This window comes from Corynebacterium confusum (genome assembly GCF_030408715.1).
In the GTDB taxonomy this organism is placed as follows: Bacteria; Actinomycetota; Actinomycetes; order Mycobacteriales; family Mycobacteriaceae; genus Corynebacterium; species Corynebacterium confusum.
On the sequence record NZ_CP047202.1, the window covers coordinates 1,258,903 to 1,315,372 of the forward strand.

Annotated in this window: 52 protein-coding genes and 1 pseudogene (2 of these 53 running past the window's edge); 13 read left to right on the forward strand and 40 right to left on the reverse strand. The window is 65.5% G+C overall.

Translation table 11 applies throughout. From position 1 onward, the window contains the following. Positions 1–345, reverse strand: the 5' portion of a protein-coding gene (locus tag CCONF_RS05880; RefSeq protein WP_435384060.1) for a YchJ family protein. 51 nt of this gene lie to the left of the window's left edge; 345 of the gene's 396 nt are visible here — the first part of the coding sequence; the start codon lies at positions 343–345; the stop codon falls past the left edge of the window. Beyond that, positions 342–1,499, reverse strand: a complete 1,158-nt coding sequence (locus CCONF_RS05885) for a bifunctional alpha/beta hydrolase/OsmC family protein (RefSeq protein ID WP_290221694.1) — start codon at positions 1,497–1,499, stop codon at positions 342–344. The genes CCONF_RS05880 and CCONF_RS05885 overlap by 4 nt, the downstream gene beginning before the upstream one ends. Positions 1,500–1,590: 91 nt before the next feature. On the opposite strand from CCONF_RS05885, the gene secA2 reads away from it, so the two are divergent. The 5 genes from secA2 (at position 1,591) to CCONF_RS05910 (ending at position 6,803) form a co-directional block, all read left to right on the forward strand. Then, entirely contained in the window at positions 1,591–3,888 is a 2,298-nt protein-coding gene (gene secA2, locus CCONF_RS05890; protein WP_290221696.1) for an accessory Sec system translocase SecA2, read from the forward strand. A gap of 75 nt (positions 3,889–3,963) precedes the next feature. Beyond that, entirely contained in the window at positions 3,964–4,398 is a 435-nt protein-coding gene (gene odhI / locus CCONF_RS05895; protein ID WP_290221697.1) for an oxoglutarate dehydrogenase inhibitor Odhl, read from the forward strand. 185 nt (positions 4,399–4,583) lie between these two features. Beyond that, positions 4,584–5,315, forward strand: coding sequence for a transcriptional regulator FtsR (ftsR, locus tag CCONF_RS05900; RefSeq protein WP_290221699.1), 732 nt, complete (start codon positions 4,584–4,586; stop codon positions 5,313–5,315). A 45-nt stretch (positions 5,316–5,360) separates the two neighbouring features. After that, complete coding sequence (locus CCONF_RS05905) at positions 5,361–6,074, forward strand: bifunctional nuclease family protein (protein WP_290221700.1); 714 nt, start codon at positions 5,361–5,363, stop codon at positions 6,072–6,074. A 168-nt stretch (positions 6,075–6,242) separates the two neighbouring features. Continuing rightward, entirely contained in the window at positions 6,243–6,803 is a 561-nt protein-coding gene (locus CCONF_RS05910) for a MerR family transcriptional regulator (RefSeq protein ID WP_290226289.1), read from the forward strand. A 167-nt stretch (positions 6,804–6,970) separates the two neighbouring features. Here the strand turns inward: CCONF_RS05910 and CCONF_RS05915 are convergent, their stop codons facing one another. The 4 genes from CCONF_RS05915 to gnd form a co-directional block, all read right to left on the reverse strand. Beyond that, positions 6,971–7,852 carry a VWA domain-containing protein gene (locus tag CCONF_RS05915; RefSeq protein ID WP_290221701.1) on the reverse strand — a complete coding sequence of 294 codons (882 nt, stop codon included), beginning with the start codon at positions 7,850–7,852 and terminating at the stop codon, positions 6,971–6,973. Positions 7,853–7,915: 63 nt separating this feature from the next. Then, entirely contained in the window at positions 7,916–8,776 is an 861-nt protein-coding gene (locus tag CCONF_RS05920) for a 3-methyladenine DNA glycosylase (protein ID WP_290221703.1), read from the reverse strand. A 3-nt stretch (positions 8,777–8,779) separates the two neighbouring features. Next, positions 8,780–10,171 (reverse strand): DEAD/DEAH box helicase, encoded by a 1,392-nt coding sequence (locus CCONF_RS05925; protein ID WP_290221705.1) that lies wholly within the window; start codon positions 10,169–10,171, stop codon positions 8,780–8,782. 38 nt (positions 10,172–10,209) lie between these two features. Further along, complete coding sequence (gene gnd, locus CCONF_RS05930) at positions 10,210–11,670, reverse strand: NADP-dependent phosphogluconate dehydrogenase (protein ID WP_290221707.1); 1,461 nt, start codon at positions 11,668–11,670, stop codon at positions 10,210–10,212. Positions 11,671–11,727: 57 nt separating this feature from the next. On the opposite strand from gnd, the gene CCONF_RS05935 reads away from it, so the two are divergent. After that, on the forward strand, positions 11,728–12,201 hold the full coding sequence (locus tag CCONF_RS05935; RefSeq protein ID WP_290221709.1) for a PaaI family thioesterase: 474 nt from the start codon (positions 11,728–11,730) through the stop codon (positions 12,199–12,201). On the opposite strand, the gene CCONF_RS05940 is transcribed toward CCONF_RS05935, so the two are convergent. Further along, positions 12,198–13,271, reverse strand: coding sequence for a magnesium and cobalt transport protein CorA (locus tag CCONF_RS05940; protein WP_290221712.1), 1,074 nt, complete (start codon positions 13,269–13,271; stop codon positions 12,198–12,200). The two genes, CCONF_RS05935 and CCONF_RS05940, sit on opposite strands and share 4 nt — an antisense overlap. Positions 13,272–13,359: 88 nt before the next feature. Here CCONF_RS05940 and CCONF_RS05945 point away from each other — a divergent pair, with 88 nt between their 5' ends. After that, positions 13,360–13,962 (forward strand): class I SAM-dependent methyltransferase, encoded by a 603-nt coding sequence (locus CCONF_RS05945; protein WP_290221714.1) that lies wholly within the window; start codon positions 13,360–13,362, stop codon positions 13,960–13,962. 17 nt (positions 13,963–13,979) lie between these two features. Here CCONF_RS05945 and CCONF_RS05950 read toward each other — a convergent pair whose 3' ends face one another. The 4 genes from CCONF_RS05950 to CCONF_RS05965 form a co-directional block, all read right to left on the reverse strand. Then, the gene (locus CCONF_RS05950; protein ID WP_290221716.1) at positions 13,980–15,566 is read right to left on the reverse strand and encodes a bifunctional hydroxymethylpyrimidine kinase/phosphomethylpyrimidine kinase; all 1,587 of its coding nucleotides are present in this window, start codon (positions 15,564–15,566) and stop codon (positions 13,980–13,982) included. A 90-nt stretch (positions 15,567–15,656) separates the two neighbouring features. Beyond that, positions 15,657–16,298 carry a thiamine phosphate synthase gene (gene thiE, locus CCONF_RS05955; RefSeq protein WP_290221719.1) on the reverse strand — a complete coding sequence of 214 codons (642 nt, stop codon included), beginning with the start codon at positions 16,296–16,298 and terminating at the stop codon, positions 15,657–15,659. Then, a complete protein-coding gene (gene thiM, locus CCONF_RS05960) occupies positions 16,295–17,098 on the reverse strand; it encodes a hydroxyethylthiazole kinase (protein WP_290221720.1) in 804 nt (267 codons plus the stop codon). The genes thiE and thiM overlap by 4 nt, the downstream gene beginning before the upstream one ends. A gap of 310 nt (positions 17,099–17,408) precedes the next feature. Next, positions 17,409–18,764: an NAD(P)/FAD-dependent oxidoreductase gene (locus CCONF_RS05965; protein WP_290221722.1), complete on the reverse strand. Its 1,356-nt coding sequence runs from the start codon at positions 18,762–18,764 to the stop codon at positions 17,409–17,411. Between the two features lie 245 nt (positions 18,765–19,009). Between CCONF_RS05965 and CCONF_RS05970 the strand changes: the two genes are divergently transcribed. Together CCONF_RS05970 and CCONF_RS05975 are read left to right on the forward strand one after the other, a co-directional pair. Then, the gene (locus CCONF_RS05970; RefSeq protein ID WP_290221724.1) at positions 19,010–20,335 is read left to right on the forward strand and encodes a cyclopropane-fatty-acyl-phospholipid synthase family protein; all 1,326 of its coding nucleotides are present in this window, start codon (positions 19,010–19,012) and stop codon (positions 20,333–20,335) included. Positions 20,336–20,425: 90 nt separating this feature from the next. After that, the gene (locus CCONF_RS05975) at positions 20,426–20,953 is read left to right on the forward strand and encodes an SRPBCC family protein (protein ID WP_290221726.1); all 528 of its coding nucleotides are present in this window, start codon (positions 20,426–20,428) and stop codon (positions 20,951–20,953) included. A gap of 685 nt (positions 20,954–21,638) precedes the next feature. Here the strand turns inward: CCONF_RS05975 and CCONF_RS05980 are convergent. From CCONF_RS05980 to CCONF_RS11510, 3 genes are all read right to left on the reverse strand, one after another. Continuing rightward, complete coding sequence (locus CCONF_RS05980) at positions 21,639–21,797, reverse strand: hypothetical protein (RefSeq protein ID WP_290221729.1); 159 nt, start codon at positions 21,795–21,797, stop codon at positions 21,639–21,641. A 159-nt stretch (positions 21,798–21,956) separates the two neighbouring features. Then, positions 21,957–22,664, reverse strand: coding sequence for a YceI family protein (locus tag CCONF_RS05985; protein ID WP_290221731.1), 708 nt, complete (start codon positions 22,662–22,664; stop codon positions 21,957–21,959). 6 nt (positions 22,665–22,670) lie between these two features. Continuing rightward, positions 22,671–22,835 carry a hypothetical protein gene (locus CCONF_RS11510; protein ID WP_353959488.1) on the reverse strand — a complete coding sequence of 55 codons (165 nt, stop codon included), beginning with the start codon at positions 22,833–22,835 and terminating at the stop codon, positions 22,671–22,673. A 312-nt stretch (positions 22,836–23,147) separates the two neighbouring features. Between CCONF_RS11510 and CCONF_RS05995 the strand changes: the two genes are divergently transcribed. Further along, the gene (locus CCONF_RS05995) at positions 23,148–23,528 is read left to right on the forward strand and encodes an RNA polymerase-binding protein RbpA (protein WP_290221735.1); all 381 of its coding nucleotides are present in this window, start codon (positions 23,148–23,150) and stop codon (positions 23,526–23,528) included. Between the two features lie 90 nt (positions 23,529–23,618). Here the strand turns inward: CCONF_RS05995 and CCONF_RS06000 are convergent, their stop codons facing one another. From CCONF_RS06000 to CCONF_RS06015, 4 genes are all read right to left on the reverse strand, one after another. Then, complete coding sequence (locus tag CCONF_RS06000; protein ID WP_290221737.1) at positions 23,619–24,791, reverse strand: ABC transporter ATP-binding protein; 1,173 nt, start codon at positions 24,789–24,791, stop codon at positions 23,619–23,621. An 89-nt stretch (positions 24,792–24,880) separates the two neighbouring features. Next, positions 24,881–25,777 carry a polyprenol monophosphomannose synthase gene (locus CCONF_RS06005; protein WP_290221739.1) on the reverse strand — a complete coding sequence of 299 codons (897 nt, stop codon included), beginning with the start codon at positions 25,775–25,777 and terminating at the stop codon, positions 24,881–24,883. Positions 25,778–25,793: 16 nt separating this feature from the next. Then, entirely contained in the window at positions 25,794–27,299 is a 1,506-nt protein-coding gene (gene lnt / locus CCONF_RS06010; protein ID WP_290226291.1) for an apolipoprotein N-acyltransferase, read from the reverse strand. Positions 27,300–27,346: 47 nt separating this feature from the next. Continuing rightward, positions 27,347–27,946, reverse strand: a complete 600-nt coding sequence (locus CCONF_RS06015) for an FxsA family protein (RefSeq protein WP_290221741.1) — start codon at positions 27,944–27,946, stop codon at positions 27,347–27,349. Between the two features lie 95 nt (positions 27,947–28,041). On the opposite strand from CCONF_RS06015, the gene CCONF_RS06020 reads away from it, so the two are divergent. After that, on the forward strand, positions 28,042–28,878 hold the full coding sequence (locus tag CCONF_RS06020; protein ID WP_290221742.1) for a cobalamin biosynthesis protein: 837 nt from the start codon (positions 28,042–28,044) through the stop codon (positions 28,876–28,878). Here the strand turns inward: CCONF_RS06020 and CCONF_RS06025 are convergent. From CCONF_RS06025 to CCONF_RS06085, 13 genes and pseudogenes are all read right to left on the reverse strand, one after another. After that, positions 28,875–29,684, reverse strand: a complete 810-nt coding sequence (locus CCONF_RS06025; protein ID WP_290221744.1) for an SDR family oxidoreductase — start codon at positions 29,682–29,684, stop codon at positions 28,875–28,877. The genes CCONF_RS06020 and CCONF_RS06025 overlap by 4 nt on opposite strands. After that, positions 29,681–30,975: pseudogene (locus CCONF_RS06030) on the reverse strand (M24 family metallopeptidase). Before CCONF_RS06030 ends, CCONF_RS06025 begins: the two are co-directional and overlap by 4 nt. Positions 30,976–31,284: 309 nt before the next feature. Then, the gene (locus tag CCONF_RS06035; protein ID WP_290221746.1) at positions 31,285–34,062 is read right to left on the reverse strand and encodes a DEAD/DEAH box helicase; all 2,778 of its coding nucleotides are present in this window, start codon (positions 34,060–34,062) and stop codon (positions 31,285–31,287) included. 21 nt (positions 34,063–34,083) lie between these two features. Next, positions 34,084–35,073: a twin-arginine translocase subunit TatC gene (tatC, locus tag CCONF_RS06040; RefSeq protein ID WP_290221748.1), complete on the reverse strand. Its 990-nt coding sequence runs from the start codon at positions 35,071–35,073 to the stop codon at positions 34,084–34,086. A gap of 232 nt (positions 35,074–35,305) precedes the next feature. Further along, positions 35,306–35,611, reverse strand: coding sequence for a Sec-independent protein translocase subunit TatA (gene tatA / locus CCONF_RS06045; protein WP_290221750.1), 306 nt, complete (start codon positions 35,609–35,611; stop codon positions 35,306–35,308). Positions 35,612–35,714: 103 nt separating this feature from the next. After that, complete coding sequence (locus CCONF_RS06050) at positions 35,715–36,671, reverse strand: helix-turn-helix transcriptional regulator (protein ID WP_290221752.1); 957 nt, start codon at positions 36,669–36,671, stop codon at positions 35,715–35,717. After that, positions 36,671–37,717, reverse strand: a complete 1,047-nt coding sequence (locus tag CCONF_RS06055) for a helix-turn-helix transcriptional regulator (RefSeq protein WP_290221754.1) — start codon at positions 37,715–37,717, stop codon at positions 36,671–36,673. The genes CCONF_RS06050 and CCONF_RS06055 overlap by 1 nt, the downstream gene beginning before the upstream one ends. A 68-nt stretch (positions 37,718–37,785) precedes the next feature. Then, positions 37,786–39,168 carry a Pup--protein ligase gene (pafA, locus tag CCONF_RS06060; protein ID WP_290226293.1) on the reverse strand — a complete coding sequence of 461 codons (1,383 nt, stop codon included), beginning with the start codon at positions 39,166–39,168 and terminating at the stop codon, positions 37,786–37,788. Positions 39,169–39,231: 63 nt separating this feature from the next. Continuing rightward, entirely contained in the window at positions 39,232–39,429 is a 198-nt protein-coding gene (locus CCONF_RS06065; RefSeq protein ID WP_290221756.1) for a ubiquitin-like protein Pup, read from the reverse strand. Between the two features lie 75 nt (positions 39,430–39,504). Then, the gene (gene dop, locus CCONF_RS06070; RefSeq protein WP_290221758.1) at positions 39,505–41,022 is read right to left on the reverse strand and encodes a depupylase/deamidase Dop; all 1,518 of its coding nucleotides are present in this window, start codon (positions 41,020–41,022) and stop codon (positions 39,505–39,507) included. Beyond that, on the reverse strand, positions 41,007–42,551 hold the full coding sequence (gene arc, locus CCONF_RS06075; RefSeq protein ID WP_290221760.1) for a proteasome ATPase: 1,545 nt from the start codon (positions 42,549–42,551) through the stop codon (positions 41,007–41,009). Before arc ends, dop begins: the two co-directional genes overlap by 16 nt. 86 nt (positions 42,552–42,637) lie before the next feature. Continuing rightward, complete coding sequence (locus CCONF_RS06080; protein ID WP_290221763.1) at positions 42,638–43,474, reverse strand: tRNA (adenine-N1)-methyltransferase; 837 nt, start codon at positions 43,472–43,474, stop codon at positions 42,638–42,640. Positions 43,475–43,550: 76 nt separating this feature from the next. Continuing rightward, complete coding sequence (locus tag CCONF_RS06085) at positions 43,551–44,825, reverse strand: M18 family aminopeptidase (protein ID WP_290221765.1); 1,275 nt, start codon at positions 44,823–44,825, stop codon at positions 43,551–43,553. Between the two features lie 46 nt (positions 44,826–44,871). Here CCONF_RS06085 and CCONF_RS06090 point away from each other — a divergent pair, with 46 nt between their 5' ends. Next, a complete protein-coding gene (locus CCONF_RS06090; RefSeq protein ID WP_290221768.1) occupies positions 44,872–45,735 on the forward strand; it encodes a RecB family exonuclease in 864 nt (287 codons plus the stop codon). A 144-nt stretch (positions 45,736–45,879) separates the two neighbouring features. Here CCONF_RS06090 and CCONF_RS06095 read toward each other — a convergent pair whose 3' ends face one another. From CCONF_RS06095 to CCONF_RS06135, 9 genes are all read right to left on the reverse strand, one after another. Continuing rightward, entirely contained in the window at positions 45,880–47,544 is a 1,665-nt protein-coding gene (locus CCONF_RS06095) for a formate--tetrahydrofolate ligase (RefSeq protein ID WP_290221769.1), read from the reverse strand. Between the two features lie 141 nt (positions 47,545–47,685). After that, positions 47,686–48,993: an anaerobic C4-dicarboxylate transporter gene (locus CCONF_RS06100; RefSeq protein WP_290221771.1), complete on the reverse strand. Its 1,308-nt coding sequence runs from the start codon at positions 48,991–48,993 to the stop codon at positions 47,686–47,688. 231 nt (positions 48,994–49,224) lie between these two features. Further along, a complete protein-coding gene (gene aspA, locus CCONF_RS06105; RefSeq protein ID WP_290221774.1) occupies positions 49,225–50,790 on the reverse strand; it encodes an aspartate ammonia-lyase in 1,566 nt (521 codons plus the stop codon). Between the two features lie 111 nt (positions 50,791–50,901). Then, positions 50,902–51,747, reverse strand: a complete 846-nt coding sequence (hisG, locus tag CCONF_RS06110) for an ATP phosphoribosyltransferase (RefSeq protein ID WP_290221775.1) — start codon at positions 51,745–51,747, stop codon at positions 50,902–50,904. A gap of 81 nt (positions 51,748–51,828) precedes the next feature. After that, positions 51,829–52,092 (reverse strand): phosphoribosyl-ATP diphosphatase, encoded by a 264-nt coding sequence (locus CCONF_RS06115; RefSeq protein ID WP_290221777.1) that lies wholly within the window; start codon positions 52,090–52,092, stop codon positions 51,829–51,831. Between the two features lie 50 nt (positions 52,093–52,142). Beyond that, positions 52,143–52,904 (reverse strand): HAD family hydrolase, encoded by a 762-nt coding sequence (locus tag CCONF_RS06120; RefSeq protein WP_435384061.1) that lies wholly within the window; start codon positions 52,902–52,904, stop codon positions 52,143–52,145. 100 nt (positions 52,905–53,004) lie between these two features. Continuing rightward, positions 53,005–53,385 (reverse strand): hypothetical protein, encoded by a 381-nt coding sequence (locus CCONF_RS06125; RefSeq protein ID WP_290221779.1) that lies wholly within the window; start codon positions 53,383–53,385, stop codon positions 53,005–53,007. 24 nt (positions 53,386–53,409) lie between these two features. After that, positions 53,410–54,648, reverse strand: coding sequence for a cysteine--1-D-myo-inosityl 2-amino-2-deoxy-alpha-D-glucopyranoside ligase (gene mshC / locus CCONF_RS06130; RefSeq protein WP_290221781.1), 1,239 nt, complete (start codon positions 54,646–54,648; stop codon positions 53,410–53,412). 93 nt (positions 54,649–54,741) lie between these two features. Beyond that, complete coding sequence (locus tag CCONF_RS06135; RefSeq protein WP_290226298.1) at positions 54,742–55,566, reverse strand: undecaprenyl-diphosphate phosphatase; 825 nt, start codon at positions 55,564–55,566, stop codon at positions 54,742–54,744. Positions 55,567–55,812: 246 nt separating this feature from the next. Here CCONF_RS06135 and CCONF_RS06140 point away from each other — a divergent pair, with 246 nt between their 5' ends. Then, positions 55,813–56,470: the 5' portion of a hypothetical protein gene (locus CCONF_RS06140; RefSeq protein ID WP_290221784.1), read on the forward strand. Its footprint extends 374 nt past the window's final position; the window shows 658 of its 1,032 coding nt (coding positions 1–658); it begins with the start codon at positions 55,813–55,815; its stop codon lies off the right edge, out of view.

Sequence of the window (56,470 nt, forward strand, 5' to 3'; positions counted from 1 at the left end):
GCGCTCGCGCTGACTTCCGGTCGCCGCGCCCTTGTAGAAGGCCTCGAACTCAACGATGCCCTTGTCATCCAGGGGTCCACCGGCCACGGTGTCGAGGATGTCGAGCCGATAGAAGCGGACGGAATCATCAGCGAGGTTAAGCTCGCTGGGCCGGGTGAAGGGATCCCAGGTCGCCAGCAGGTAGTCCTCGTTGCCCGTGACGAAGGCGCTAAACCGCGAGCGCATGAGGGTCTCCGCGGTCGGCGCAGGCTTGCCGGCGTGGTACTGGCCGCAGCATTCGCCGAAGGTCAACCCGGTACCGCAGGGGCAGCGGGCGTCATCGGCTAAGGGGCGGTGGATGCTCACTTATCCTCATCCACCAATCGGGCGTTGCTGATGAGCTCGAGGATGTCGGCCTGGCGGGCCGCGGCGAGCAGGGCCTTTTCCTGGCCGGTGTCCAGATCCCCGAAGAGTGTGATGGAACGGGTGAAGTTGGCGCCTTCGCCCTGGTTGACGGTGACGTGGACATCGTCGAGCTTCATGCCGCGGGCGGCTGCCTTGATAGCCTGGGCCGTGCCGGCGGCAACCGCGGACATCAGCAGGCCCTCCGGCGTAAAGCCCTGGCCCTTGCCGCCGTCGGCCTTGAGGCGGTCGGAGGTCACGGAGCGCTCGTTGTGGCGCACGACCACGCCCATCTTGGTGCCGTAGGCCAGGTGGGCCTCGGCGGCATCCGCCGCCACCGCCGGCGGCTGGTTATCGGGGACGATAAACTGCTCGGCCCAGGCGCCGATGAGATCGGCGGCGCGCTGGGCGGCGCCCTGCTTGGTGATGAGGTGGTCGGCCTTGTCTAGGGCGACCAGCGACTTCGGGTAGCGGGTCACTCGGAAGATATTCTGGGCGTTGTCAATGCCAACGGTCTGGTCGATGGGCGAGTGCAGCACCATCAGCGGCTTGCGCAGCTTGCTCAGGTAATCGACAGGGTTGGTCTCCGCGAGGTCCTCCAGGAAGCCGCGCGAAATAGTCAGCGTGCGCCCGCCCAGCACGACGTCGACGGCCCCGTTGGCATCAACCTCACCGATCTTGTCGGCGTAGTGGAGAACGGAGTGGGCCGGGTCAAAGGGCGCACCGATGGTGGCGACGGCGCGCAGGGACGGGATGCCGGTGGCGGCAGCCGCCAGGGAGGCCGCCCCGCCCAGGGAGTGGCCCATGAGCAGCTGCGGGGCGTGGTAGTTGTCTGCCAGCCACTCTGCCGCGGCCTGGATATCGGCGACGTTCTGGTGGAAGGTGGTGTCCGCGAACGCCCCCTCCGACTGGCCCAGGCCGGGGAAATCGAAGCGCAGCGTGGCGATCCCGAAGTCGGTGAGCTTCTTCGAGGTACGGGATGCACCCGGGGTGTGGCGGGAGCCGGCGAAGCAATGGGCAAAGATGGCGAAGGCTTCCGGCGGGGTATCGGGGAAGTCTATAGTCCCGGCCATCTTCAGGCCGGTGGACGACGGTAAGGTGACGTTCACTGATTGCATGCCTATAAGGATAACGAGGCGACTGCGCACGAGCTACTGCGGGTTTATTAGAGTTGAAGGGACCGATGTTCGAGGAGGATGCCACACAACCATGGGCGCATTTGATTGGTTCTGGAAAGCGATGGGCGCGCAGTCTGAGCGCAACGATAAAAAGTCGAAGGCGGTAGTAACGAGCGCGGAAGATTCCGTGGCCCAGCTCCGCGAGCTCGACGACGCGGCGGTGGCCCAGGCCGGCCACGACGCCATCCGAAACGGGGAGGTCGCCGACAAGCCGGCCTTCCTGGCCGCGCTCGCCGTGGCTGCGGAGCGCCGCCTAGACATGTCTCCCTTCAACGTCCAATCCCAGGCCGTGCTGCGTCTGCTGGAGGGCGACGTGATCCAGATGGCCACCGGCGAGGGCAAGACTCTGGTGGGAGCTATGGCCGCCACCGGCTTCGCCCTAACCGGCAAGCGTGTCCACGTGGTCACCGTCAACAACTACCTGGCTGGCCGCGACGCCGAGTGGATGCGCCCGCTCGTCGAGTTCTTCGGCCTGTCCGTGGCCCCGGTGACAGAGAAGATGACCTCCGCCGAGCGCCGCGCCGCCTACCGCAGCGACGTTATCTACGCCCCGGTCAACGAGCTGGGCTTCGACGTCCTACGGGACAACCAGATCACCGCCCGCGAGCAGACGGTGCAGGCCCGTCCCGACGTCGCGCTGGTAGACGAGGCGGACTCCGTGCTCGTCGATGAGGCCCTGGTCCCGCTGGTGCTGGCCGGCTCCGAGCCGGGGCAGGCGCCGACCGGCCAAATCACCGATGTGGTCGGGCACCTGACCGAGAACAAGGATTATATCGTCGCCGAGGACGGCCGCACAGTCTCCCTGACCGACGAGGGGGCCCAGCGCGTTGAAAAGGCCCTGGGCATCGACTCGCTGTATTCGGAAGACAGTATCGGCACCATCCTGGTCAAGGTCAACCTAGCGCTGCATGCCAAGGCGCTGCTCATCCGCGACATCCACTACCTTGTGACCGACGGGCAGCTGCAGCTTATCGATGCCTCCCGCGGCCGCGTCGCCGATCTCCAGCGGTGGCCGGACGGGCTGCAAGCCGCGGTCGAGGCCAAGGAGGGGCTCGAGGTCTCCGAGGGCGGTCGGATTCTCGACACGATCACGCTGCAGGAGCTGATGCGTCGCTACCCGACGGTCTGCGGCATGACCGGTACGGCGGTTGAGGCCACCGACCAGCTGCGACAGTTCTACGACCTGCGGGTCTCGGTCATCGACCGGAACAAACCGTTGATCCGGGAGGACGAACCCGACCGCATCTACTCGACCATCGCGGAAAAGAACCGCGCCATCGTCGGCGAAATCCAGCTCCTCCACTCTGCCGGCCAGCCGATCCTGGTGGGTACGCACGACGTCGCCGAGTCGGAGGCACTTGCCAGCGCCCTCGAGGAGCTGGGCATTCAGGTCAACGTGCTCAACGCGAAAAACGACGCGGAGGAGGCGCGGATCATCGCCGAGGCCGGCGAACGCGGGCGGGTGACCGTGTCCACCCAGATGGCCGGGCGCGGTACGGATATCCGCCTGGGCGGGGCGGACGAGGCCGACCACGACGCGGTCAGTGGGCTGGGCGGCCTGGCCGTCATCGGCACCTCGCGACATCGCAGCTCCCGCCTGGACAACCAGCTGCGCGGCCGTGCCGGCCGCCAAGGAGACCCGGGCCGCAGCGTCATCTTCGTCTCGCTCGAGGACGACGTGGTCCGCCAAGGCGGCGAGGACGAGTCGTTGTTGGCCCGCCCGGATGCGGACGGCCGCATCGAGTCCAAGCGGGTGCGCGATTTCGTGGCCCACTGCCAGCGCGTGACCGAGGCGCAGTTGCTAGAAATCCACGCCCAGACGTGGAAGTACAACCAGCTGTTGGCCGACCAGCGCATCATCATCGACGAGCGCCGCGCCAAGCTGCTCGACACCCCGCAGGCGTGGGAGGAGCTCGCCGCGCGGGCCCCGCAGCGGGCCGCGGAGCTGACCGAGGCCGGCGTGAGCGAGGACGCGCGGGTGCGCGCTGCCCGGGAGATTATGCTCTACCACCTGGACCTGGGCTGGGCCGACCACCTAGAGCACCTCGACGACGTGCGCGAGTCGATCCACCTGCGCGCGATTGCCCGCGAGACGCCCATCGACGAGTACCACCGAATTGCCGTGCGGGAATTCAAGGACCTCGCGCAGCGGGCTGTCGAGCAGGCAGTCGAGACATTCCGCACAATCCCGATCGACGAGGCCGGGGCGCACCTGGCGGACGCCGGTCTCGCGCGCCCGAGTGCCACCTGGACATATATGGTGTCGGATAACCCCCTCGCGGGGGCAGGCAACTCCGCCTTGAGCAGCATAGGTAATCTGTTTAAGTAGAAGGCAGCCCGCGCACCGCGCGAAGTCGCTATTATTGGAATAGTTAATTGAGAGCCACCAACCGGAGGTAAAACAATGAGTGAGAACAACGGCACCTCGGAGCCGCAGGTCGAGACTACCTCGGTCTTCCGCGCTGACCTGCTGAAGGAAATGGAAAACGGCGCGGCGGCAACCTCGGAATCCGGCGCCACCGGTGCGGACCAGCTGCCCGAGGGGCAGGCCTTGTTGGTGGTTAAGCGCGGCCCGAACGCGGGCGCCCGCTTCCTGCTGGACCAGGACACCACGACCGCCGGCCGCCACCCGGAGGCCGACATCTTCTTGGACGACGTCACGGTCTCCCGTAAGCACGCCGAGTTCCGCAAGCAGGACGGCCAGTTCGAGGTCGTCGATGTGGGATCGCTTAACGGCACCTACGTCAACCGCGAGCCGCGCAACAGCCAGGTGCTCGAGGTAGGCGACGAGATCCAGATCGGCAAGTTCCGCCTAGTTTTCATTGCTAACCAGGACTAGTACCCGGACCACCGTCGGGACTCAGTCCACACCGCGCAGGCGTTAGGCTCCCGGGCCACAGCTGGGGAGCTTCCGCAGCGCCGGCTTGTAGTGTCACGCAGAGCGCACCGCTTCCGCGGCCCAGAAGACGGCTGTGAACGCGTGGTATCAACCGTTTATTTTAGGGAATTGGCGAGTAAGGCACAGTGAGCGCAGTACCAAAGAACACCCAAGCAGCAGGACAAGCTGCCAAGAAGGCGAAGACCATGTCTATCGGCGTGGTCTTGGGGAAGCTGAACCAGGAATTTCCCGAGGTCACCGTCTCCAAGATCCGATTTTTGGAGGCCGAGGGGCTCATCACGCCGCAGCGTACCGCCTCCGGCTACCGCCGCTTCACCAATGACGACGTCGAGCGCCTGCGCTACATCCTGACCACTCAGCGGGACAACTACACCCCGCTGAAGGTCATCCGCCAGCAGCTCGAGGCCATGGACTCGGGCGAGGTGACCGCGATCGTCAGCGCGGGCCAGACCGAAACCCTGGTCAGCCCGGACAAGTTCCGCGCCCCGGTTGTTACCCGTCTGACCGACGGGGACATCGCCTCGCAGGCCGGCTCCGATCAGAAGACGGTGGCTCACCTGGTCAAGCTGGGCCTGCTCGCGCCGGATGAGTCCGGGTTTTTCACGGCTGACGATGTCGCCGTGGTCCAGTCGGTCGAGGCGCTGCGCGCCTTCGGCCTGGACGACCGCCAGTTCAAGAGCCTGCGCAACAACGCTCGCCGGCAGGCAGACCTGATCTCCCAGGTCACCAGCCCGGTAGCAAACTCGAAGTCGGATACCGCCACGCTGCGGGCGGAAGAAATGTCGCAGCAGATGACCGCGCTGGTGGTTTCCTTGCACGCCACCTTGGTCAAGACGGATCTGCGCAAAGAGTTTTAGTCGATTGGCGCCGCTTTAAGGGCGGCGCGGAGACAAGGAGGTCGCGTGGCCCGGATAGCCCTAGAGTTTTTGGGCATTCACATGCTCGAGCCGGAGGAATTCCTCTGTGCATTGTTCCGCTGGAATGCGGGGGAGCGGGTCGTGCCGGTGTGGATGTCGCCCATCGACGGCGCCCGCGTGGTCGCGCACCTGGGCGGTGCGCAAAGCCGCCGGCCGGGTACCCACGAGCTACTCATCGACGTCCTGGCCGAGCAGGGCGGGCTGGAATCCGCCGTCGTGACCAGCTACCACGAGGGAGTTTTCATCCTCGAGCTGACCACTGGCGACGGCGCTGTCTTGGACGCGCGCATGTCGGACGCGCTCATCCTGGCTGATCACTTCGATGTCCCCATTGAGATCGAGGAAGAAGAGCTCAACCAGGTAGCGGTCTTTGTGTCTCCGGAAGATCTGCAACACTACGTGGGGGTGGAGGACACTACCCCCGCCGGGGAGGCCGGCGACGACCTGGGTGATGCCGCGGATCAGCCGGATTCGGCCTCCGGCGACGCCCAGGCCGACGCGGATTTCTCCGCAATGATGCAGGAGCTGGGCATGACGGAGGAGGATTTTCAGGCACTGGACCCGGACGATTTCTGCGAGTCCGGGCGGGATTCCGCCGGTGAGCGGCCTGAAACCACTGAGACTCCTGCGTCAGATGATGTTCAAGATAATGATGTGACACCTGATGAAGATGGGGAAGAGGGGGCTGAGGGTTCCTAAGCAACAGATGTGAACTATGGTGCTCTCGAGTTGTGGGAAAGTCTAAAGTTAAACTCGAGGTTTAAGTTTCGGCGTGTTACGCCAGATAACGCTTGACTCTTGCCTAGGCTTGACTTTAAATAAAGCATTAGGGCTTCCCCCAAACTTCAATGGAGTAATTACGTGAGCATCCAAGAAGACATCTACGCACACGAGGGCAACGGGACTTATGTTCAGGAGTCCCTGTTCGACCTCGGCCCGGACGAGCAGGTCGGCTACCGCGTACCGATCGCCTGTCAGGTCGCCGGCATCACCTACCGCCAGCTCGACTATTGGGCGCGCACCAACCTGGTCAACCCGTCCATCCGCACCGCCCGCGGCTCCGGCTCCCAGCGCCTGTACTCCTTTCGCGACGTGTTGGTCCTCAAGATCGTCAAGCGCCTGCTGGACACCGGCATCTCGCTGCAGAACATCCGCCTGGCAGTGGACTCCCTGCGCGACCGCGGCGTCAACGACCTGGCTGAGCTGACCTTGGTCTCCGACGGCAAGACCGTCTACGAGTGCCGCTCTAACGACGAGGTCATCGACCTACTCTCCGGCGGTCAGGGCGTGTTCGGCATCGCCGTCCCGGGCATCATGAAGGAACTGTCCGGCACCATCTCTTCCTTCCCGTCCGAGCGCATCGACAACGAGGCCAACGTCGTCGGCCTCGACGAGCTGGCCGCCCGCCGCCAGCGCAAGTCCTCCTAGAACGCTCGCTCAAGGCCTGACACTCCCGGGCTAATTCGCAGGCTCCCCAGCCGTCGCTCACGCGGCCGGGGAGCCTTTTGCTGTGTCTACAGGCCCTCTGGGGCGGAGGCGCCACCAAGAGCTAAGAAGAGCGGTACTTGAACTGCGCTGTGTGGCGTTCTGGCTGACTACTTGACGCCGGCAGCGGTGCTGATGGCCTCGTTGACGGCAGCACCGTCGTCGGCGCGGTCGACGGTGTCGAAGTAGTCCGCGGCGTCCTCCAAGGCCTTGTCGACCTCGCCGTCGCCCAGGTGCACGACGGAGATTTCCACGTTACTGTCCTTGGCGCCGGCCAGCTGGGCGGCGAAGTCCTCGTCGGAGAGCGAGTCGTCGGTGCCGGTGGTCACCAGCACGACGCGGGCGGGGGCGTTGGATTCGCGGGCGTAGTCGGCGGCGTTGTTGACCGCGGCGACGATTGCGGCGCGGGTCTGCGGCACGCCGCCGGTGCCGAAGTTGTTGACCACGCCGGCGGTCTCGCCGCCGTCGGTGAAACCGAGGTTCTGGCGGTAGCCGACGGTAGCCGTCGCGGAGATCGGGGAGGAGTAGTTCCACAGGGACACGGCCTTGTCCTCGCCGCCGACGCCGTCGGCAGCCGCGGCCACCCCACCGGCCGCAGCGTCGAAGTACGGCGCCATCTGATCGGAAGTATCCAGAAGGAAGAGAGTGGACTCCGCGGCACCCGGGGCGGCAGCGCCGGCGGCCGCGGCGGCAGCGCCGGCGGCCGCGGCGGTGGAGGAGGCCGCGCTCTCCGAAGCGGGGGCCGAGGATTCCTCGGAGCTCGGCGCCTGGCTGGCGTCCTTGTCCGCGCCGGCGGCGGGCTTGTCGGTAGCGGTCTCTTCGGCTGCCTGCGTGGTTTCCTGGGCGGTCGTGTCGGTGCCGTCGCCGTTGTCGTCGTTGCCAGTAAACAAGTAGATGATTAGGCCGAGCACCACCAGAATGGCTATGGCAATGACGGCGATGAGCCATCCGGCGATAGCGAAGTTGTTCTTGTCGTTGGCGTGGCGGGCCATATCGTCTTCCTCACTTGTGGTGCTTGCGGGGCCGTGACGCCAGGTAAAAATGACCGGGCGTGCTTAGCTGCCCAGTCTAGTGGCTTGGGCCTGCTCGATGAGTCCGACAAGCCGTTGGCGGATGGGTTCGGCCCGCTGGGCCAGCGCGCGCTGCCGGTGCACGTACTCGCCCTTGCCCTCCGGGGTTTCGATGGCGACGACGCCAAAACCCCAGGCGCGGCAGTCATACGGCGAGGCCTCCATGTCCAACACTCGGGCATCGACGGCCAGATCCAACGCGTCCAGGAAGACCTCGCCGGGGACCAAGGGCCCAAGCTTCCACGCCCACTTGTAGAGGTCCATCGTCACGTGCACGCAGCCGGCCTGGTCGTTGTTCGGCTGCTGCTGGCGGTTCAGCGGCCGGATATTGAGAGGTCTGGCCGGGGGAGTAAAGAAGCGGAAGGCGTCGTAATGGCTGCATTTTAGCCGGTGGGACTCCACCACGGCGTTCGTACCGTCGGCGCCCAGCCGCAGGGGTAGATCGTGGCGCGGGGAATCGGTGCGGTAGACCATCGCCCACTCGTGCAGGCCGAAGCAATCGAAGTTAACCGGGTTGCGTGCCGACTGAGTAAGCAGGCGGTGGGTATAGTCCACGGAGTCGCCCCGGCGGGCCCAGAACGCCTCGAGATCGAGCCCGACCGTCCCGTCCTCGGCACGGTGGTAGTCCCGCCACTCGGCGTGCGGCGGGTCACCCGCCAGCCGGGTGCCGACCCCGGGGTGCCAGGCGCGCAGGTGGCTGGGGCGGACCGGATAGTACTGGAAAAGGAAGTCGTAGACCGGATGGTAGCTGCCCGGGTGGCGGAACCGCGCCATGCGGTCATCCGCCCGTGCCTCATGGGCAGCGAGTAGTTCCTGCCACTGTTGCGGGGCTAGGACATCGGCCATGGTCTACTTCCTCCTCGGGTTCTTTCTATCGGCGCCGGTGCGCTTCTTCGTCCGGGTGGAGCCGGCGGCCTTCTTCCGGCCCCGGTTGCCACTCCGGGTGCCGCTACCGCGGCGCGGGCGCGGCTTCTTGGTGCCGGGCTGGCGCTCAGCGGAGCGCTTACGGGCCTTGCCCGAGCCTTCTTGCGGCTGCTGGCCCGGCGGGGGCAGGGGAGTGCCGGGCGGGTTGGTGGCCCCGGTGAGATCTACCAGGCGCGGGTCGTGGGCGGGATCCGCGGAGTCGGAGAGATCGATGACCGTGGCGCCCACCCCAGCTTTGCGGAGCAGCTGGGTGATTTCGTCGCGCTGCTGCTCCATGCCCAGGGTGACCACGGTACCGGACTCACCGCCCCGGGCGGTGCGCCCGGCCCGGTGGAGATAGGCCTTGTGCTCGGCGGGCGGATCGACGTGGACTACCAAGGACACACCGCTGATGTCGATGCCGCGGGCGGCGATGTCGGTGGCCACCAACACCGGCACGCTGCCGTCGCGGAAGCCCTCGATGGCCCGCGTGCGCGCACCCTGGCTCTTGTCACCGTGCAGCGGCAGGGCGTTGATTCCGTTGCGGCGCAGCTTCTTGGTCTGGCTGTCCACGCCGTGCTTGGTACGCATGAACATGATGGTCTTACCGGCACGGGCGGCGATGGTCAGCACGACGTCGTTGCGCTGGGGCCGCTCGCCCACGTAGAAGACGTAGTGCTCCATGGTGTCCACGGCGGCTTCCGCCGGCGCGGTGGAGCGCTCAACCGGCGAGTCCAAGAAGGTGGTCACGACCTCTTCGACGGCGGCGTCCAGGGTGGCTGAAAACAGCAGGCGCTGCCCGTCCGCCGGGGTCAGGGCTAGAAGCTTTTTCACTTGCGGCAAAAAGCCCATGTCGGCCATCTGGTCGGCCTCGTCCAGCGTGGTGATCTCCACCTGGGACAGATCCAGGTAGCCCTGGTTGATCAGATCCTGGGCGCGGCCCGGGGTCGCGACCAAGACGTCGACCGGGCGGGCCAGCTGCCGGATGTGATTGTTGATGTTGACGCCGCCGACCACCGCGAGGGTGCGTAGGTTGAGGCTGGCCGCTAGGCCGTCGAGGCGCTCCTGGATCTGGGTAGCCAGCTCCCGGGTCGGCGCCAAGATGAGCCCGCGGGGCTTGCCCGGCCGGGATACGCCCGTGCCGCCTAGGCGGGCCAGCATCGGCAACCCGAAGCCCAAGGTCTTGCCGGAGCCGGTCGGGGCACGCCCCAGCAGGTCCTTGCCCGCGAGCACGTCGGGGATGGTGGCCGACTGGATAGGGAAGGGGCTGTCCATTCCCTGCTGGGCCAGGGTGTCGACGAGGGCGCGGGGTAAGCCGAGATCGGCGAAAGTAGTCATAAGGTGCTTTAGTCTAGCACCGCAGGACTACCAGACGACTAGTCCCACTGACTCAGGCTGCGATCACCGGACCACTCGAGGTGGTAGGTGCCTGGCTTGTCGGTGCGCTGGAAGGTGTGGGCGCCGAAGTAGTCGCGCTGCCCCTGGATCAGCGCGGCCGGCAGGCGCTCGGCCCGCAGGGAGTCGTAGTAGGACAGGGAGGAGGCGAAGACCGGTACCGGCAGGCCCAGCTGGGTCGCGGCGACGACCACACGGCGCCAGGCCGAGATGAGCTTGCCCAGCTCGTCCTGGAAGTACGGCGCCAGGATGAGCGCAGGCAGCTGGGGGTCGGCGTCGTAGGCCTCGCGGATGCGGTCCAGGAACTTCGCGCGGATGATGCAGCCGCCGCGCCAGATGGTGGCCAGGTCCCGCGGGTCGACGTCCCAGTTGTGCTCGGCGGAGCCGGCCTTGATCTCGTCGAAGCCCTGGGAGTAGGCGATGAGCTTGGAGGCGTAGAGCGCGCGGCGCACGTCCTCGATAAACTCGGCGCGGTCAAGGTCCAGCGACTCGAAGGTGGCCTCGGTGCCGGCCGGCAGGCTTGCCTGTTGGGCGGCGGCGCGCTGCGCGGTGGAGGAGGACAGCGCGCGGGCGAAGACGGCCTCGGCGATGCCGGTGATCGGCACGCCCAGCTCCAGGCCGTTGATGGCGGTCCAGCGGCCGGTGCCCTTCTGGCCGGCGGCGTCCACGATGACGTCGACCAGGGGCTTGCCGGTTTCCGGATCGTCCTGGGCCAGGACCTCGGCGGTGATCTCAATCAGGTAGGAGTCCAGATCGCCGGAGTTCCACTCACGGAAGGTCTCGGCGACTTCGTGCGGGCTCAGGCCGGCGCCGTAGCGCAGCAGCTGGTAGGCCTCGCCGATGACCTGCATGTCGGCGTACTCGATGCCGTTGTGCACCATCTTGACGAAGTGGCCGGCGCCGTCCGGACCGATGTGGGTCACGCACGGGGTGCCGTCGACGTTGGCGGCGATGGACTCCAGGATGGGGCCCAGGGTTTCCCAGGACTCGGCCGGGCCGCCCGGCATGATGGACGGGCCGTTGAGGGCGCCTTCCTCGCCGCCGGAGATGCCGGCGCCGACGAAGTGGCGGCCGCGGGCCGCTACCTCCTGCTCGCGGCGGATGGTGTCGGTGTAGTTGGCGTTGCCGCCATCGATGATGATGTCGCCGTCATCCATGGCGCTGGCCAGCTGGTCGATGACGGCGTCGGTAGCCGCGCCGGCCTTGACCATGATGATGGCCTTGCGGGGCCGTTCCAAGGAGGCCACGAAGTCTTCAATGGTCTCGGAGGCGATGAAGCTGCCTTCACCCGCGTGCTCGTCCATGAAGGCGCGAGTCTTTTCCGGGCTGCGGTTGTACACGGCCACGGTATTGCCATTGTGGGCGAAGTTGCGGGCGAGGTTAGACCCCATCACGGCGAGGCCAACGACACCAATCTGGGCGAGATCCTTAGGTTCAGTCATGCCGCCTAGATTACCGCATAGGCCATCGGCACAGCCGAAAGACTAGATTGGGAAGACATGAGTGCTAGCGGAGAACCCCTAAACCCGACCCACGAGCTAGAACAGTTGCTCTATTCGGCCCACGAGACCGCCCTGGACGACTCCCAGCTGGCGACCATCAATCGGCAGCTGACCGGCCTCGACGCCACCCTGGGGATCACCTATACGGCCATCAGCAACGGCGAAGTGCGCGCTACCATGGCCGTTGACGCCCGCCACCACCAGCCGTGGGGCGTGGCCAACGGGGGCGTGTACGCCTGCTTGACCGAGTCGGTCGCCTCTGTAGCCGGCGTGGTCGCCGCGCGTCGGCCCGTCGTCGGCGTCAATAACAACACCGACTTCCTGCGCCCGGCCAGCTCCGGGACGTTGACCGCCACGGCCACCCCGCTGCACCTGGGCCGGCGCACCCAGCTGTGGGGCGTGGACATTTGCGACGAGCAGGGCCGGCTGATGGCCCGCTCCCAGCTGCGGACGATGCCGCTGGGCGGCTAGAGCCAGTTGTTTCGGCGGAACCACCAGAACATCAGCGCCACAATGCCGACCATGACCAACAGCGCGATGGGGTAGCCGTACTCGGTGTGCAGCTCCGGCATGTGGTCGAAGTTCATGCCGTAGATACCGGCGACCATCGTGGGGGCGGCGGCCATGCCGACCACCGCGGAGATGGTGCGCATGTCGGAGTTTTGTTGCATGGAAACCTTCGCCACCGAGGCATCGATTAGCGAAGTAAGGCGCTCATCGAAGGAGGCAACCTCGTCGCGGACCACCAGCTCGTGGTCGTTGACGTCGCGCAGGTAGGAACGGATCTTTTTGGGGATCAGATCCTTGTGGTCGTTGACCATGGCCTGCAACGCCGTGGACAGGGGCGCGACGGCGTGCTTCATCTCCAGGATCTCACGCTTGAACATGTAGATGCGGTCGATGTTGAACTGCGCGCCCGGGGTGAATACCTCTTCCTCGACCTCGTCGACCTCGGTCTCCAACAGGGTGGTGATCTCCTTGTAGCGGTCCACCATCATGTCCAGGACCTTCCAGGCCAGCGCGATGGGGCCGAGCTCGACCAGGTCCTGCTCGTCGTTGATGCAGTGGGCCAGGTTCGGCAGCTTGGCGCTGTGGCGTACGGTGATGAGGAAGTCGTAGGCCACGATCATCTGGATCTCGCCGGTGGTAATGATCTGACGCTTGTCCTTGACCTCGTCGTGGTCGCGGTAATTGACCGAGCGGGCCACCACGAAGAGCTGATCGTCGTAACGCTCCAGCTTGGGGCGCTGGTGGGCCTGGACCGTGTCCTCCACGATCAACTCGTGGATATTGAACTCGCTGGCTACCCGGGTCATCTGGCCTTCGTACGGCTCGTGCATGCCAACCCAGATGAAACCACGTCCGTATTCGCGGAGGGCTTCTTGCGCTGAGCGCGGGGTGTACTCACCTGGTAAGGCCTCGCCATCGACGAAGACGCGGCAGTGCTCGATTGCCTCTTCGACGGGGACCTTGAACTGGGTGACCTCGGGTTGCGACAGCTTTTTCTTGCGGGGCCGAAGCGGGTTGGGCACATTTGCCATGGCGGCCTCCTCCTCGTGGTCGGGCAGTGGTAGCCGCACAGTGCGGCGAATAAAGTGTAGCGCGAAACCGCGCCCTATAATGAAACCTATGCCTACGTGGAAAGAACTGACGACAGCCAACCCCGAACATTCCCACAACTATGCGCGGCGTTGGAAGCTCATGCAGGCCCAGGGCAAAGACATCAACGGCGAAGCTCGCCTCATTGATGCCATGGCCGAACGCGAATCCAGGATCCTCGACGCCGGTTGCGGCACCGGCCGCGTCGGCGGCGAGCTGGTCCGCCGCGGCCACGACGTCCTGGGCGTCGACGTCGACCCCGTGCTCATCGAGCACGCGGAGCACGACTTCCCGGAGGGTCGCTGGGTGGTAGGGGACCTCTCTGCCGAGGAAATCCCCGAAACCGGCTTCGATCTGGCCGTCTCCGCGGGCAACGTGATGGGCTTTCTGGCGCCGGAGGGCCGGGAGCCCGCACTACGCCACATCTTCGAGGCGCTGCGCCCCGGCGGCCGCCTGGTGACCGGCTTTGGCGCCGGCCGCGGCTGGGAATTCGCCGATTTCATCGCCCAGGCCGAGCAGGTCGGTTTCCGCGTGGACAACCAGTTCAGTTCCTGGGACCTCAAGCCCTTCGGCCCGAACTCGGCCTTCCTGGTCGCCGTCTTGACCCGCCCGGGCGCCGACCTCATCCAGTAGCGGTTATACCGCCCCGGCTAGAAGCGCCGGTCGGCTTGGTCGAAGAAGGCCAGCTCGGCCAGACTGGCGCGGTAGAAGGCGTCGAAGGCGCGTTGGCGCTGGTCCTCGGTGGCCTCCTCCAGGGCGTCCTCGACCATCTGCAGGGCGTGTTGGGTGCCTTCCACGAAGTCGGGGCCCGAGTACATCTGCAGCCACGCATGGAAGGGGTGATCCGCGCGATCCTGTGCCAGCAGGTGCCGTCCGACCTCGGCATAGAGCCAGTAGCACGGCAGCACGGCCGCGGCGGCGACCGCGTAATCCTCGGTATAGGCCGTGGCCACCAGGAAATCCGTGTAGGCGCTGGTGACCGCGGAGGGGCGGACGGTAGTTTCCCCGCCAAGCCAGTCACGGTGTAGCTCGGATTCGGCAACTAGGACCTCGGCCGCCCCGGCGGCCCAGAACTGGCGATCCTGGGGGTCTCGAGCGAGCGCGCCGAGCCGCCCCAGGGCAGTCGAGTAGTGGCGCAGATAGATCGCGTCCTGAGCGAGGTAGAAGCTGAAATCATCCGCGTCCAGGGTGCCGTCGCCCAAGCGGCTGATAAACGGCAGGGCGAGCAGTTCTTTCCACAAACCCAGAGTGCTCGCCCAGAGCGCCGCCGTATGCGGTCCGGCCGCCGGGATGGACGGCTGCGGAGCGGGCTGGGATTCCGCCGCGGCATAGGCGGCGGCAAGGTCTACGCCGGGCACCGGCTCGGCGCTCGCCGCCCGGGCCAGGCGGCGCTGCCGATGCCCGTGGTCGACCGGCCCGTGGCCGCGGCCTACCGCCAGGGCGTCGGCGGTGGCGATCGCCTCGTGCAGCCAGCGGGTAGACCACTCCAGCCCCGCGGCGAGCCCCTCGCCTTGACCCAGCCGGGTGGCCAGCGCCGAGGACAAGGAGCAGCCGGTCCCGTGTGTGTTCTTGGTCGCCACCCGCGGACACGACACGCGGTGGATAAGGCCGGTGCCATCGACCACGGCGTTATCCGCGCGGTTGTCGCGCAGATGCCCGCCCTTGACGATGACCGTGGTCCCGGTCCGCTGCGCCCAGCCCTGGGCCATGGCCACCGCCTGGTCCACGTCGGTGGCTTCCTCCTCGGGGCTCAGTGCGCAGAGGACCGCCAGCTCCTTCAGGTTGGGAGTGACGCAATCGACCTGGCCCGCCAGATCGAGGATCGCGGCTTCTGCTTCCTTTTCCAACAGGCGATCCCCGGAGGTAGCGACCATGACGGGATCCAGGACGACCGGCGTGCCGTTCAGCGTGGCGATGAATTCGCGGACGATGTCGATGATCTCCGGGTTGCTGAGCATGCCAATCTTTACCGCGTCGATGTCCACGTCGGCGGCCACGGAGGCCAGCTGGTCGCGCAACACCTGCGCCGGCGGGGTGAAGATGGAGTCGACGCCCTGGGTGTTCTGCGAGACGATAGCGGTGGTCACCGCCATGCCGTAGCCGCCCGCGGCGCTGATCGCCTTGAGATCGGCGTGCAGGCCCGCCCCGCCGGTCGGATCGGTCCCGGCGATAGACAGGACGCGGGCAACGGGCAGCGGCTGGGTACACCTAGTACCAAGCGGGTAGACGTGAGTCATGGTTGTACTCCTATCGAGCAATCAATTAAGCGCAGCATCCAGCACTAGGGCGTGCAGAAGCCGTGCGCAGTGCGGCAGAGGGCGGAATGACTAATGGCGAAAGGCGGCGACGAGTTCGCTCGCGGCGGAGGCCGGGTCCTCAGCGGCCATGATGGCGGAGACCACGCAGACGCCGGCGAAGGCGCTGCCTTTCAGCTCGGCGACGTTGTGGGCCTTCAGCCCGCCGATGGCTACGGCGGGCATGCCGGCAGCGGCGGCGCGGCCGGCCAGGCGCGCCGCCGCCTCGACCCCGATACCGGCGGGCGCGTTGGCCTTGGTAGCGGTGCTAAAGACAGGGCCGATGCCGAGAACGTCCGGGCGGGCAGCTCCCGTGGCGCTGAGTGCGGCGTCGAGCTCCTCTTCGGAGCCAACCGATAACCCCACCAGGGCATCGTCGGCCAGCAGCGCGCGTGCCTCAGCGACGCTGTGATCGTCCTGGCCGACGTGGAGGTGGCAGCCGAGCTCAGCGGCCAGCTCCACCCGGTCATTGATAAACAGCGGGACTTTACCTAGCTGTTCCTGCAGGCGGCGGGCATAGAGGAGCAGCTCGGCGTCGCTGGCGTCCTTGTCCCGCAGCTGCACCACGGTGGCACCGCCGCGGCAGGCGGCCACGGCGATGTCGGCGACGTTGTCCCGGCCGCCGGCTAGCCCCGGGTCGGTGACGAGGTAGAGGCTCCAGTCGATCGGGCTCATGGCAGTTCCACGGGCTGAAGGGCACTGTAGGTGATCAAATCCTCCGGGCCCAGGTCGTAGAGGGCGTCCATCCAGGCGACGGCGAAGCTGCCGGGCGACTGGGCCTGTTGGTAGGCCAGGGAGCCGGCCACGGACACGTGGGCGTGCGCGGCGATGACCGCGGCGAGCGGCGGCTGGCCCGTGCCCAGGTAGGCGGCGGTGATAGCGCCCAGGCTGCAGCCGGTGCCGATGACCCGCTGGAGTAGCGGCACGCCACCGGCGAGTTCCCAGGCCTCGTCCTGGGTGACGAGCACGTCCTTCTCGCCGGAGATAGCCACCACGCCGCCGGTGCGCTTCGTTAGCGCCTGGGCTGCGGGCAGGGCGGCGGTCGCCGTGTCGGTGGCATCGACGCCGCGGCCGCCCTCGCCCAGCTGCGCCAGGGCAATGATCTCGGAGGCGTTGCCGCGGATGGCCGCGGGCTTTGAGTCGACTACTGAGCGGGCAAATTCCGTGCGGGTGGATAGGCCGCCGGCGGCAACCGGGTCGAGCACCCACGTGTTTCCGGCCTCGTTGGCACCGGCGATTGCCTCGCGCATGCCCTCATACTGGGCCGCGGATGGGGTGCCGATATTGATGAGGATGCCGTTGGCCAGGCGCGCGAACTCGCGGGATTCCTGCGGAGTATCGCACATGGCGGGGCTGGCGCCGATCGCCAGCAGGGCATTGGCGGTGACGTTCGTGACGACGGTATTGGTCAAGCACTGGACCAAGGGATTGCGCTCGCGCACGGCGGCAAGAGCAGCGCATACTGCTTCCTTCACAACACTTTCCTTCGCTAGTTCTAACTAAGAGCAGGTTCCATGGGTATGTTCTCAGCCGGAATCAGTCCTTCCGGCACCCCAATGTTGTGCCGTCCACCCTAACAGAGTCGGACCCGGAATTTTTCTGGTTTGAGGGAAAACACCCCCAACGGGGAACGCGACTAAGGCCAGTTCAGGCTCCACAGAACACAGCTACGGGCCGCTAGGGACAAAAAGAGCCCCGCCGCAGCACGCGCTGGCGGTGAAACCAGCGCACACTTGCGGCGGGGTTAAGGTGCAGGTGCTCGGCGGCACCGCACGCGGGGGCTCTTTAGGCCTCGGAATCCTTCGTCTTCTTGGCCAGCGCGTTGCGGGCGGTGCGCATCTGCTCGGTGATGGCGAGGTTACCGCGGTCGCGGGTAAACGCGTTGGAGATCCAGTTGATGAAGGTGACGAAGCGGTTGCGCATGCCGACCAGGTAGGTCGCGTGCAGCGCCAGCCAGCCCAACCAGGCGAAGATGCCGGTGAACTCGACCTTGCCCATCTTCACCACGGCGTTGAAGCGGGAGATGATCGCCATGGAGCCCTTGTCGAAGTAGTCGAAAGGTTCTTTCTCGTTGGCGGTGGACTCCTCGTCGACCTTGGCGTCGATGAGGCGGCCAACGTGGGTACCGCCCTGCATAGCGACCTGGGCCAAGCCCGGCAGCTTGTTCAGGTTGATCATGTCACCGATGACGTAGACGTTGGAGTACTCGCCCACGGTCAGGTCCTCGTTGACGGAGACGCGGCCAGCCCGGTCGGTCTCGACGCCGGCCTGGTCGGCGACCATCTTGCCCAGCGGGGAAGCGGACACACCGGCGGACCAGATCTTGGTGGCACCGGTCAGGGTGGTCTCGGAGTCATCCTTGGTGTTCTTGTAGGTGACGGTGTCCTGGTCGACGTTGGTGACCATAGCGTTCAGGCGGACGTCGACGCCGAGCTTTTCCAGCGTGCGCTGGGCCTTGCGGCCGAGGCGCTTGCCGAAAGGCGGCAGCACCTGGGGAGCGCCGTCCAGCAGGTAGATCTTGGCCGAGGACGGGCCGTAGGTGGAGAAGGCGTCGGTGAAGGTACGGTTAGCCAGCTCAGCAATCTGGCCGGTCAGCTCCACACCGGTCGGGCCAGCACCGACGATGATGAAGGTCAGCAGGCGCTCGCGCTCAGCCGGATCCTCGGTGAGCTCGGCCTGCTCGAACGCGGAGACGATGCGGGAGCGCAGCTCCAGAGCGTCGTCGATGGTCTTCATGCCCGGGGCAAACTCGGCGAAGTGGTCGTTGCCGAAGTAGGACTGGCTGGAACCAGCTGCCACGACCAGGGAGTCAAAGCCGTAGGTGCGGTGGAAGTTATCGTTTTCCGCGGTCACCGTCTGGTTTTCCAGGTCGATGTTGGTGACGGTGGCGTTGACAAAGTTCGCGTTCTGCTGCCCGCGCAGCATCTGGCGGGTGGACGGGGCGATCTCGGAAGCGGAGATCATGCCGGTAGCCACCTGGTAGAGCATCGGCTGGAACAGGTGGTGGTTCTTCTTGTCGATGATGGTGATATCGACTTCCGTGCCTTTAAGCTGCTTTACGGCGTTGATGCCGCCGAAGCCAGCGCCAATAACGACGACGTGGTGACGTCCTCCATTGGGGCGGTAAGGGGTTGCTGACATGTAGATGACTACCTTCCTAAATGCTTGAACTAAGTACCTACCGTTGAACATTGTAAACGCTACTCGCCGGAACAGATAGTTTCACCCCGATATAAACCAGAGGTCTCGGCATGGCACCCGGGCCGCGGGTGGTTTCGGCATTAATCTAGGAACGATCGGACTGAACGCGAGGCCGCCTACACAGCGTTTTTGCCCCACGTGGCGCGTGGTGTGCGGGCGGCGTCAGGATTGGACTTTTGAAGGAAATGGCCTTGGAGCATACTGCGGCTATCGATGCCGAGCAATGGCCAGGCGTAGCCCGCGTTCCCAGCGGCCGCCTGCTAGGCCTGCGGGCCCGTCACGCGGAGGCTGATTTTGCCCGCGCCTGTGACCGCGCGGGGCTGGTCCTCGATGCCGAGGACCCGGAAGAACTGGACCTCAAGGTCGAATACGACTCGTTGTTCGCGCGGATTGCGAGTTCCGGCTGGCTGGGCTTGGCCGAGTCCTACCTGGCCGGGGAGTGGACCACGCCCAACTCGGACAAGCTGGTCCACGTGCTTACCCGGCTGGTGCAGTGCGGATATTCCCCGAAAACACCCACCGCGCCGGTGGCCGCGTACGAAGGCGGGGAGATCCCCCAGGAGCTGCTGGCACTCTACGCCGGCGATAGTGTGAGCCACCAGGGCGGAATCTTTGCCACCGGGGTGCCGACCACCACCCGCCAGACCATAGATCGCCAAGGCAAGCCCGTCGATACCGAGCAGAACAACCGCCGCGGGTTGCCGGCCGGCGCGCATTTCGTCGATGTGACCACCATGACGGAGCCGCAGGCAGTCGACCGCGAGGATCTCAAGTCCGCCCAGACGCGCGCGGCGAACTGGCTGCTCGATGCCACCGGCGTCCGCTCCGGCTCGCATTGCCTAGTCTTTCCTTCCTCCGGCGCTCGCGCCGCGGTGGAGGCAGCCGGGCGGAAAGCGACCGTTGATCTGCTCTCCGCCGATCCGGACAGCATGCGGCCGCTGGAGGAGTTCTTCCTACTAGAGGGCGCGGAGGACTCCGTGCACTGCCAACTTATCGATGCCCCGATCCCGGGACCCCGCCAATGGCGCGGCCGCTACGATTCAATCATTAGCGTCGAACTTTTCGAGGCGCTGACCCCGCGGCAGCGCGCCGACTATACCGGCACCCTGGCGCGGCTGCTTATCAGTGGGGGAAAGGCGGCCGTCCAGTCCTTGGTCGCCACCGAGAACATGACGCCGGCTGCCCGCTCAGCGTGCCAGGTGCTGCGCGCCTATATCTGGCCGGGTCTTGAGTACCCGACCGCGGCTGACGTGCACAAGGCCTTTGAGAAGAACGGCCACCTGCGGATCATCGGGGAGACCCACGCCGGTTCGCATTACCGCGAATCCATCACGCAGCAGCGCTCGTTCTTCTCCGGGCGCCTGCGGGAGGCGGCCGCGGCCGGTTTCGACCCCGTCTACCGCCGGCTCTGGATGTTCCAATTCGCCCTCCGCGAAGCCCTCCTGAAGGCGGAGATGCTCGACTCGGTCCAGTTCGTCGCCACGCACCGCAGCCGCGGCGGGCAGCGCTAGCTCGCGGCCACCTATTGTTTACCCTTTAACGGGGTAGGCTGTCCGCACCTAGTTGCGCGCGGGCCTTAATGGCCAGCTAGGCTAAGATAAATGAGTCAAGAACTGGATTTTTACGACCCGACAGGGGAGATCGAGGACGCCGACGGCGGCCCGGAACTAGTGATTGAGCGGGAATTTCACCAGGGCCCGTCCGTGATCTGGGGCTACCTGACGGACACCAAGGATCTGGGTCGTTGGCACGGGGAGTGGACCAAGGAGTCCGACAGCCCCGAGGGCCACCCGTGCTACTTGGTCGACCACGTCGGCCGCACCAAGGATGTCCACATCAAGGTCACCGAGAAGGTGAAGCCGGAATATCTGCGCTTTGAGGTCAGCTTCGCCAACCGCCCGAACGCCTGGATGGATCTGCGCCTGACCGACACATCGGAAGGCTCCGAGCTCGAGCTGCGCCACGGACTGGCCGGCCTCGAGGACCGCGCGGAGTTCATCGGACCGATGTGGGAGTTCCTGCTGGACCGCCTCATGGCCGCAGTCTCCGGCGACGACCCGGACATCCTGGAATGGGAAAGCTATTACCCGAACCAGGCCGAGTACTACACGCTCGACAGCAACCAGTAGGCAAACCACTTGGGCGAATGCGTGCCGCAAGCCGCCGGCACGCAAGACCGCCGTTTGTAGAAATGGCGGGGAGTGGCCCGGAACTAAAATGACATAATGTACATTATCGGCCAATAACGCATATCGGGCGTTTAGCAAGGCTATCCTAGTTTAGCTCTATGACCTTTCGAACGACGGTCGTTTGTTGTGACTCTCAGCTAGACACTCGGCCATCGGATGTTTAACGACTCTGTTGCCGATATGCGGCGGCCAGCCGATACTGCTCGCCACGCGCTGGCACACGTAAGCTCTCTCAGTGTCACCGCGCCGACGACCGCGTCGTGACACTCGACGCCGCCGATGCTCCTGTGGCGCTCGTTGGCTCGGCTAATCCATACGCCACCGAATCTGCGACGCCGGGCCCTACGGGCGTCCCCGTATTTCACAGAACCCAGGCGGCAGCTCTCTTAGCACCTAAGCTCTCGTGGACGATCTCGGTCTCGCGACCTTTTCCGCACGAGATCCGGAGATCTAGACCGCTTCACCCCTAGGGGAAGCTCGCCCTATTTACGTCACTGTGACTTTAACAGGAGGATATCCGGGGCGGGCCGGCCGATCACTCTGTCGGCGCTGGATCCGATTTCATGCCTGGGAAGCCTTCGGCATGCCTCCGGCAGATCTCCTGGGGCACAGTATGGCGGGCGCGCTACTTTTCCTTCTTGTTCTGGTAGGCCTGCTGGAGTTGCCAGCCGGTCAGGCCGGCTAGCACGATGGCGATGACCATGACGAGCCACATCTTCTGCGTGGCCACGAAGATAGCGAAGCCGAGGACCACCACGAGGCGGAACCATAGCATTGGAATCATGCGTTCGGTCAACATTGTGGGCCCCCTCGTTCCCATGTGGCGCCCGTACCTTATGCGGCGGGCTCTGACTGCGGTCGATGTATTGGGTTAAGTGGCGAAGAGCGGAGCCGTATCCGCGCAGTTGCTAGTTAGCAACTAGTACTTAGTTTGCGAAAGGAACTAATCCTGCCTCTCGAAAGAGATGAGGATGTTCACGTCGCCCTCCTCGGCCACCTTGGCGGCCAGGAACTCCGGGGTCTTCACGTTGTAGTCAAGGCGGTTGATCGGGATGGTACCGCCGATGACTAGGTGCTCGCCGTCGCGGAGGACGTCGAAGTCCTGCTTGATTTCCTGGGTAGCGTCCTTGATGGTCAGCTCCCCTTCCATGGTGACCTTCCCCTTGGTGCCGTCTTCCGGCACGCCAGACAGGTCTACCGGCGCCGTCAGCTTGAAGAAGGATTCGGGGAATTTATCGGTTTCGAAGAGCTTGGACTTCATGTTCTGGTCGCGCACCTTCTTATCAGTGGTCAACTCCCCCATAAGCACCTTGATTGAGCCCTCGGTCACCTCCTGGTCGGTGACCTCGATCTCGCCGTCGACGGCCGTAGTCGAGCCCGAGGTCAGGCGGCGCTCTGCCGGTAGCACCTCGTTGAAGCTAAAGCCCACGGAGGTAAAATTCGGGGCGGTTCCGTCGCCGACGCGCCACTGGCCGTTGACGTCGGTGCTAGCCTCCTTCGCCCGGGAGTCATCGAGCGGCTCGGTGGTCACTCCGGGGCCAGCGATCATCGAGTAGATCAGCGGGCCTAGCCCCACGATGGTCAGCCCGATAATGAGGATTACGAAGACGCTGATGACCAGAGTCCGGTTGTAGAAAAGCTTCTTTAGCATGGCGTTTTACCTTAACTCCTCTAGGTGGCGGGCCAAGGCCACCATCTCCTCGCATAACTGGCTGATTTCGCTGACTTCGGCACCCTCCTGGACGGCGGTCTGGATATCCTGCGCCCCGCAGCGCAGCTCGAACAAGCCATCGGCAAGTTCGGCCGCGCTCTTGGGCGACATGATAATCGCGTCCTCCGGGATTGTAGTCCCCGAGACCGCGTTGCGCTGCTCGTAAGCGCGCTGCTTGCAGGCCGCGCTGCAAAACTTCCGGGGTCGCCCCCTGCCGTTTTGGTCCATTTCCTTATTGCACCACTGACAAGTGATCTTTGTGCGGGAATGAGCCGAAGTACGCATCACGGTAATCCACCTTAGCTCATTAACCCCTACCTGGGAACAATCACACCGCGCTCTTCGTTATAATGTTAGGACTGGACGCGGGAATAGTAATCTCCCCGCACCTTCATAGGTAAATTTAGTAAAGGATGATGTTGCATGGCAGATCGCGTACTCCGTGGCAGCCGAATGGGCGCCGTTAGCTACGAAACAGATCGCGACCACGACCTTGCGCCCCGCCAGATGGTGAAGTACCGCACCGAAGACGGCGACATTTACGAGGTCCCCTTTGCCGATGACGCAGAAATCCCCGAGGAGTGGCTGTGCAAGAACGGCAAGGTAGGCACCTTGGTCGAGGGTGAGGGCGTGGAGGCCAAGCCGGCTAAGCCGCCGCGCACCCACTGGGACATGCTGTGCGAACGCCGCTCCCTGGACGAGCTGGACGAGCTCCTCGAAGAACGCATCCAGCAGCTGCGCAAGCGCCGTCGTTCCGCTGCCCGCCTGTTGCGTGAACAGCAGGAAAAGAAGGATAAGAAGTAGCTCCTCGCCCGGGCGAGCACTCCCCGAGCTGTAGAAAAACCGCCTTCCACTGAGCTAGAAGGGCTCAGGGCCGGCGGTTTTTCTTTTCATCTATTTCACGGTGGCCGCGCTATTGATGCGCTTACCCGTAGTCACGCTGAAGCAGTGCAATTGGTTGTGGTCCACGGTGGCCACGACCCGGCTGCCCTTTTCCGGCGCGGTCCGGGGCTTGGCGCGCATGACCAGCTCATTGCCCGTAGGCGAGGCGGCCTCCTCTGTCGTGGCCCCCGAGCTGAGCTCACTGCCGCCCGGGATCTGGCCGTAGAGGTAGGAATCCGCGCCGAGTTCCTCGACCAGTTCCAGGTCGAACGGGATAAAGGCGCTGCGGGAGGCCTGCTCATCGCCCTCCGCGACCAACTGCAGGGCCTCCGGGCGCACGCCCAAGATGACCTGTTTCTCGCCGGCACCAGCCAGGGCCTGGGCGGCATCATCAGGCAGCTGGATCCAGGCCTCGCCAGAGGACGCGCGGCCTTGGGCGTCGACGGTGAACCGGCCCAGGTTCATGGCCGGAGAGCCGATGAAGCCGGCCACGAAGGTGGTCTGCGGGTCCTCGTAGAGCTCACGCGGGGTGCCGACCTGCTCGAGCACGCCGCCGTTGAGGACGGCGATGCGGTTGCCCATAGTCAGCGCCTCCGTCTGATCGTGGGTGACGTAGACGGTGGTCACACCGAGGTGGCGCTGCAGGGCCGCGATCTGGGTGCGCGTTTGCACGCGCAGCTTGGCGTCCAGGTTGGACAAAGGCTCGTCCATGAGGAAGACCTGGGGGCTGCGCACGATGGCGCGCCCCATGGCCACGCGCTGGCGCTGGCCGCCGGAGAGAGCCTTCGGTTTCCGATCCAGCAGATCGACCAAGCCCAGGGTCTGGGCGGCCTCGTCGACGCGGCGGTTGTTCTCTTCCTTCGACTCCCCGGCCAGCTTCAGGGCAAAGCCCATGTTGTCGCGCACGCTCATGTGCGGATAGAGAGCGTAGTTCTGAAAGACCATCGCGATATCGCGCTCGCGCGGGTCGAGGCTGGTGACATCCTTATCACCGATGAAGATGCTGCCCGAGGTGACCTCCTCAAGGCCCGCCAACATTCGTAGCGTGGTCGATTTGCCGCAGCCCGACGGGCCGACCAGGACGAGGAACTCGCCATCGGCGATCTCCAAGTCGAAGTCGTCCACGGACGGCGCTTGTGCGCCCGGGTAGGTCAAACTGGCGTGTTTAAAGCTCACGGTAGCCATGGTGTCTCCTCCATCGGCAGGTACGTGCCGAACGATCCGAGTGGAAAATAACTTTTGACTAGACTACCGCGCCCATAGCAGGCCCCGCGCTAGCCGCGCCGCATGGCCTTCCACTGGTGCTTGGCCAGGTTGCCCAGCTCCTCGCCGAAGTTGCCGAGCCAACGCAGCTTGTTTCCCGCCTTGTGCGGCAGGTCGTAGGCGCCGATCTCCTTGAGAGTCTGCTGGGCGATGCGCCCGGTCTCGTGGGCAACGTCGCCGACCTGCTCCGCGCGGTGCTGCACGCCCCACTTGGTGACCTCGAAGAGAGAATCCTTGACGAAAGAGCCGTCGAGCTTGGACTCGCCGTACTCGCGCTCGGTGAAGGTGATCGGCACCTCGCGCACGTCGAAGCCCTTCTTAACGGCGCGGAAGGCGACGTCCACCTGGAAGATATAGCCGGCATTGGACAGCTCGTCGAAGTCGAGTGCCTCCAGCAGCTCGCGGCGGAAGGCGCGGTAGCCGGCGGTCATGTCCGACAAACCGGCGCCCAGGGCCACCGAGATGTAGATGTTGCCCAGGCGGGACAGATACTCGCGGGAGGCCGGCCAGTTGACGGTCTCGCCGCCCGGGATGTAGCGGGAGCCGATCACCAGGTCGGCGCCGTTATCGATGGCTTCCAGCAGTAGGTGCAGCTGCTCCGGGGCGTGGGAGCCGTCCGCGTCCATCTCGCACAGGACCTGGTAGCCGCGCTCTAGGCCCCACTCGAAGCCGGCGAGGTAGGCGCCCAGCAGGCCGCCCTTGCCCTCGCGGTGCAGCACATGGAGGTTCTCATCCTTCGCGGCCAGCTCATCGGCCAAGTCGCCGGTGCCGTCCGGGGAGTTATCGTCCACAACCAAGACGTGGACCTCCGGGGTGGCGGAACGCACGCGGCCGGTGATGAGCGGGAGGTTTTCCAGCTCGTTGAAGGTGGGGATGATGACCAGCGTCGACGCTGAGTTAGCGGTCACGAGTGGGAGGCTCCTTCTATTTCTTGGCCCGCATGGAGCGGGTGTTCTTCTTAGCCCTTGCGGCCGTGGGGCTCGCGGCAGCCGACCGCCGGGATCCGGCAGAGATCAGGGCAGCCAGCGCTAATACTCCACCAATAATAACCATGGCCAGTTCCAGGATCGAACCAAAGCGTACCGCAAGCGTCTCGCCGCTGCGCAGTGGCAGGTCCTCAACCAAGTATTTGGCCTCGAAGATGTTCGTCTCCTGGCTGACCTTCCCGTCCGGGTGCACGATGGCGGACACGCCGGAAGTCGCCGGGACCACCACCGCGCGGTCGGTCTCCAGTGCGCGCATGCGACTCATAGCTAGCTGCTGGTAGGTCATGTCGGAAAACCCAAAGGTGGCGTTGTTGGTGGGGGTGGTCAGAATCTGCGCACCGGACTGCACCGCGGTGCGGAAAGCCTGGTCGAAGATGACCTCGTAGCAGGTGGCCACGCCCACTGCGACGCCGGCCATGCTCACCACGCCGTTGCCGTTGCCGGGTTTGAAGTCGCCGGCCAGCTCCACGTAGTCGGACAGCTTGGCGAAAAAGTCCCGCATGGGCATGGTCTCGCCGAAAGGCTGCAGGTACTTCTTATAGTGCCGGTCGCCGGAGTGCCCGCCGGGCTCGAATACCTGCATGGTGTTGCGGGCACCAACCTCGTCGTAAGTCAAGGTGCCGACCATAATCGGTACGCCGACGGCCTCGACCGCGCCCTCGATCGCAGCACGCGCTTCCTCGTCCGTGAAGGGGTTGACGTCGGAGGAATTCTCCGGCCAGATGACCAGGTCCGGCTCGTGGCCGTCTTCTGCTAGCTGCTTGGTCACCCGCACGTGGTTTTTGAGGACCGCGCGGCGCTGGGCGTTAAAATCCAGGCCCATGCGCGGGACGTTGCCCTGCACGGCTGCGACGGTCACCCGCCCGGTCTCGTGGCCGGCCATGCCGCGGGTCCAGCCGGCAACGAAGCTGGCGGCAACAACCGCCATGATGACGCCCACGGCCGTGAAACGAACGGCGTGGAGCCGCGACCAGACCGCCACCAGGCTCGTGCCAAGCAGACTGGCCGCCACCGTCACCAGCGCGGGCCCGCCCCACTGGACCAGCTGTGCCAGGGGCCCGTTGACCTGTCCCCACGCCAGGCGCACCCAGGCGAAGCCGCCAAAAGGTACCGACGAGCGCACAAACTCGACGGCAAGATAGATAAACGGGAAGGCAAGGTAGCCAAAGCGCCAGCGCGCTACTGCTACCCCACACAGCCCGGTCAGGATGGCGTAGAGACTCAGCGCCGCAGCCAGGGCCAGGTAGGGCGTGTTACCGACCAGCTCCCCGATCCACGGCAGCAACAGCGCGTAGGTAGCAAAACCGTGGACAAAACCCAGCCCCGCGCCCAGTCGCAGCGAGACGCGCTCCCCGCGCCATGGGGACAGGCTGAAATAGAACAGCGCGATGCCCACGTAGGCCATGGGCCACCAATTCAGCGGGGCGTAGCCGGTATAGACCATCGCCCCCGACCCGGCCGCCAGCAGCCACCGGGCAAGCAGTAGCCACACTAGCGCTTGTCCCCCGGGTTCGTGCCGTTTTCGCCGTCTGCATCACCCGAGTCCGGCTCGCCGAAGTCGGACGGGTTAGCGTTTTCGGACCAGCGGCGGATCTCTTCTTCCTCGAGCACGGTCGGCTCATGCGCCGCACCGGCGCCGCCGGCAGAGCCTCCGAAGCTGCCGTAGCTATCGTGCTGCTGCGACATCGGGCTGCGGTCGTAGAGACGCACGCCGAAGTTCTCCACGGAACGCACCAGGCGGAAGGCGATGAAGCCGCGCAGCAGCGCCCGGGTCGGTGGGAACAAGAAGAGCAGGCCGACCAGCGTGGTGAAAAATCCCGGCAGCGTGAGCAGGATGCCGCCGACCATGGTCAGGCCGACGTTGCCGGCGGTCTTGCCCGGGGTATCGTCCTGCATGACGGCCGTTCCGTCTTCTTGGCGCACGACCTTGGAGCTCATGATCCGGCGAGCCTCCCAGCCAGCTATCGACATCCCGAAGAACATAGTGGCGAACAAAGCGACCAGCGCCCAGCCCACGCCGATGAGCGAGACCACGGCCCAAAACGTCAGGGTTTCCAAAACCAAGTAGGCGACAAACAGCAGAAACGGCATAATTCCCTAGCCTACCTGCCTGACTGGACAATGTGGAACAGGCGCGAAGACGGTGATGAGACGGGTACGCGGCAGCGGCAATTAGACTACTGCCTATGGCATTGCTGAATTTCTCTCACTCCGGTTCCGCGCCGGCCGCTGATACCTTCATTCCCGGTGGCCTTACCCGCCCGGACGATTGGTTTGCGCTCGGGAAAACGGCCTACGACTTTGCCGATGGCAAGATCTATCTGGGCGCGTGGAGCCGCGTGGCCCTGCGCGGCATCCAGGACCAGGAGGCCGTGGCAGACGGCCTGAGCCAGCTGTCGTGGCCGGGCAGCGCGCATCAAATTCTAGCCTCTCCCCTGTCTGATGCCGCTCGCGACTTCGCCTGCGGGCTCGCCGACCACCTTGCCGAAGACGGAACCGCTGGTCCGGCCGGTAGCGCCCGCGTGGCCATCGGCGCCGCGGACGAGCCGTTCCAGGTTGTGCCGGCCCGCTTCCGAGTAGCCCTGGCCGGGTCTTCATTTACCGTCTTCCGCGGCGCTGAGGAACTGGCTAGCCACGCTGCCCAGGAGGATGCCTGGGAGCACGTCCGTCAGCTTCTTAAGCAAGAAGCCGCCGACACCGCCGATACGACTGGCGGGGCCGGCACGGCTAATGCCAACACTGACACCGGCTCAGTCGGGCCCATCGGGTGGCTGGCGGATCACCGCGACGACGGACTCGTGGATCTGGGCACTGCCCTGCCCGAGGGTGTTTTGCCGGCCGAATACGCCACGCTGCTGGGCCACCTCGGCGTGCCGATTACCGTCACGCCCTTCGGCGGGCTCGTCCTGCACGGCTTGGCCGAAGGCAACGCCGACGTCGTGCTGCGCGTGCTGGCTCCCCGCGGGTTCATCTTCGACGCCAGCGCGGTCAGCCCAGAGGGCATCGTCAGCCCCATGGCCTAGCGCGGCATGTGCCGCCAGATGGGGCGCGGTACCAGCGCCATCACCCACGCCAGGAAGCGGAGCGTGCCCGGGATCCACAGCGTGCGGCTGGTCAATGCGCCACCAGCTGCTGCTTTGTCCGCTTCCCCGCCGATGGCGTCGACGACGTAGCGTGCCACCACGTCGGGGGTCACGGACAGCGGCGCGGGCTTCATGCCCTCGGTCATGGAGCCGATGACGAAGCCGGGCCGGGCGGTGATCAGCGCCAGGGGCCCGCCGTGCAGGCGATCCGCCAGCCCCTGGCAAAAGGTGTCCAGGCCGGCCTTCGTGGAGCCGTAGACGTAGTTGGCCCGGCGGGCACGCCAACCCGCGATGGAGGAAAAAGCCACGATATGCCCGCGTTCCATCTCGTCGGCGAGCACGGTCAGCATAGAGACCTGCGCGGTGTAGTCCAGCTGCGCGATGTGGGAGGCGTGGGCCTCGTCGGCCTCGGCGCGCTCCTGATCGCCCAACACCCCAAAGGCCACCACCGCCGTGGTGATCTCGCCGGCGACTTCGCGGGCGCGGCGCACCACCGCGCGGTGGCTGTCCATATCGAGCGCGTCGAAGTCGAGGAAGTCGACCTCCCGAGCACCGGCAGCCCGCAGACGGGCGCGTTGCTTATCGATGCCTTCGTCCCCACGGGCGGCAAGCACCACCCGGCGCCCGGGGGCGAGCAGCGCGGCGATCTCCGTGCCGATATCCGAGCGCCCGCCTAGTACCAGGACCGCGCCCGGGACCTGCGGGGCTGGTTTCGCGTGGCCGGCGGTGTAGTCCTGCGCGCTCATCGCAGGCCGCGCTCGCCCTCGTTCAGGCTCTCGGCCACACCGTCGCCGTTAATGGTGACGATGTCTTCCAGGCGCATGCCCCACTCGCCCTCCTTGTAGATGCCGGGCTCGATGGAGAAGGTCATGGACTCAGCCAGCTCCAGGTCGTTGCCGGCGGCGATGAAGGGTTCCTCGTGGGTGGATAGGCCGATGCCGTGCCCGGTGCGGTGGGTGAAAACTCACCCCAGCCGGCGTCCGTGATGACCTGGCGGCACGCGTCATCGACGCTGCCTGCGGTGGCCCCGCGGCGGGCCTGTTCCATGCCGGCGGCGTGGGCTTGACACAGCACCTCGTAGGCAGCCTGGAAGTCCTCCGGCGCGCGGGAGGCGTCACCACCGACCACGTAGGTGCGGGTGCAATCCGAGTGGTAGCCGGCCCCGAAGGTGCCTCCGATATCCACGACGACCGGCTCGCCCTCGTTAAGCACGCGCTCGGAAAAGCTGTGGTGCGGGTTCGCGCCGTTCGGGCCGGAGCCGACGATGACGAAGTCCACGGCGTCGTGCTCTTGCAGAATGAGCTCGGTGAGCTGATCGGCCACCTGCTGTTCGGTCACGCCGGGCTGGAGCAGGGAGGGCACACGGGCGTGGACGGCATCGATAGCCAACGCGGCCGCGCGCAGCTGCGCGATCTCCTCGGCGTCCTTGCGGGAGAACAGCGCGCCGATAACCTGGTCGGCCGCGACCCACTGCGCGGACGGGAACTGGGCCTGCAGGCCCAACAGGTGCGCGGCGTCCATCACCCCGGAGACCGCCAGGCGCGCGCCGTCTTCGGCTACCGCCGCGTGGGCTTGACGCAGCTTATCCGCGGCCAGCGCGTGCGCGTTGGTGTCGTCCTGCCAGCCGTGGAAATCCAGGTTGAGCTCCGCGACTGGGGCGGCAGCCAGCTCTGCGCCATCGGTAGCCGGCGCCAGCAGGAAGGCCTCCCCCGCGGCCGGGATCATCAGGGCGCTAAAACGCTCGTGAGAGCTCATCCAGGAGCCGGTGAAATAGGCGAACTCAGCGCCCGGGCTAATCACCAGCGCGGCCACGTCGTTGGTACGCGCCTGCTGCTGCGCCGCAGCGATCCGGCTTCGATAGACTTCGGAAGGGAAAGCAGAAGAATTTTCACCCATAGGACAACAGTGTAACCGCCCATGGATGACTCCTTCGACCAGTGGGAAGAAATTGCCAGCTCCACCACCGTGCGCCTTAACGAGCGCAACCGCGTCTGCTCCGGCGTTCTCATCGCCGAGCCGTACAGCGGAACCGGCCATGCTGCCGACAGTCCAAGAAGAACCCGCCTGGTGCTTACCTGCGCGCACTTCTTCCGCACTGCCCCGCGGCCCTGGTACGCAACGCTCCCCCGGCGGTCAAAGGTGACTCCGGCGGGCCGGTCATCGCGGGCGGCAAGATCGTCGCCACGCAGTCACTTATCGCGGATCCCTTCGGGACCAACCTCGGAGTCGCGACCGTCAGCGTCACCGCTCCGCACCTGCCGGCAATCCGCGCCGCTGCTGAGGCCCTGTGCGCCGAACCACGGGCTGTATAGGTTCCACGGGCTATAGCGCGACGCCGGTGAGGCTTTAGGCGCCGATGGCCACCACGCCGCGCTGAATAGCGTCCATGGCCCGGCGGGCGTTGGCGCGGATGCCTTCTTCGTAGCCGGTCTTGGCGACTTGCTGGAGCAGATCCACCACCTGGCGACACCAGCGCACGAAGTCGCCGGGGGTCAACTCCGCGCCGCACTCGGCCGCCGCGGCCAGACAATAGCCCAGCGGGGCACCCGCAGCCCACTGGTGCATGGCCAAGGCGAAGCCGGGCTCCGGCTCCCGGGTGACCGGCAGGCGGTGGCGCTGCTCGTCGGCGACCAGCTCGGTGTAGATGCGCCAGGTGGCGTTCATCGCGTCGGCCATCGCGTCGGTGGCGGCCTCCGGCTCCCCGCGGGTGGCCTTGCGGTTCTCGAACGTGCACACAGAGACCACGCCGGCCAGCTCCGCCGGGTCCAGGTCGTTCCAGATCCCGCGCTTGAGACACTGCGCGACCAAAAGATCCGACTCGTTGTGGATCTTGGCCAGGCGCTCGCCCTCCTCGGTGATCTCCGGGTGCCGGTCCGTGCCCGCGCCGACGAACTCGACGTAGTCCATCTCAGACAGCAGGTCAACGATGCGCTCGAAGGTGCGGCCCAGGGTGTCGGTAGCCTGGGTGATCTTGGAGCGCAGCTTGTCTGCGTCCTTCTCGCGCCGGGCCAGCTTGTGGGCCATGCTGGCCAGCTGTTCCCGGTCCGTGGCGGGCCAGGCGTGGACCGGGTGCTGGCGGATGGCATCGCGCAGCTCGCCGACCTTCTTGTTGGGCCGGTGCCGCGGGGTCAGACGCATCTTCTTCGGCCGCGGGTACTTGTTGCGCTGGAAGAGCTTCTGGACGTAGCCCGCGGACTTGCGCGGCGCCTTGGTCACGCGCCTAGGCAGCTTCATATGGCCGACCACGATGGGCGGGTTGGCAATACCGGAGGCGTCGATACGGCCCGACCAACCGCCTTCCGTGGTCACCCACGGGCGCGGATCCTTGGTCTGGTTGGCTGGCGTGTTGACCACCGCCAGCAACGGCTGCTTCTTGGTAGCCAGGGCGATGACGTCGCCGACCTGCAGCTTGGCCAGGACCGTGGTGACCTCCTTGGAGCGTTCCTGCTTGCCGTTGACCTGGGAGGAGCGTTCCTCAGCGGTCAGCTCCTGGCGCAGCTGGATATAGTCCAGCAGCTCCTGGCGGGCGGTAGCGGCATCGCAAGCCGGCGGGGCCAGCGCGCTGATGAGTTCGTCGAGCTGCTCGCGCAGCTGGCGGGCGCGGTGCTCGGCCTTTTCAACCTCGCGGGTCTCCTCCACCACGGATCCGTCGGCCTGGAACTGCGCAAAAGACTTTTCCATCAGGCGCAGCGAATCCTCGAAGCCGAGCATGCCTAGCAGGTTGATGGCCATGTTGTAGCCGGGCTGGAAGGTGGAGACCAGCGGGTAGGTGCGCGTGGAGGCCAGACCCGCCACGTAGTGCGGATCCATCGCCGGGGCCCACTGGACCACCGCGTTGCCCAGCGTGTCGATGCCGCGGCGGCCGGCGCGGCCGGTCAGCTGCGTGTACTGGCCCGGGGTGAGATCCACGTGGGCCTCGCCATTGAACTTGATGAGCTTTTCCAGCACCACCGTGCGCGCCGGCATGTTGATGCCCAGCGCCAGGGTCTCAGTGGCGAAGACCGCGCGTACCAGCCCGCGGACGAAGAGGTCTTCGACGATGTGGCGGAAGGCCGGCAGCATCCCGGCGTGGTGGGCGGCAAAACCGCGGCTGAGCGCGGTGCGCCAAGACTTAAAGTTCAGCACCTCGAGATCTTCTTCTGGGATTCCCTCGACACCGGCGTTGACCGTCTCAACAATCTCGGCTGCTTCCTCCGGGGTGGTCAGGCTCATGCGGGAGCGCAGGCACTGGTAGAGCGCGCCGTCGCAGCCGGCCCGGGAGAAAATGAAGGTAATCGCCGGCAACATGTCCTTGCCCTGCAGGGCCTTGAGAACCTCCGGTCGGCCCAGCGGGCGGTAGCGATCCTGCGGGCGTCGTGCGCCGCTGCGGCCGCCGCCCGAGCGCGCCCGAAAGCCCTTGCCCGACTGGTAGTCGGCCCGCCCCTCGTCCGTATCGCCTGCCTCCAAGCGGCGCATGCGGCGGAGAAGCTCGTGGTTGACCTCCCCGTCGGTGCCGGGTTCGAAAAGCGAATAGACCTGCCGGCCAATCATCATCCACTGGTCCAGCGGCACCGGGCGGTGCTCGGAGACGATGACTTCGGTCTCGCCGCGCACCGCGCGCAGCCACCGTCCGAACTCCTCCGAGTTCGACACCGTGGCGGACAAACCGATGATTGAGACGTACTCGTCGAGGTTTAGAATCACCTCTTCCCAGACCGCGCCGCGGGAGGCATCCGCCAGGAAATGGATCTCGTCCATGACCACGTGACTTAATCGATCTAGCGCAGGCGACTTCGCGTAGATCATGTTGCGCAGCACCTCGGTGGTCATCACGACGATCTCCGCGTCGCCGTTGATGGAAACGTCACCGGTGAGCAGGCCGACGGCGTCCTCGCCGTGTTGGTCGACCAGGTCGTGGTACTTCTGGTTGCTCAGCGCCTTAATCGGGGTGGTGTAAAAGCATTTGGTGCCCCGGGACAGCGCCAAGGAGACCGCGAATTCGCCGACAACTGTCTTGCCCGCGCCGGTTGGCGCGCACACCAGCACCCCGCTTCCGCGCTCTACCGCCTGGCAGCCGAGTAGCTGGAACTCATCGAGCGAATAGGACAGATTGTGCGAGAAGTATTCCAGATGCGACTGCGTCATAGCCGCCCAGCTTACCCGGCCCTAGAGTACGTCGTCGAAGAAGCCGCTCTCCGGTTGCTGCGGGCGGGCCGGACGGCTGCTGCCCTGCGGCTGGAAATGAGCGCTCACCGGACGCGCGGACGCCGGGGCGCTGGGGTGGCTGCTCGGCGGGTTAACCGGGGTGGGCGCGGGTACCGGTTCGGTCGGCCCCACCGCGCCCGGGCCGGTGCCCAGCGGCGAGGCCTGCTCGTCGTCCAGGTCCATCCAGACCGGGCGCTGGCGGTTGCGACGCTTGTCGTTGATGCGGCAGAACTGGAAGGCCGACTCGATGAGAATCCACAGGGCCGCCGCCAAAGCAATGAGCGAGTAAGGGTCGGCCGGGGTGATGAAGGCGGAGATGATCATCACGATGATGAACAGGATGCGGCGCTTGCCCTTGACGTGCTCGTACTCGAGCACCCCCACCAGGTTCAGCGCGATGATGAGCAGCGGGACTTCAAAGGCGATTCCGAAGAGGATGAGCATGGTCAGCATCAGGCCGAAATACTCCTTACCGGTCAGCGCGGCGGTCTGGTACTCCGCGCCGATGGACATCAGGAATTCCAGGCCCTCGGAGAGGACGAAGTAGGCCAGCGCGGCGCCGGTGACGAAGAGCACGCCAGCGACGCTGACGAACATGAAGGTGTAACGCTTTTCCTTCTTGTGCAGGCCCGGCACGATAAACGCCCACACTTGGTAGAGCCAGACGGGCGAAGAGATGACCGCGCCGGCCAGGGCGCCTACCTTGATGCGCAGCATCAGCATCTCGAACGGGGTCGTGGCCAGCAGGCGGCACGTGCCGTCGTTAGTAAAGTCGGCGCGCTTGTCCGCTGGCAGAGAGCAATAAGGCTCGCGGAGGATCTCGCCCAGGGTAGGCCAACCAAACGGGGCGTTTTGGTACCAGAGGAAACCAATGACCGTGCCGATGACCAGGGCGATGAGCGAGTAGACGATCCGCCGGCGCAACTCCTGGAGGTGCTCGATGAGCGTCATCTCCCCCGTCGGGTTCTTACGTGCCCGGCGGGCTTCCTGCGCCTTCTTCAGGCGTGCCCACGCGCCCCCGTGCTGCCGTTGACGGCGAGCCGGCGCACCGGCGCGAGCACTGGGTTGCGGTAGGGACCGCGAACCTTCAGAACCCTTCGGGCTAGGTGACATCGCTTCTAGAACACTTCCTGGTTAGCACGACACAAGACGAACAGCTCCCGCGAACGGGCGGGTAGGGATTTTACTGATTGTCAGGACGCGGTGCCTGCTGGTTGTTCTGGTCGTAGCGCGGCTGCATCTGCGGGCTGTTCCAGAAGTCCTCGTCCGACTGCTGCTGGCTAGCCGGGGTCTGGCTGATCTGCCCCTGCTGCTGGCGCTGCTGCTCGTCCTGGTAGCGCTGGTCGTCATTGCCCATCTCGTGGACCTCCGACTTGAAAATGCGCATCGAACGACCCATCGAGCGGGCCAGGTCCGGCAACTTCTTCGCGCCGAAAAGCAGCACGATCAGCAGAATGATAATGGCAATTTGGGCGGGTCCGACCGTCATAGTATTTCTCTCCTTCTCCTCCACAGGCGCCGCGGAGCGGCTGTTTTGCCCCTAAGAGCCTAACGCATTCGCTGGTGGCTTGCTAAAGGCTGCCAGCGGATAATTAGTCAGTATATCTCCGCAGGCCCGCCTCGCTGGCATGCGCAATAGCATTCTTAACCGAATCTGGGCCAATTACCCGGAACCTGTCAGCATGCCCGACGGCAAAGCGCGCGAACCACTCCGCCGATCCGATAGGCATAGAGGCTGCTACGAAGCCGTTTCCGAGGTCCTCCCCCAGCCGGATCTCGTAGTCATCGGCCAGCCAGGTGGCTTCCTTCTTGAGCTCAATATGGGCTCTGTCACTGTCCGCCAAACCGAAGGGATCGCGCGGGTCGAAGTCGAGCTGACGCAGATGGGGCTGGGCCTCGTCGTCCAGGACCGTGGCCTGGCGGATCCGGTCCATGCGGAAGCGCCGGTGCTCGTCCTTGTCTTCCTCCCAGGCCGCCAGGTAGACCTGCGAGTCGAAGATGAAGATACGGGCCGGGTGGACGGTACGGGTGCGTTCCTCGTTTGAGCTGGCTGACCAGTAGCGCAACCGCAGTTGCCGCTTAGTCTCAATGGCGCGGGCGGCCGCCACCTGGGCGGCTGACTCGGCCTCCTCCGGCTGGGCGATGGAGTCGTAGATGGCCCTGGTCTTATCGTCCATGATCCCGCGGACCTTTTCCGCAGCGCTTTGGACTGCCGCCGTGTCGATGAGCCCCGGCATGGACTCCAGCGACTCCAGGGTCAGCAGCAGCGCGCCGGCCTCCGTGGGCGTCAGCCGCAGCGCCTGGTTGAGCCCTTGGTCGTCCACGATGGTCACGCCCTCGCGGTAACCGAAGCTGATGTCGATCAGATCCTCGGTGCGCTGCCCCACCCCGGAGCAAAACAGGCGGTTGAGCGCGCTGTTGAGCTCAGCCACCTCCATCCCGAGGTCCTGGGCGGCTTCCATGAGGGTGGCCTTCGGGTGGCTGCGGAAATACGGGATCAAGTTCAAGGACTGGACTAGGGCGTGCAGTTTCTGGGGTGCGTCGGCCATTAGTTGCGGGCCTCCTTGTCTTGGTCCTGCTTGTCCTGGGAAGCGGTGGCGGCAGCCGCGCGCAGCAGCGCGGCGATGTCGTCGCGCACGCTGGTCGGCTCGAGAACCTCCACGTCCGCGGCGTATCCGGCGGCCGTGCGCACGAGGAAGTCGCGGGAGATGTTTTCTACCACCACGGTGCCGTCGACCCCTGGCGTCCCGAGGGCGGCCAGCTCGCCGGCGCGGCCGGCGGGGATGCGCAGCACGGCGCGGCCGACGACGTCCCGGTTGAGGGAGGCTTCCACGACCTCCTGCAGGGACTGCGTAGGGTGGGCATGCTCTGGGGCCTGGCGGGTCGCCCGGATCTCGGCGACCCGCAGCAGCCGGAAGGCACGCGGCGCGCCGCGGTCGTTATCCCAGCCCACCAGGTAAACGCGGTTGTGCAGGGTCACCAGCCCCCACGGGTCCATGGAGCGGGACTGGGCACTTTGCTGCGGGCCCGGCACGTAGGTGAAGTTAATCCGCAGCCCCTCGCGCACGGTGGTCAGAATGTCGCGGACAATGTACGGCTCCAGGCGGGTCAGGTCATTGTCCGCGGTGTAGACGGGAGCGCCGCTTAGGTCGCGGGAGGCCCCGGAGGCCGCGATCTTCGTCCACGCGGACGAGGAGAACGAGCTCAGCCCGCCCGGCTGCCCCATCCCGGCGGCAACGCCTAAGACCATGGCCTCTTCCGGGGTGAACTCGACCTCAGCTAGCTGGTAATCAGCCTGCTGCATGCGGTAGACCGACAGGCTGCGGTCCTGGCCTGGCCCTGCGCTGGCTTTGGACGCTGACTGCGTGACCGGAACGCCGGCGCGCTGCAGGCTGCGGATGTCCCGGCTGAGCTGTTTCTGGAAGGCCTCGTCGCCCAAGTCTTGGTAGCCCGCGACGTGGGAACGGATCCAGGCGGCGGAGCGGTCCGGGCTACCGCCGTTCGAGGCCGCGCCGTGGAGGGCGAAGCAGAGATTGGTCAAACGCTCGACAGCCTTGTCGCGGCGCGAGCCCTGCGAGACGGTATCATCAGCCAAGTTCTCTCCGCTCTCCTTCCCCGTGGCACGAGCTCGCCGGCCGGTTTCGCCGGCTGGACAGCACCTGCCTAGTGTCCTTGATTTTCCTGCATGTAGTCTAGCAGCGGTTGCAGGCGGGCATCGTCCGCAACGAAGGGATCCAGGAACTGCTCTACGCGGGGCTCGGGGCGGTTGACCTTGAGCTTGGTCCAGTCCACCGTCACGTTCGCTCCGGTCTGACGCGCGGCGGCCAGGAACTTCCCGCGCAGCGTGGCCCGGGTCGTGGCCGGGGCCTGCTCTCGGGCGGCCGCGATGGCCTCGTCCGTGGTCCACCGCCGGACCAGCCCGCGGCGGCTCAGCACGCTGTAGAGACCCCGGCCGCCCCGGATATCGTGGTAGGTCAGATCGACCTGCGCCAGCTTGGGGTGCGACCAATCGCAGTCCAGTTTCGCCCGGAAGCTTTCCAGGAGCTTCTTCTTGATCACCCAGTCGATTTCCTGATCGACTTGGCTGAAGTCCTGCGTCTCCACGGCCGTGACGGTCCGCCTCCACAGGTCAACAACCCGGCGCATCTCGCTATTAGAGGTTCCCTCGTCGGGGCGCTCATTGAGCCACCGCGCCGCGGCGCCGACTAGGCGGCGCTGGACCGCGATGGCCGGGACGGTGCTGCCGTCCGCCAGGCTCAGTGGGGTCTGCCCGGTCGGGTCTGCGGCGATGGCACGCATCTGGGCAATGGGCTCGGTGATAGCGAAGCTGGGCACGTCAAAGCCGGCCTCGAGCATCTCTAGCATCAACAGGGCCGAGCCCACCTTCAGCGCGAAGGTCGGCTCCGCCATATTCGAGTCACCCACGATGACGTGCATGCGGCGGAAGCGGGACGAGTCCCCGTGCGGCTCGTCGCGGGTATTGATGATGGGCCGGGAGCGCGTGGTCGCCGAGGAAACGCCCTCCCAGACCTGGTCGGCGCGCTGCGAGAGCACGAACTGCGCGGGAGCGGATCCCGTCGCCGGCTTGATGCGCCCGGCGCCGCAGATGAGCTGCCGAGTAATGAAAAACGGCAGCAGCGCCGTGCCCAGCTCCTTGAGCACGAGGTGGCGCGAGATCAAGTAGTTCTCGTGGCAACCGTAGGAATTGCCGGCCGAGTCCACGTTGTTCTTGAACAGGTAGACCGCATTGGCCTCCCCGCTAGCACGCAGTTCGTCCTCTGTGGCGCGCGCGAGCTCGTCGACGATGGCATCGCCGGCGCGCTCGTGATTGAGCAGCTGGGTCAGGCTGTCGCACTCGGCCGTGGCCACCTCGGGGTGCGAGCCGACGTCCAGGTAGAGGCGCGAGGAATTGGCGGTGAAAATATTCGAGGACGAATACTTCTCCACCACGGGGCGGAAGAGCTTGCGCGCTAGCTCATCCGGGTCCAGCCCGCGGCGGTCCGCCGGGGACGAGGAGAACAGCCCGTATTCGGTCTCGATGCCCATGATCCGGCGCGCGAAAGGCCCGGGGGCTTGCTGCGGGCCGTTAAATGACAGTGGGCTCACCGTCTACTGACCGCCCTTCTGCACGTAGTGGCGGACGAATTCCTCGGCGTTGTTTTCCAACAGGCCGTCGATCTCATCGAGCAGGTCGTCGGTTCCGCTGGTCGAAATCTGCGCCTGGCCGGAACCCAAGGCGCCGTCTTCGGCGGCACCGCCCTGGTCGTCGCCGCCACCGGAGTGAATCTGTTGGTTCTGCTGTGACATGGTGTTGTCTTCTCCCTTCCCAGGCTCAGTGCCTGTTAGGTACGTCTGGCTAAACCTTGGTTCGTGCTACTAGTTCTAACGGTACTCCGGGCTAATCCCGTCGGCCTTGAGCCGGGAGATGAGCTGGTCCAGGTCCAGCTCGCCGTGGAGTATCGCCTCGCGGGTCTCCGGCGCGGCCGTTAAGAGCTCATCCAGCTCGAAAAGCGCGGTCAGATCTCCGCGTCGAAGCGCCACGTACTGCCAGTTCGCCGAAACCAGATCCGCGGCGTAGTGCTGCATGAAGGCACCACGCAGGCCGGCCCGGGAGCCCGGCGGGGCAACGTCGGCGGCGCGCTCGATCTCTTCCTCGCTGACCAGCGTACGCATCTGCCCGCGGCGCACCAGCGCGTGGTAGAGGGACTTGCCTGGGTCGATATCGGTGTACTGCAGGTCGATAAGCGCCAGCTTGGGGTCGTCCGCCGCCACGCCGCGGTCCAGGTAGCCCTTGATGAGGCGGTACTTGGCCACCCAGTCCAGCAGGTGAGCGGCCTGCAGCGGATCGGTACTCAAGAGCTCGACGACCTCGTCGAAGCGGCGCAGGACCTCGCGCTCGGCGTCGGTGTCCGCGCTAACCCGCGATCGGTAAACGGCCAGGATTTCCAACGCGGTCATCTGCCCGCCACCGCACAACGGCAACTTCTCCTTGAGCTCCAAGTCCCGGCTGACGGTGCGCACGGCTTCGACCGGATCGGCCAGCCGCACGTCGCTGAAGTCCACGCCGGCCTCGATAGCGTCCATGACCAGCGAGGTCATCCCCAGCTTCAGCAGGTTGGAGGTCTGCGACATGTTGGCGTCGCCGATGATGACGTGCAGGCGCCCGAACTGGTGGGCGTCGGCGTGCGGCTCGTCGCGGGTGTTGATGATGCCGCGGTTGAGAGTGGTCTCCAAGGAGATTTCCTGCTCGATATAGTCCGCGCGCTGCGAAATTTGGAAGCCGGGCTCCTCGCCCTCCGTGCCAAGGCCCACACGCCCGGCACCGGTAACCACCTGCCGGGTCACGAAGAACGGGATGAGCCCCTGGACGAGGTCGTCGAAGTCCGTGGTGCGGGACCACCGGTAGTTCTCGTGGGAGCCGTAGGAGGCCCCCTTGCCGTCCACGTTGTTCTTGTAGAATTTCAGCGGCGGGCAGGGCTCGTGATCGCTTAGGACCGAGGTGTCCTGCGCCGTCAACTGGGCCACGGCCGCGGCCGCCTTGCGCAGCACGACGTCGCCGGCGGCGTCGTAGAGCATGCCCTCCCAGGCGTTCCGGCACTCCGGCGAGGAGTACTCCGGGTGGGCGTGGTCGACATAGAAGCGCGCGCCGGAGGCGGTGACCACGTTGGCCACGCCGATGGCGTGCGGGTCCACCACTGGGACGGTCTGGTAGCGCTTGAGATCAAAGCCGCGGCTGTCTCGCAGCGGGTGCTCCTCGGCGAAGTCCCAGCGCGTGCGGGCGTCGGTGTATAGGGCAGCGTAGGCGACCACCGCGTGGGTCGAAGAGACGATCGGCGAGAAATCCGGCCGATCCGGCGTCACGATGGCGTATTCGGTCTCGGTTCCTAGAAGGCGTGCCACGTGGGGCTCCTAAATCCAATCAATTCAACGCGGGTTATGGGCTGCCCGGTGGCGTTGCCGCCGACGATCTTGGCCCACTCCTCCGGGTTGGTCGAGGTCGGCACGTGCTCGCTCTCGGACTGTTCGGCAGCAATCGCCTGCGACAGGTGACGCATCTCGATGGCCGCTTCCTTGCCCGTGGCCAGCGATTCCTTGATGGCCAGCTTCTTAGCGCGGGCGAGGATATTGGCAATCATCGCGCCGGAGACGAAGTCGCGGTAATGCAGAGTGGTCACCGAGTCGTCGGCGTGGTGCAGGTTCACGAACGGGCGCGGGGCGTAAAGCTCGGCGATGCTCGACGAGATCAGCGCCTCCCGGTCGCCCGCGTGCGGGATGGACGCCGGGAAGTGGCGTTGCATGATTTCGCGCGCGCCCTGCTTGTTGGGCCGGCTCACGCGAATCTTGATGTCGAGGCGGCCCGGGCGCATGATCGCCGGGTCGATGAGCTCCTCGCGGTTGGTCGCGCCGATGACGATGACGTTGCGCAGGTCCTCCACGCCGTCAAGCTCGGCCAGCAGCTGCGGGACGACCGTGGTCTCCATATCGGAAGACACGCCCGATCCGCGGGTGCGGAAGATGGACTCCATCTCGTCGAAGAAGATGATGACCGGGCGGTTGGTGGACTTGCCGGCCAGCTCGCGGGCGCGCTCGAAGATCAGACGGATCTTGCGCTCGGTCTCGCCCACGAACTTGTTGAGCAGCTCCGGGCCCTTGACGTTGAGAAAGTAGCTGGGCTCGCCCTCCCCCATCTTCTGGGCCAGCGAATGGGCCACCGCCTTGGCGATCAGCGTCTTGCCGCAGCCCGGCGGGCCGTAGAGCAGCACGCCCTTGGGCGGGTGCAGCTCGAAGGAGCGGTAGAGCTCCGGGTGTAGGAAGGGCAGCTCCACCGAGTCGCGGATCTGGGTGATCTGCGCGTCCAGGCCGCCGATGTCGGAAAACTCGACCTCGGGGACCTCCTCCAGGGAGAGCTGGGAGACCTCCGTCTTGGCGATGATCTCCAGGCCAATGCCGGCCTTCGGATCCGCCAGCACGGTGTCGCCGGCGCGCAGGTTTTCGCGCAGCGATTCCGCCAGGGTGATGACTTCCTCGTCGGCCGGGCCGTTGGTCACTAGGGCGCGGTCGGGCCCCAGGCGCTCCAACACGGTGGCCAGGTGCCCGGTGCGCTGGGCCGCCACGCCTTCTACCACGACGATGCCGTCGCCGATACGCACCTGCTGACCAACCCGCAGCGAGCCATGCTCCACTTCGGGGGAGATCTTCAGACGCATGGGCCGGCCGTTGGTAAAGACCTCGGCCTCCTCGCGGCCGCCGGAAGGAGTCTGGCTATAGCCCAGGAAGGTGCCGTAGGTCGAGGCCGGCTCGGCCAAGGCGTTGACATCGGCGGCGAGCTGACCGAGCTTGTCGCGCGAATCCTTCAGCAGCTCCGCGAGCTTCGCGTTGCGGTCGGCCAACTGTGAAATCTGGCGACGCAACTCTCTCGTGTCATCCATGTCACCACCCTAACCTTTTTAGCGACGAGCGGACTATCCGCCCCACCATTGTGCGGGGTTGCCTATCCCCCTCACGGCTATCGTTCCTAACGGCGGGCGCGGCGCTGCGGGCGCGGCGGCGTCACCCCGTCGGCCAGGCGACGGGTCCAGATGAGGAAGGCCGTGTGCGCGTTCATGCGGTGCTCTGGGCGGGTGGCCAAGCCCTCGACCTTCCACTCGCGCACCAGGGACTCCCAGGCCCGCGGCTCGGTAAAGCACTGGAGCTCGCGAATGCCCTCCATCACCTTCATCAGCTGCGGAACGGTAGCCACATACGTCATGAAGACCCCGCCCGGGATCAACAAGTCGCGGACCTTTTCCAAGTGCTCCCAGGGCTCCAGCATGTCCAGGATGATCCGGTCCACCGGGCCGCCCAGGTCTTCAACCTGCACGTCGGCCAGGTCCCCCAGGCGCGGGGTCCACCACTCAGGCGTCTCGCCGAAGTATTCCTTGACGTTGTCCACAGCGTATTCCAGGTGGTCGTCGCGCACCTCGTAGGAAAAGACCCGGCCCTCCGGGCCTACCGCGCGCAACAGGGTCATCGACAACGCTCCCGAGCCGGCGCCGGCCTCGAGCACGCGCGCGCCCATGAAAATATCGCCCTCGACCAGGATCTGGGCCGAGTCCTTAGGGTAGATAACGGCCGCGCCGCGGGGCATCGACAGCACGTGGTCCACCATCAGGTGGCGGAAGAGCAGGAAGTCCGAGCCCAGGCTGGAGGTGACCACCGAGCCTTCGTCGAGGCCGGCGATCTGGCTGTGCTCGATGATGCCCTTATGCGAGTGGAACTGGCCGCCCTCGGCTAGGACGATGGTGTAGTGCCGGCGCTTGGCATCGGTGAGCTGGACGCGATCGCCGTACTGGAAGGGGCCGGAATAGGCCATGTGGTTATGCTCCTTGCATGTCGTGGGGCCAGGTGAACTGGCTAGGCACCCCGATGGGACAGTCAACCTGGCTAGTTTAGCCGACCAGGTATTCCAGCAGGGCGCCGGACAGGGCCGCTTGGTCAGAAACGCCGACCATCTCGCGCGCCGAGTGCATAGACAGCATGGGCACGCCGATGTCCACGGTCTCGATTCCTAAGCGAGTGGCCGTAATCGGCCCGATGGTGCTGCCGCAGGGCACGTCGTTGTTGGCAACGAAGCGCTGGAAGGGCACGCCCGCGCGCCGGCAGGCGTTTTCCCAGCGGGTGATGGATTCGGAGTCGGAGGCGTAGCGCTGCTTGCCGTTGATCTTGGTCACCGGGCCGTGGCCGATGAGCGGCTGGTGGTGCGGATCGTGCTTTTGCGCGTAGTTGGGGTGCACCGAGTGCGCCGCATCCGCCGACACGCAGTGTGACTGGGCGAAGACGCGGAAGAGATCGTCGCCGGTGACACCTAGGCCGACGGCAGTGCGCTGCAGGATATCGGACAGGATGGGGCCGGCCGCGCCGTAGCGCGAGTTGGAGCCGACCTCCTCATGGTCGAAGGCGGCCATCACCAACACGTCTGGGCCGTCGTAGTCCTGGGCCGCAGACTTGAAGGCCTCCAGGCTGGCGTGCACGGAGCTCAAGTTATCCATCCGGCTTGCGGCGATGAACTCCTCGGCTGGGCCGAACAGTCCGGCCGGCTGCGCGGCGGCGGTAATCAGGTTGAACGCGGCGATGTCGGCGGCCTGCACGCCCAGCTGCTCAGCGACGTACTCGCCCAGCGAGGCGTATTTGCCCTGGCCGCTAAGCTGCCAGACCGGCTGCAGGTGCAGCTGGCGGTCCGGGGTGAACTCGTCCTTGCGCACCATATGGATGGCCAGGTTCGGGATTCGCAGGATGGGGCCGGTGTTGACCAAGTGGGTGCTCTGATCCCGCAGGGTCACCTGGCCGGCCAGGGTCAGCTCCCGGTCGAACCAGGAGTGCAGGATCGGCCCGCCGTAGACTTCCACCCCGATCTGATCCCAGCCGGCATGCTGGAAATCCGGCTCGGGCTTGACGGTAAACCCGGGCGAGTCCGTGTGGGAGCCCACGATCCGAAAGCCCCGCAGCTTCTCGCCGGCGGCCTCGGCCAGCCGGGGCGGGACGATATAGGCCATCACGGCGCCCCCGCGGACCACCACGTGGCCGCCGGGGCTCACGTCCCAGGCGTCCTCCTCGCGCTGGCGTTGGAAACCGGCTGCCACCAGCTCGCGCTCCACGTTGGCCGCGGCGTGGTAGGAACTCGGGGAAGCGTCAATGAAGTCGAGGAAATCCGGCGTGCTAGTCATACCCTCTACCTTGCCACGTCGGCGCGCGCGATAAGGTAAAAACACCATGACTGAATCTTCCCAGCCCGCTAACCCGGCCCAGCCGCGCAAGCCGCGGCCCCTGGCGCTATCGCCCTCCCGCGCCTCTGACTACCAGCAGTGCCCTCTCCTCTACCGTTTCCGCGCGATCGACCGCCTCCCAGAGCCCAAAACCTTGGCGCAGGTCAAGGGCACCCTGGTCCACTCCGTCTTGGAGGAGATGCACGAGCTTCCGCGCCAAGAGCGCACCTATCCGGCCGCGGTGAAAATGATCAAGCCGGCCTGGGAGAAAATGCGCGCCGGGGACGCCGAGCTGGACGAGCTGGTGCCCAAAGATCAGACCCTCGATTTCTTCGTCCAAGCCCGCGCGCTGGTCAAGGGCTATTTCGAGATGGAAAACCCGCAGGGCTTCGACTGCCAAGAAGTCGAGATGTACGTCAACACGGTCCTACCCAACGGCGTGCCCGTGCGCGGGTTCATCGACCGCGTCGACGTCGCCCCGACCGGTGAGGTCCGCGTGGTCGACTACAAGACCGGCAAGAAGCCGGCGTCCAGGTTCAGCCACTCGGCGCAGTTCCAGATGCGCTTCTACGCACTGGTCTACTGGCGCCTGCTGGGCACCATCCCCACCCAGCTGCGCCTGATGTACCTCAAGGTCATTGACTCGATGTTCTTGAACCCCAGCCGCGAGGAACTCGAGTACTTCGAGCGCGATCTCGGCGAGTTATGGGCGCGCATCGAGGGCGACGGCAAGGCCGGCACCTTCCACCCGAAGACCTCGAAGCTGTGCGGCTGGTGTTCCTTCCAGGACCTGTGCCCCGCCTTCGGCGGGACTCCCCCGGCCTACCCGGGCTGGCCCGGCTCCGCGGCCGATGCCGCCCCCACCAGCTAGCCGGGCTGCCGCCGCGTCCGCTATTCTGCCCCGGCTCTGCCCGCGACACTACCGACGGAAAGACCTGTACACACGTAAAACCCCACGGCCCAAAACACGAATGTTCGGGCCGTGGGGCTTCGCGATCCTGGAGCTATGTAAAGCCTAGAACAGACCGGAGATGAGGCCGTCGGCGTCGACGTCGATGTTGTTGGCCGCCGGCTTCTTCGGCAGGCCCGGCATGGTCATCACGTTGCCGGTCAGCGCGACCACGAAGCCCGCGCCCGTACGCGGCAGCAGCTCGCGCACGTGCAGCGTGTGTCCTTCCGGGGCGCCAAGGGCCTGGGCATCGTCCGAGAAGGAGTACTGGGTCTTAGAGATGACCACCGGGAGCGTGTCCCAGCCGTTGTCCTTCAGGTACTTCAGGTCCTTCAACGCCTTGGAGCCGTACTCGACCTTGTCCGCACGGTAGATCTCCGTGGCGATCTTCTCGATGGAGGCCTCGATACCCTCCGCCGGGTCGTACAACGGCGCGGAGTTGCCGCCCAGGTTGTCTAGGACGATCTGGCCCAGCTCGAGGGCGCCGTCGCCGCCCTTGGTGAAGACCTCGACCTCGGCCAGCTGCACGCCGACCTTCTCGGCCCAGTCGCGCATGAAGTCCCGCTCGGCCTGGGTATCCGACGGGAAAAGGTTGAGCGCGACCACCGGGGTGACGCCGAACTTGCCCACGTTTTCGACGTGGCGCTGCAGGTTCACCAAGCCCTTTTCGAGGGCCTCAACATTTTCGTTGGCCAGCTTGTCCTTAGCCACGCCGCCGTTGTACTTCTGGGAACGGATGGTGGCCACCACCACGGCGGCGTCCACGTTCAGCTCGCCAAAGCGGGACTTGATGTCCACGAACTTCTCGCCGCCCAGGTCGGCGCCGAAGCCGGCCTCGCTGAGCACGACCTCGCCGTATTCCAGGGCGGTCTGCGTAGCCAGCAGGGTGTTGCAGCCGTGCGCGATGTTGGCGAACGGGCCGCCGTGCACGAACGCGGGGGTCCCGCCGAGGGTCTGGACCAGGTTCGGGTTGAGGGCATCGCGCATCAGGGCGGTCAGGGCACCCTCGGCCTCCAGGTCCCGGGCGGTGACCGGAGCCTGGTCGTAGGTGTAGCCCACGGTGATGTCGCCCAAGCGCTTCTTGAGATCCTCCAGGCTGGTGGCCAGGCCAAGGATCGCCATGATCTCGGAGGCAGCCGTGATGGTGAACCCGGTCTCCGCCGGCACGCCGTGGGCCGGACCGCCCAGGCCGGTGACGACGCCGCGCAGGGCGCGGTCGTTTACGTCTAGGCAGCGCTGCCAGGTCACCCGCCGCGGGTCGATATTCAGCTGGTTGCCCTGGTGGATGTGGTTGTCGATGATGGCGGCCAGCGTGTTGGTCGCCGCGGCGATGGCATGCAGGTCGCCGGTGAAGTGCAGGTTGATGTCCTCCATGGGGACGATCTGGGAGTAGCCGCCGCCTGCGGCGCCGCCCTTGATGCCCATGACCGGGCCCTGGGAGGGCTCGCGCAGAGCCACGATGGCCTTCTTGCCCAGCTTCGCGATGGCGTCGGTGAGGCCGATCAGGACGGTGGACTTGCCCTCCCCGGCCGGCGTCGGCGACACGCCGGTAACCAGTACGAGCTTGCCGTGCTCGCGGGAGTGGTCCAGCTTGGTGATATCCACCTTGGCCTTGGTGGTGCCGTACGGGATGAGGGCGTCGGCCGGCAGGCCGGCTTTCTCAGCGATATCGGCGATTGGCTGCAACTGGTGGGACTGAGCGATTTCAACATCGGATGGCTGAGTAGTCATGGTCCCCATCGTACCGAGGTGGCGCGCCCGTGTGGCCAGTTTCATCCATAGACCCAAAGTGATAGAAAAATCACCCCGGCGCCGCTGTTGTACTGCGGCGCCGAGGTGACGAGAAATCTGGGGATAGCTTCCCCGGTGGGGCTAGACCACCGCTACCCCGATGGCGTAGCAAAGCAGGATGGACAGCACGATGCTGACCACGCCGGGGACCAAGAACGGGTGGTTGAACACTGCCTTGCCGATTCGGGTCGACCCGGTGTCGTCCATCTCCACCGCTGCCAGCAGCGTCGGGTAGGTCGGCAGGACGAACAGTGCGGAAACCGCCGGGAACGCGGCCAGAGCCGTCAGCGGGCTAACGCCCAGCGCCAGGGCGGCCGGCATGAGGGCCTTGGTGGTAGCGGCCTGGGAGTACAACAGTGCGGCAGCCAGGAAAAGCACGACGGCCAGCAGCCACGGGGTGGCCTGGATGACGTCGCCGGCCAGGGCCTGGATGTCCTCGATGTAGTGGTTGATGAGGGTGGTGCCCAGCCAGGCCACGCCCAGCACACAGACGCACGCCGACATGCCGGACTTGAAGACCTGCGTGCTCAGGACATCACCGGCCGGGATCTTGGTGGCCATGACGATGACCGTGGCGGCGGTCAGCATGACGGCCATGATCGCCTCATTACGCGGCAGGGTCGGTTCCGCAATCAGGCCGACCTGCTCCGAGGTTATGGTGGCCCAGAGCATCACGATGAAGATGGCGACCAGGAAGATGAGGACCGACAGCTTCGCGCCCGGTGCCGGGGTAAACGAGGACGCCCCGATGGGCTCCTTAACGCGGCCGGCGGCCTTACGCTCGAGGTAGACCGGATCGACGTCCAGCTCCTTGCCCATCTTGTTGGCCAACCAGGCCGCCGGGAAGATGGACAGGAAGGTCGCCGGGATGAGAACCGCCAGCACCTGAAGGTAGCCCACGCCGGCGGGCTCCAGGAGGGACGCCATCAGCACGACGGCTGCGGAAATCGGCGAGGCACAGATAGCCATCTGGGAGGCGACGACCGCAATCGATAACGGGCGCGACGGACGCACGCCGCCTTCCTTGGCGACCTCCACGATGACGGGCATGGTCGAAAACGCGGTGTGGCCGGTGCCTGCGAACACCGTCATCAGCCAGGTGACGACCGCGGCGAAATAGGTGATCTGGCGGGGGTTTTTGCGCAGCAGGCGCTCGGCCAGGTGGACGAGGTAGTCCATGCCGCCGGCGCGCTGCATGGCGGCGATGGCGGCGATGACGCACATGATGATGCCGATGACGTCGAAGGGAATGTCTTCTCGGGTGACCGGCACTCCGGTCAGGCCCAGGGCCAAAACGCCCAAGCCGCCGGCGAAACCAATGGCGATGGAGCCCAGCCGGGCGCCCAGGAAGATTGCCGCGAGAACAATCAAGATATGGATAACAACCATGGAGGTCTCCAAACGTCGTAAAAAATTATCACTACGTTACTATTCTGCCCCGCCGGGGTGATTCATACCAATTCAAATGCCCGGTTGTGTTGATTGCCACACCCGCTTCGGTGGATTGGAGTCCGTTAGGGCAAAAACCAACCCTCCGGCCGCGGGGCCGACTCCCCTATTCAGGGAGCCAGTCGCCGCAGCGGGAGGGCATGCCGAGCGTCGTGCTCTACGCGTTAAGAATTAGTTCTCATCCATGTAGAGCTTGCCACGGAACTCCGGGTGCATGAGGTTCTCCACGGACAGCACGCGGTCCAGGGTCTCCTCGTCCAGCAGGCCCTTCTCTAGGACCAGGTCGCGCACGCCCTTGCCGGTCTCCAGGGACTCCTTGGCGATGAGGTCGCCGTTGTGGTGCCCGATGAAGGGGTTCAGGTAGGTCACGATGCCGATAGAGCTCTCGACGTAGTGGCGGCAGACGTCCGCGTTAGCGGTAATGCCCTCCACGCACTTCTCACGCAGGGTATCCACGGCGTTGCCCATGATGCGGATTGACTGGAACAGGGCCTCACCAATGACCGGTTCCATGACGTTGAGCTGGAGCTGGCCGGCCTCGGCTGCCATGTTGACGGTGATGTCGTTGCCGAAGACCTTGAAGCAGACCTGGTTGACGACCTCCGGGATAACCGGGTTGACCTTACCCGGCATGATGGAGGAACCGGCCTGGCGGGCCGGCAGGTTGATCTCGTTCAGTCCAGCTCGCGGGCCGGAGGACAGCAGACGCAGATCGTTGGAGATCTTGGACAGCTTCATGGCGGCGCGCTTGATGGCCGAGTGCAGCAGCACGTAGGCGCCGCAGTCGGAGGTGGCCTCGATGAGGTCGCGGGCGGTCTTCATCTCCAGGCCGGTGACCTCGGACAGCGCCGCGGTGACCTGGTGGCGGTAGCCGGCCGGGGTGTTCACGCCGGTGCCGATGGCGGTAGCGCCCATGTTGATTTCCAGCAGGCGGGCCTGGGCGTCGCGCAGGACGGACTGCTCTTCCTGCAAGTTGTGGGCAAAGGCCTTGAACTCGTCCCCCAGGGTCATCGGGACCGCGTCCTGCAGCTGGGTGCGGCCCATCTTCAGGATGTCCTGGAATTCGTTAGCCTTAACACTGAAGGCGTTCTGCAGGGCGTCCATGCGCTCGATCAGCTGGTTGATGGAGGCGTACAGGCCCAGGCGGAAGCCGGTCGGGTAAGCGTCGTTGGTGGACTGGGACATGTTGACATCATCGTTCGGGTTGATGATGTCGTAAGCGCCCTTTTCCTCACCGAGGTACTCCAGCGCCAGGTTGGCGATGACCTCGTTGGTGTTCATGTTGACCGAGGTACCAGCGCCGCCCTGGAAAACGTCCAGCGGGAACTGGTCCATGCAGCGGCCCTCTTCCAGAATCTGGTCGCAGGCCCACATGATGGCCTCCGCCTTCTTCCTCGGCAGGGTGTGCAGACGGCGATTGGCCATGGCGGCGGCCTTCTTGACTTGGGCCATGCCACGGATGAACTCCGGAATGGAGTTGATGGTCACGTACGAGATCTGGAAGTTATCCATGGCGCGCATGGTGTGCACGCCGTAGTAGGCGGAGTTAGGAACTTCCATCTCACCGATGAGGTCCTGCTCGACGCGGGACTTCTTAGCCTTGGCAGCGGTCTGCTGCGACTGCTTGGTCTCCTTGGTGGACTTAGCAGAATCGGAGGCGTTAGCGGCTGCGGTGGTTTCCTTGCCTTGGACGTCCTCAGAAGGCTTCTTAGTATCCTTCTTGGCATTCTTGGCCATCTCGGCGACGCTCCTTTGCGTTACTTGGGGGTTGAATTTAAGTACTTCAAATACTTGACCCCATGGTAGCTAGCAAAGGAGTTTTAGAATCCTCGCGCCGAAGGTGTACCCCTAAATGCGGGCAATGCGGAGTTCGGAACCCAGAATCGCCTCCGCACCGAGGCCGGAAAGATCATCCATCAGCTGGTTAGCCTGCTTCTTAGGCACCAAAGCGCGCACCGCTACCCAGCCCTCGCGGGCCAGCGGGGAGACCGTCGGGCCGGTCAGGCCCGGGGTAATCTCCGAGGCAGCCGGCAGATTCTCCTCGGCGATGTTGTAGTCAATCATCAGGTAACGGCGGGCGTTCAAGATGCCGCGCAGGCGGCCCAGGAGGATTTCTTCCTCGCGGCCCACGGTCGCGCCCTGGCGCTTGATGACCACGGCCTCGGAGCTAATCAGCGGCTCGCCGAAGGGCTCCAGCCCCTGCTCCCGCAAGGTGCGGCCGGTGGAGACCACGTCGGCGATGACGTCGGCCACGCCCAGGTGAATGGAGACCTCCACTGCCCCATCCAGGCGGATGACCTCGGCGTCCAAGCCGCGCTCGGCCAGATCCTTGCGGACCAGGTTCGGGTAGGAGGTGGCAATGCGCTTGCCGCCCAGCTGGTCCACGCTCCAGCCCTCGCCCTTGACCCCGGCGTAGCGGAAGGTAGAACCACCAAACCCGAGATCGAGGATCTCCTGGACGTCAGCCTTGGCGTCGGCGGCCAGGTCCCGGCCGGTCACGCCGATATCCAGCACGCCCTTGGCGACGTAGATGGCGATGTCTTTGGGCCGGAGGAAGAAGAACTCCACCCCGTTGGGCTCGTCGACGACGTTGAGCGACTTGGAATTGCCGCGGGACCTGTACCCGGCTTCCGCGAAGATGGACATCGCGGCTTCGGACAGCGAGCCCTTGTTGGGCACTGCGATAGTGATCATGCGTGTGTCTTTCTTCCCTGCTGGTATGTACTCGGGTGGACTGGGCGCGGCGCGGGCGCTAGAGGATGCGCAGCGCCTGCGCTAGAGGTACTTGTAGACGTCCTTGGGCTCGAGGCCGCGGGCCAGCATCATCACTTGCGTCCAGTAGAGCAGCTGCGAGATTTCCTCCGAGAGCTCCTCGTCGGACTCGTATTCGGCCGCCAACCAGACCTCGCCGGCTTCCTCGATGACCTTCTTGCCGATGTGGTGCACACCATGGTCTAGGGCGGCAACGGTGCCGGACCCTTCCTCCCGCTCGGTGGCCTTGGTTTTTAGCTCTGCAAATAAATCATCGAAGGTCTTCACGCCATCTATTGTTCCATAGAAATTAGCGCCGCTGCGGTGAGCGCGCGCTACTACCCCCGATATGCGGTCATGCGCTGCCACCACGCGTAGACATCGGCAGCCCCAGCCGGGGCTAGGTGGCGGTTACTGTGCAGCTCGGCAATCTGGACCACGCCGTCGGGTACGGCCACGTGGTCGTCTTCCGGCAAACCAATGACCCGGCACCCCGACTCGACCGCCGCGGTCATGCCGGCCGTGGAGTCCTCAAAGACCAGGCAATCCCCCGGGTCGGCGCCGACGCTGCGTGCGGCCTGGAGGTACATATCCGGCGCCGGCTTTCCGGTGGGCACCTCGTCGCCGCAGATCGTGTCGAAGAAAAACTCCGGCCCGATGGCCTCAATGGCCCCGTCGGCGACGTAGCGCTCCGTGTTGGTGGTCACCAACATCGGCAAGCCGTCCGCATGAAGCTCCCGCAGCAGGTCACGGACGCCGGGAAAGACCTTCAGGTTGCCGGCGAAGAGTTCCCGGACCTTGGAAAACATCAGCTTCCGGTACTTCGGGTAATCCTCTTCGGTCAGCGTCACTCCCGCCTTCGCCGCGCAGATTTCCAGCGTGGTGGCGAAGGTGGAGCCGACCGTGGCCAGCCGCTCCGTCGGCGTCAGGCGGTTGCCAAGTGTCTCCGAAAGGTAGAACGTCGCTTCCGCCCACAACGGCTCGGAGTCAGTCAGCGTGCCATCCATGTCCCAGAAGATGGCCCGGGGACGAGCCATAGAGCCGGCATCGCTCGGGGCTGTTGCGGCCTGGTCTCGGTAGGACTCGCTAGGAAGCGGCATAGAAATTCGTGACTACTTTCTTCTTGGGTTGGCAAATTCGCGCCCCGGAGTGCCGGCGCGCTGCTGCGCCAGCTATGGCGCCGGGGCGTGGCGGCGAGGACTAGTCCAGCTCAGGGATCTGGGCCAGGGCCTCGTCGTCCGCGCCGGTCGCGGCGGAGGCCGAATAGATGAGCTCGGCGAGCTCTTCCTTTTCCTCCGGCTCCAGCACCGCGTAGTCATTAGCCTTGTTAAAGGCGACCAGCTCCACCTGCCGCTTAGCGATCAACGCGGAGAGAACGTCGCCTTTCGGATCATCCGGGACCGCGTCCAGGTCATCCAGCAGGCCTTCGATGATCTCCTGCAGGTCCGGTAGGACCGCAGGGTCGAAGGGCTGGTCCCAGAATTCTTTCTCGTCTTCCTTCAGGTAGTCACCCGTGGCGAAAGACTGGAGGTTGGCAATGAACTCGTCGACGGTGGGCTGGAAATCTGCGCGAATGCTCATGCGCTTAATTCTTACTCAATTCCGCTACGCTCGCACGCCGAGCAGGCTCCGCAGCGCGACCGTCACCAGCTGCTGGGCGGCCGGATCGTCCTCCCCGCGCTCGCCGGCGGCCCACTCGTCGAGTGCCTCCAACACGCGCGGAGTATCCAAGTCGTTGGCCAAGGCGGCGCGGATGTCCTGGACCAGCGCCTCGGCCCGCTCGAGTGAGCCGGCGTGCTCCAGGGCCTCGCGCCAGTGAGAAAGGCGCTGCTGGGCAGCGGCCAGGACCTCATCCGACCAGTCCCGGTCGCTGCGGTAGTGACCGGCGTAGATGCCGATGCGGATGGCCGAGGGCTCCACGCCCTGCTCCACCAGCTTGTGCACGAAGACGAGGTTGCCCAAGGACTTGGACATCTTGGTCCCGTCCAGCCCGATCATGCCGGTGTGGACGTAGAAATCGGCCATGCGGTCCACGCCCAGGCCGGCCTCCGCGTGGGCGGCGGAGAACTCGTGGTGCGGGAACTTTAGATCGCTGCCGCCGCCTTGGATCTCGAAAGTCTTACCCAGGCGGTTTGTCGCGATAGCCGAGCACTCGACGTGCCAGCCCGGGCGGCCGGGCCCGAACGGGGACTCCCAGGCCGGCTCGCCGTCGCGGTGCGTCCGCCAGAGCAGGGCATCCAGCGGGTTGCGCTTGCCGGCGCGGTCTGGGTCCCCGCCGCGCTCGGCGAAGAAATTCTCCATCTCTTCGCGGCTGTAGTTGGACTCGTAGCCGAACTGCTCCGTGGCCTCGATGGAGGCGTAAACGTCCGGGTACTCCGGATCATCGACCACGTAGGCGGCGCCGCGGTCGAGCAGCTTCTGGACCAGCTCAATAATTTCGTCGACCGCTTCCATGGCGCCGACGTAGTCCTGCGGTGGGATGACCTCCAGCAGCTCCATGTCGGAACGGAAGAGATCGATCTGGGAGGTGCCCAGTTCGCGCCAGTCGACGCCGTCGTGCTCGGCGCGTTCAAAGAGCGGATCGTCGACATCGGTGATGTTCTGCACGTAGTGCACGTCGTGGCCGTTGTCCATCAACATGCGGTTGACCAGGTCGAAGGTCACGTAGGTTGCCGCGTGCCCAAGGTGCGTGGAGTCGTACGGGGTAATGCCGCATACGTACACACCCGCCTGCGGGCCGTGGACCTTAACCTCGCGGACGGCGCGGTCCGCGGAATCAAAAAGCTGCAGGGGAACAGAAGCGCCCGGGACGGGCTGAATTTTGGGCTGGGGCCAAGTATGCATGCCCACCATCGTAACGCCGAGTCCCGCCGACGCGCATAACGCCCCAGCCGGGCCTGTACGACCCAGGGGCGACTGGGACGTTAGCCCTACTCCTTAAGGCTGCAGCACGCCGAAGGCCAGCAGGGCCATGACAAAGAGGCCGACCGGGATGCGGTAGGCGGCGAACCAAGAGAAGGAGTGGTTGGCCACGAACTTCAGCAGCCAGGCGATCGCGGCGTAGCCGACGACGAAAGCGATGCCCGTGCCGATCAGCAGCTGGGTGCCGGTGGCGGACTGCCCCACGGTCGGGCCGAAGGCATCGTCCAGCGAGAACAGGCCGGAGGCCAGCACCGCTGGGATGGCCAGCAGGAAGCTGAAGCGAGTGGCCACCTCGCGGTCAAGCCCCAAGAAGAGGCCGCCGGAGATGGTGCCGCCGGAGCGGGACACACCCGGGATGAGAGCCAGGCACTGGCACAGGCCCATGATGATGGCGTCCTTCATGGTCAGCTCGTCGAAGCCGCGGGTCTTTTTGCCCATCTTTTCGGCCAGGATGAACACGAAGGAAAATAGGACCAGCATGGCAGCGGTGATCCACAAGTTGCGCAGCGCGTCACGGATGAGGTCCTTGCCGAAGAACCCGATGATCCCGATCGGGATGGAACCGACGATGACCATCCAGCCCATCTTCCAGTCCTGGCCGCGCGACTCCTTGTCGACCCAGCCGCGGAACCAGCCGGACAGGATCTGCCAAATCAGCTTGGCGAAATAGACCACGACGGCCAGCTCGGTGCCGAGCTGGATGACCGCGGTGAAGGAGGCACCGGCGTCCTGGCCCCAGAAGAGCTCGGAGACAATCCGCAAATGCCCCGAGGAACTGACGGGGAGGAACTCGGTGAGGCCCTGGACTACCGACAAGACGATGACTTGCAACCAGGACATGTCTGATTGTTCTACGCCTGCTTGGGCGAGGTACTGCACGTTATTCACTCGGAACAGCATACTGACGCCCCCGCCTCCCACGCGAGAACCACCCCGGGCGAGTCTGACTTTCGAAGCAAGCTCACACCTTCCGGAAAGTTCCGATTAACTCGCTACGCCTCCCCACTGGCCCGTGGCGTTCCGCGCCGATCCCAGCGTCTGGTGGAACTGCTGGATTTGGAGGTCTTACTGCTAGGATGACTGTTTGTGACTTCTAAGACCGGTTTCGCAGTAATGACTGTCTCCGCAGTCTCCGCCCTGGCTCTCGCAGGGTGCCAACAAACCCCGCCGGAGGAGGAGGCGGACGACTCCGCCACGGTCGGCAACGCCACCCCGGCCGAATCCCCCGCCGCCGCAGAACCCGACGGCGAGGTCGCCCAGCTCTCCCGCGAGGTCGCTGAGGTATCCGACATGGCCGCTACCGGCGAGACGATCGCCGTGCGCAGCTCCGATCACCTGGCCATCGGCGACGCTGCCGCTTTCCAGGAAGGCTCCGCCGCGGTGGTGGAGATCCCGACCGATTGTGGCCAGATTTCGGCCGCTGACAACGAGTTCCTGCTCGGCTGCGGCACCGAGGTTCTCTCCTTCGACCCGGCCCGCCCCGAGCAGCCAGAGAAGATCGCAATCGACGAGGAGTTCCCCGTCACCGCCGCCGCGCGGACCTCCTCCGGGGAGCTTTTCGTGGCCTCCAATCAAGGCTCCGACGTCGCCATCTACAAGGACGGCGAGCGCAGCGACTCCTTCGCGGTTGAGGACGCGACCGACCAGCTGCTGTCGGTGCCCAACCAGGACGGCACGGACAACGTGGTACGCACTTTACGCGCGGATTCGACCATCCAGTCGCTGGATTGGGAGCAGTCCCGTG

What these genes read in the sequence shown, in the direction of transcription:
- CCONF_RS05915 (WP_290221701.1), bottom strand. Translation starts at nt 7,852, where the DNA reads ATGGCCCGCCACGCCAACGACAAGAACAACTTCGCTATCGCCGGATGG.
- CCONF_RS06090 (WP_290221768.1), top strand. Translation starts at nt 44,872, where the DNA reads ATGACTGAATCTTCCCAGCCCGCTAACCCGGCCCAGCCGCGCAAGCCG.
- CCONF_RS11510 (WP_353959488.1), bottom strand. Translation starts at nt 22,835, where the DNA reads ATGTCGCCCAAGAGCGCGGCCGAACTTGCCGATGGCTTGTTCGAGCTG.
- CCONF_RS05950 (WP_290221716.1), bottom strand. Translation starts at nt 15,566, where the DNA reads ATGACTCACGTCTACCCGCTTGGTACTAGGTGTACCCAGCCGCTGCCC.
- CCONF_RS06100 (WP_290221771.1), bottom strand. Translation starts at nt 48,993, where the DNA reads ATGGTTGTTATCCATATCTTGATTGTTCTCGCGGCAATCTTCCTGGGC.
- CCONF_RS05965 (WP_290221722.1), bottom strand. Translation starts at nt 18,764, where the DNA reads ATGTCAGCAACCCCTTACCGCCCCAATGGAGGACGTCACCACGTCGTC.
- CCONF_RS06080 (WP_290221763.1), bottom strand. Translation starts at nt 43,474, where the DNA reads ATGGCCTATTCCGGCCCCTTCCAGTACGGCGATCGCGTCCAGCTCACC.
- CCONF_RS05920 (WP_290221703.1), bottom strand. Translation starts at nt 8,776, where the DNA reads ATGGCCGATGTCCTAGCCCCGCAACAGTGGCAGGAACTACTCGCTGCC.
- CCONF_RS05885 (WP_290221694.1), bottom strand. Translation starts at nt 1,499, where the DNA reads ATGCAATCAGTGAACGTCACCTTACCGTCGTCCACCGGCCTGAAGATG.
- CCONF_RS06085 (WP_290221765.1), bottom strand. Translation starts at nt 44,825, where the DNA reads ATGACTAGCACGCCGGATTTCCTCGACTTCATTGACGCTTCCCCGAGT.
- mshC (WP_290221781.1), bottom strand. Translation starts at nt 54,648, where the DNA reads ATGCATACTTGGCCCCAGCCCAAAATTCAGCCCGTCCCGGGCGCTTCT.
- CCONF_RS05925 (WP_290221705.1), bottom strand. Translation starts at nt 10,171, where the DNA reads ATGACTACTTTCGCCGATCTCGGCTTACCCCGCGCCCTCGTCGACACC.
- arc (WP_290221760.1), bottom strand. Translation starts at nt 42,551, where the DNA reads ATGGATGACACGAGAGAGTTGCGTCGCCAGATTTCACAGTTGGCCGAC.
- CCONF_RS06015 (WP_290221741.1), bottom strand. Translation starts at nt 27,946, where the DNA reads ATGCCGTTTCTGCTGTTTGTCGCCTACTTGGTTTTGGAAACCCTGACG.
- aspA (WP_290221774.1), bottom strand. Translation starts at nt 50,790, where the DNA reads ATGGCCAAGAATGCCAAGAAGGATACTAAGAAGCCTTCTGAGGACGTC.
- CCONF_RS05980 (WP_290221729.1), bottom strand. Translation starts at nt 21,797, where the DNA reads ATGATTCCAATGCTATGGTTCCGCCTCGTGGTGGTCCTCGGCTTCGCT.
- CCONF_RS06025 (WP_290221744.1), bottom strand. Translation starts at nt 29,684, where the DNA reads ATGAGCGCGCAGGACTACACCGCCGGCCACGCGAAACCAGCCCCGCAG.
- CCONF_RS05985 (WP_290221731.1), bottom strand. Translation starts at nt 22,664, where the DNA reads ATGCTAAAGAAGCTTTTCTACAACCGGACTCTGGTCATCAGCGTCTTC.
- pafA (WP_290226293.1), bottom strand. Translation starts at nt 39,168, where the DNA reads ATGGGCATCGAGACCGAATACGGGCTGTTCTCCTCGTCCCCGGCGGAC.
- CCONF_RS06135 (WP_290226298.1), bottom strand. Translation starts at nt 55,566, where the DNA reads ATGTCCTGGTTGCAAGTCATCGTCTTGTCGGTAGTCCAGGGCCTCACC.
- odhI (WP_290221697.1), top strand. Translation starts at nt 3,964, where the DNA reads ATGAGTGAGAACAACGGCACCTCGGAGCCGCAGGTCGAGACTACCTCG.
- tatC (WP_290221748.1), bottom strand. Translation starts at nt 35,073, where the DNA reads ATGACGCTCATCGAGCACCTCCAGGAGTTGCGCCGGCGGATCGTCTAC.
- CCONF_RS05995 (WP_290221735.1), top strand. Translation starts at nt 23,148, where the DNA reads ATGGCAGATCGCGTACTCCGTGGCAGCCGAATGGGCGCCGTTAGCTAC.
- secA2 (WP_290221696.1), top strand. Translation starts at nt 1,591, where the DNA reads ATGGGCGCATTTGATTGGTTCTGGAAAGCGATGGGCGCGCAGTCTGAG.
- CCONF_RS06095 (WP_290221769.1), bottom strand. Translation starts at nt 47,544, where the DNA reads ATGACTACTCAGCCATCCGATGTTGAAATCGCTCAGTCCCACCAGTTG.
- CCONF_RS05940 (WP_290221712.1), bottom strand. Translation starts at nt 13,271, where the DNA reads ATGGCAAATGTGCCCAACCCGCTTCGGCCCCGCAAGAAAAAGCTGTCG.
- CCONF_RS06000 (WP_290221737.1), bottom strand. Translation starts at nt 24,791, where the DNA reads ATGGCTACCGTGAGCTTTAAACACGCCAGTTTGACCTACCCGGGCGCA.
- CCONF_RS06020 (WP_290221742.1), top strand. Translation starts at nt 28,042, where the DNA reads ATGGCATTGCTGAATTTCTCTCACTCCGGTTCCGCGCCGGCCGCTGAT.
- CCONF_RS06065 (WP_290221756.1), bottom strand. Translation starts at nt 39,429, where the DNA reads ATGTCACAGCAGAACCAACAGATTCACTCCGGTGGCGGCGACGACCAG.
- thiE (WP_290221719.1), bottom strand. Translation starts at nt 16,298, where the DNA reads ATGAGCCCGATCGACTGGAGCCTCTACCTCGTCACCGACCCGGGGCTA.
- CCONF_RS06050 (WP_290221752.1), bottom strand. Translation starts at nt 36,671, where the DNA reads ATGGCCGACGCACCCCAGAAACTGCACGCCCTAGTCCAGTCCTTGAAC.
- CCONF_RS06125 (WP_290221779.1), bottom strand. Translation starts at nt 53,385, where the DNA reads ATGAGCATTCGCGCAGATTTCCAGCCCACCGTCGACGAGTTCATTGCC.
- CCONF_RS06035 (WP_290221746.1), bottom strand. Translation starts at nt 34,062, where the DNA reads ATGACGCAGTCGCATCTGGAATACTTCTCGCACAATCTGTCCTATTCG.
- CCONF_RS05970 (WP_290221724.1), top strand. Translation starts at nt 19,010, where the DNA reads ATGGCCTTGGAGCATACTGCGGCTATCGATGCCGAGCAATGGCCAGGC.
- gnd (WP_290221707.1), bottom strand. Translation starts at nt 11,670, where the DNA reads ATGACTGAACCTAAGGATCTCGCCCAGATTGGTGTCGTTGGCCTCGCC.
- CCONF_RS05935 (WP_290221709.1), top strand. Translation starts at nt 11,728, where the DNA reads ATGAGTGCTAGCGGAGAACCCCTAAACCCGACCCACGAGCTAGAACAG.
- CCONF_RS06120 (WP_435384061.1), bottom strand. Translation starts at nt 52,904, where the DNA reads ATGCCGCTTCCTAGCGAGTCCTACCGAGACCAGGCCGCAACAGCCCCG.
- CCONF_RS05975 (WP_290221726.1), top strand. Translation starts at nt 20,426, where the DNA reads ATGAGTCAAGAACTGGATTTTTACGACCCGACAGGGGAGATCGAGGAC.
- tatA (WP_290221750.1), bottom strand. Translation starts at nt 35,611, where the DNA reads ATGACGGTCGGACCCGCCCAAATTGCCATTATCATTCTGCTGATCGTG.
- hisG (WP_290221775.1), bottom strand. Translation starts at nt 51,747, where the DNA reads ATGATCACTATCGCAGTGCCCAACAAGGGCTCGCTGTCCGAAGCCGCG.
- CCONF_RS05945 (WP_290221714.1), top strand. Translation starts at nt 13,360, where the DNA reads ATGCCTACGTGGAAAGAACTGACGACAGCCAACCCCGAACATTCCCAC.
- lnt (WP_290226291.1), bottom strand. Translation starts at nt 27,299, where the DNA reads ATGGTCTATACCGGCTACGCCCCGCTGAATTGGTGGCCCATGGCCTAC.